Source organism: Williamsia sp. z71, from assembly GCF_059553375.1.
Genome location: NZ_JCANWX010000005.1, coordinates 57346 through 115016, shown reverse-complemented (window position 1 = coordinate 115016; position 57671 = coordinate 57346). Strand labels below are relative to the sequence as shown.

Here is a 57671-nt window from a genome sequence, read left to right as displayed (position 1 = left end):
TGAAGGCGGAGCTCGATGAGCATGGAGACAACCGGGGCGGTTCGCGATGTAACCCGTAGCGGTACAGGTGAGTTCGGCCAGGTCTCGATCGCGTGGGCCGTTGTCAGCGACGTCGGTCTGCTGCGCGAGGCCAACGAGGACGCGGTTCTGGTGGCGCCCGGGATGTTTCTGGTAGCCGACGGCATGGGTGGGCACGACCGTGGCGAGCTGGCCAGTGAGGCGGCGCTGACGGCGCTGTCGGCCACCGCCATCAGCGGGATCAATCGCACGCGCGACTCGGTGGTCGAGATGCTCTCCGAGGCACAGCGGCAGATCGAGCGGATCGACACCGAGTCGGCCCGTCACGCGGGCACCACCATCACCGGTGCGTTGCTGGCCGACAACGACGGTGTGCCGCACTGGCTCGTCCTGAACATCGGGGATTCGCGGACCTACCGGTTCTCCGCGGGCCGTCTCGAACAGGTCACCGTGGACCACTCGCAGGTCCAAGAGTTGGTCGACGCGGGTTACCTGACCGTCGAACAGGCCCGGGTCGACCCGCGGCGCAACGTGATCACCCGTGCCCTCGGAGCCGGGATGGAACAAGAGGCGGACTTCTTCACCTTCCAGGTCGCGGTCGGTGACCGGATCCTGGTCTGCACCGATGGTCTGACCGGAGAACTCGCCGACAGTGCGATCGCGCAGATCCTGGCCGATCACACCGATCCCACCCAGGCCGCGACAACACTTGTCGAGGCGGCATTGGAGTCCGGCGGACGCGACAACGTGACGGTGGCGATCGCCGATGTCATGGCGGTCCCGGAACTTGTCGAACCCATTCGGTGAACGTGCCGATGAGCGCGCCGACGGAGTCGTTCGTCGACTACTGCGGCGAGCGGTACGCGCTCGACCCGGACGTACCGTTGCACATCGGCCGTGAAGCCGACCTGGACATCGATGACAACCCCTATCTGCACCGCAAGTTCCTGACGATCCATTTCGAAAAGGGTCTGTGGTGGTTGTCCAACGTCGGCTCGCATCTGTCGGCGGGTGTGGTCGCCGGGGAGGCGGGGTTCTCGGCCACTCTGGCGCCCGGTGCGAGCGTGCCGCTGATATCCGGGGTGACCGCGGTGGTGTTCTCCGCAGGCCCGACCACCTATGAACTCGACATCCATTCGGGCACAACTCCTCTGGTCACGCTGGATCCGCCGGCCGAACCGACGGGCAGCGGTGAGGCGACCATCGGCGTCGTCTCGCTGACGGAGAGTCAGAAGCTGCTCATCGTGGTCCTCGCCGAAGAGGTGCTGCGTCGCAACGGCACCGGGGCGAGCTCCATCCCGTCGTCGGCGCGGGCCGCCGAACGCCTCGGCTGGTCACTCACCAAGTTCAATCGCAAACTCGACAACGTCTGCGACAAATTCGATCAGATCGGTGTCTCGGGGATGCGCGGTGGATCGGGTCATCTGGCCAGCAATCGCCGGGTCAAGCTCGTCGAATACGCGGTTGCCTCCCGGGTGGTGACCCGCGCCGACCTGCCGATGATCGAGGCCGAGGCCCGACGAAGCGGTGTGACGGGCAGCTGATCGCCCGCAAGTGTGCCCGATCGGGCACGCAATCGGGGTGTTCGCCGTGAAAAGGTGGTCTTACCTGCATCGATGGGGTGGGTAGTTCTCCCCATCGACCTTCTCCGGCAGCGGTTTTAGTGTTGTGACATTCCACAGCCGCGCCGCAGCAGCGAGATGGCCCACCACCTATCAGGAGATCGCGATGACCTTACTGCACAACACTTTTCACGCGCCGACCCGTCCACGCGTCGGCTATCGTCCGGCGACCCCGGCCCGGATGACCCGTGAAGAGGCGTTGGCCCGCCTGGCGCAGCGCACGATGCCACTTCCCGGCCGGCCGGCCGGCGCCTGCACCACCCCGGGGGCCCCGACCTCACCGGCGCGCGCGGCCGCGGCCGGCTCGGCCGATGCAGCGTCGACCACGGCGTACCCGAGGCCCAAGTTGTCGCAGCGCGAAGTCGAGGTTCTCCGGGCCTGGCTGAACCTGGACTCGAAATCGGCTGTGGCCGAATCACTCTTCATCTCGCTCGGCACCGTCAACACACACCTGGCCCGAATCCGGGTGAAGTACAACGAGGTCGGCCGCGGGGCATCGACCAAGGCGGCTCTGGTCGCTCGGGCGATCCAGGACGGGATCGTCTCCATCGACGATCTGTGAAGTAGCCCCCCGCGGGTGCGGGTGGTCGGCCTCTGACGCCACGTGGGCAATAATCGTGGTCAGAAAGGGGTCAACCACATGGCGATGATCGAAGAGATCCTCCAACTCGAGGAGATCGAGAAGGACATCTACCGGGGGCGCGTTCACGAGAGTTTCCTCGAACGCACCTTCGGCGGGCAGGTCGCCGGACAGGCGCTGGTGTCGGCCACCCGCAGTGTCGAGAACCGGTTCAACGTGCACTCGCTGCACGGCTACTTCCTTCGCGGGGGCAATCCGCTCGAACCGACGGTGTACCTCGTCGATCGGATCCGCGACGGCCGGTCGTTCTGCACGCGCCGGGTCACCGCCATCCAGGACGGCCTGGCGATCTTCACGATGTCGGCCTCGTTCCATGTCGAAGACCAGGGTTACGAACACCAGGACACGATGCCGCGGGTCAAGCGGCCCGAAGAACTCGTCGACCTGCTGACGGTCGACGACCCGGAACTCAAGGCGCCCTACCGCGAATGGGAGAACTTCGACGTCCGGATCGTTCCGCGCGAAGACCTGATCGGTAGCCGGGACCTCGCGGCGCAGCAGCAGGTGTGGTTCCGCTACCGCACCCCGCTGCCCGACGACCAGGTCTTCCATGTCTGCACCCTCGCGTACATGAGCGACATGACGTTGCTCGGTTCGGCGAAGGTCCCGCATCCCGATGAAGACGCGCAATTCGCCTCCCTCGACCACGCGATGTGGTTCCTGCGCCCGTTCCGCGCCGACGAGTGGCTGCTCTACGACCAGACGTCGCCGTCGGCCGGTGGTGGTCGTTCGTTGACCCAGGGCCGGATCTACGACCACCGGGGCGTGATGGTGGCCGCGGTGACGCAGGAGGGACTGACCCGGACCGGACGTCCGGTCCCGGCCGACCAGCACGCGAAGCGGCCGAGTTGAGCAGCGCACCCCGGATCGGCATCCTCGCCCTGCAAGGTGATGTCCGCGAACATCACGACGCGCTGACCAAGGCGGGGGCGCAGGCCTGTTCGATCCGCCGGCCGGCTGAACTCGACGAGATCGACGGACTCGTCATCCCCGGCGGCGAATCGACCACGATGAGCAAACTGCTGGTGATCCTCGAGCTGCTCGAGCCCCTGCGCAAGGCTCTGGCCGGTGGCCTGCCCGCCTACGGGTCCTGCGCCGGGATGATCATGCTCGCCAGCAACATCCTCGACACCCGACCCGATGCCCAGCACCTCGATGCCCTCGACATCACCGTGCGACGCAACGCTTTCGGGCGGCAGGTCGCCTCTTTCGAGACCGACCTCGAACTCGACGGCATCCCCGGTGGTCCGATGCGGGCGGTGTTCATCCGGGCCCCGTGGGTCGAGTCGACGGGCCAGGGCGTGCAGGTCCTGGGTACCGTCCCCGACGGCCCGGCCGCCGGCCGCGTGGTGGCGGTGCGTCAGGGCAATGTCCTGGCGACCTCATTCCATCCGGAGGTGACCGGCGATCTGCGGGTCCACGAGTACTTTGCCGAGATGGTCAGAAATACCCGCTGACACTGCGAGTAGGATCGATCCGCACCTCCACGCCAGAAGACCACAGCCGTACGAAAGGGGCCTGCGCCAATGAGCGGCCACTCCAAATGGGCCACCACCAAGCACAAGAAGGCGGTGGTCGATGCCAAGCGCGGCAAGATGTTTGCCAAGCTCGTCAAGAACATCGAGGTTGCGGCCCGCACCGGTGGCGGCGACCCGAGCGGTAACCCCACGCTGTACGACGCCATCCAAAAGGCGAAGAAATCGTCGGTGCCCAACGACAACATCGAGCGCGCCCGCAAACGTGGCGGCGGCGAAGAGGCCGGTGGGGCCGACTGGCAGAACATCACTTATGAGGGTTACGGCCCCAACGGTGTTGCGATCCTGATCGAATGTCTCACCGACAACCGCAACCGGGCCGCCACCGAGGTGCGCACCGCGATGAGCCGCAACGGCGGCAACATGGCCGATCCGGGTTCGGTGTCGTACCTGTTCGCGCGCAAGGGTGTGGTGACCCTGGAAAAGAACGGTCTGTCCGAGGACGATGTGTTGATGGCTGTTCTCGAAGCCGGTGCCGAAGAGGTCACCGATCTGGGAACCCAATTCGAGATCGTCAGTGAGCCAACGGATCTGGTTGCCGTTCGCACCGCATTGCAGGAGGCGGACATCGATTACGAATCCGCCGAGGCCAGCTTCCGCGCCTCGGTCGAGGTGCCGGTCGACGCCGAGGGTGCACGCAAGGTGTTCCGGCTGATCGACGCGCTCGAGGATTCAGACGACGTCCAGGACGTCTACACCAACATCGACATCAGCGACGACGTGCTCGCAGAACTCGAACAAGACGCCTGACCCGGCGTGTTGGTGCTCCGCCCTGTTCGACGCGGCCGCTAGGATATCGAACAGTTGTTCGTTTCTGGCGGTCGTTGTCGAAGGTGGAGATGCATGCGTGTGATGGGTGTGGACCCAGGATTGACCCGGTGCGGGATCGCGCTGGTTCAGTCCGGCTCCGGTCGCGCTGTGACCGCACTCGATGTCGACGTGATCCGCACGCCCCCGGACATGCCGTTGGAGAACCGGTTGCTCGCGATCCACACGGCCGCCGAGCACTGGCTCGATGTGCACAGTCCGGACGTGGTGGCGATCGAGCGGGTCTTCGCGCAGCACCAGGTCAGCACCGCGATGGGTACCGCGCAGGCCGGGGGAGTGATCGCGCTGGCCGCGGCCAAGCGGGGCGTCCCGGTGCGGTTCCACACGCCGAGTGAGGTGAAGGCCGCCGTCACCGGTAGTGGACGCGCCGACAAAGCCCAGGTCACCGCCATGGTGACCCGCATCCTGGGGATGCAGCAGGCGCCCAAACCGGCCGATGCCGCCGATGCGCTGGCGTTGGCGATCTGTCATTGCTGGCGGGGGCCCATCGCCGAACGCATGGAGGCGGCACAGGCCAAGGCATTGGCTCAACAAAAGGCGTATCGCGAGCGAGTCGCCCAGGCGAAGAAGGCGGCGGCGAGATGATCGCTTCGGTTCGTGGTCCGGTGGTCGACGTGGCACTCGACCATGTGGTCATCGATTGTGCCGGCGTCGGATACCAGGTCCTGGTCACCCCGACCACCGCCGGATCGGTGCGCCGGGGCGTCGAGGCCACCCTGCTCACGACGATGATCGTCCGCGAGGACTCGATGACGTTGTACGGCTTCACCGAACCCGATGCCAGGTCGTTGTTCACGTTGCTGCAGACGGTGACCGGGGTCGGCCCGCGGTTGGCGATGGCCACCCTCGCGGTCCTCGAACCGGAGGCCCTGCGTCAGGCGCTGGCCGACGGCGACACCAAGGCGTTGAGCACTGTGCCGGGCATCGGCAAGCGGGTCGCCGAGCGACTTGTGGTCGAACTGCGCGACAAGGTCGAGCGACCACATGCCGCTTCCGCCGGTGCATCCCCGATGTCGGGCTTCACGATTCGCGATCAGGTGTCCGAGGCCCTGGTCGGCCTCGGGTTCGCCGCGCCGCAGGCGGAGAAGGCCGTCATCGCGGTGCTCGCCGACCAGCCCGATGCGAACTCGGCCACCGTGCTGCGGGCCGCGTTGGCATCATTGGGTAAGACCAAGTGATGGGCGGCCCGACATGATCGGCCCGGACGACAACAACTTCGGGGACGACGACCCGGCCGACGACCTCGGGACCGACGGTTTCGGTTCGGCGCCGGACGACTCCGGCAGTCGTACCGTGAACGCCGGACGCATCGCGGGCGACGGCGACCTCGACAACAGCCTCCGGCCGCGCAGCCTGGGCGACTTCATCGGGCAACCCCGGGTCTGCGAGCAACTCGAACTCGTGTTGCAGGCCGCTCGCGGACGCGGCGGGACACCGGACCACATCCTGCTCTCGGGGCCACCCGGGCTCGGCAAGACCTCACTGGCGATGATCATTGCCTCCGAGATGGGTGCGGCGCTGCGGGTGACGTCGGGCCCGGCACTCGAACGTGCCGGTGATCTCGCCGCGATGCTCTCCAACCTCGTCGAAGGCGATGTGCTCTTCATCGACGAGATCCACCGGATCGCCCGGCCCGCCGAAGAGATGCTGTACCTGGCGATGGAAGACTTCCGGGTCGACGTGATCGTCGGCAAGGGTCCCGGCGCCACGTCGATCCCGCTCGATGTCGCACCGTTCACGTTGGTCGGCGCGACAACCCGGTCAGGAGCCCTGACCGGGCCCCTGCGTGACCGATTCGGGTTCACCGCGCACATGGAGTTCTACGACACCGGGGAACTCGAGCGCGTCCTGAACCGCGCCGCGGGAATTCTCGACATCACGATGCAACCCGACGCCGGTGCCGAGATCGCCTCGCGGTCCCGGGGCACGCCCCGCATCGCCAACCGGTTGCTGCGACGCGTCCGCGACTACGCGGAGGTGCGGGCCGATGGCGTGATCGACCTGGCCGTCGCGCGGGCGGCGCTGTCTGTCTATGACGTCGACGAACTCGGCTTCGACCGCCTCGACCGCGCTGTGCTCGCCGCCCTGATCAGGGGTTTCGGCGGCGGACCGGTCGGTGTGTCGACGCTTGCGGTGGCCGTCGGAGAAGAGCCCGCGACCGTCGAGGAAGTGTGCGAACCGTTCCTGGTGCGGGCCGGGATGATCGCCCGGACCCCTCGCGGCCGGGTTGCGACCGCCGCCGCGTGGCATCACCTCGGGCTGAACCCACCGGCAGGCGCGCTGAATGCGGGCTTCGGTGTCCGGGCCAGGGACGACGGCCCCGACGTGGTTTCGCTCTTCGACCCGTCCGACGAGAACGGGCTCTGAAGAGCAGTTGGTCGACGCCGCATCTGGCGTGGAGCGGGGATGATGGCACACTGGTGAGTGATTGCGAGCACTTCTCGCGACCACGAATCACGAACAAGGACTGAACACACCTCATGGAATTGCTATTCCCCCTACTGCTGGTCTTCTTGGTCGGCATGATGTTCCTGTCTGTCCGCCGCCAGAAGAAGGCTGTGGCAGAAGCCAAAACCATGCAGGAATCCCTGCAGGTCGGCGTCCGCGTCCAGACCACGTCCGGTGTCTACGGCACCGTGGCCGGGCTGGCCGAAGGCACCGTCGATCTCGAGATCGCCGATGGTTGCGTGTCTCGTTGGAACCGTCTGGCCATCCGCGAGGTCGTCCACTCCGATGACCTCGCCGACAGCTACCCGGGTGTCGGTCTGATCGGCAGCAACGATGCCGAGATCGAGTACAACGGCATCCACGATGACGACGACCTGAGCAACTCCGACGGCGGCGACAAGAACGTCAGCCTGGAGAAGCCGCACGAAGACCAAGACAAAGCGTAAGTACGAAGCCCGCACCGGGGCGCCTCCGCCGGAGGTGTCGCGACACAACTGTGGTCGCGGCACGTACCGTGGCGGGCGCCCCTGCGGTGTGCATGGGGTATCTGGGACAACCGAGGAGACGTAGGCAGCGTGGCATCGTCGTCGAACCGTGAGGCACCGCCTATACGGTCTTTGATCGTCTTTTTCTTATTGATGATCGTGGTGTACGGGCTGGTGTTCTTCACCGGCAACCAAGATCCGACACCCAAACTGGGTATCGACCTACAAGGCGGTACCCGGGTCACACTGACCGCTCGTACTCCCGATGGCAGCGCGCCGAGCAAAGATCAGCTCGAGAAGGCAAAGCAGATCATCGAGCAGCGCGTCAACGGGCTCGGTGTCTCGGGCTCCGAGGTCGTCATCACCGGTGACAACCTGGTCATCACGGTGCCCGGCGACGACGGGCAGCAGGCGCGCACCCTGGGGCAGACCGCCCTGCTGTACGTGCGCCCGGTCGCCAGTGTCCAGGCGGCAACGCCCCAGCCGGCGGCTACCACCCCCGAAAACCAGACGCCGGAAGAGGCGATCGCCGAGGCGAAGAGGTTGCGGCAGGCTCCCGCCGACGCCGACACCACGGCTCTGACCCAGTACATGTCGCAGATGAACTGTGACCCTGCGGTTCCGGATCCGTTGCAGGGCAACGATGATCCCGATCAGTACCTGGTCACCTGCTCTGAGGACGGGACGCAGGTCTTCCTGCTCGAACCGCAGATCCTCAGGGGCAGTGACATCGACAAGGCCGAGGCAGGCACCACCCAGGGTGCCGGCGCCTGGATCGTCCGCCTGGACTACAAGGGCGGCGCCAGTGATCGGTGGGCGAGCTACACGGCCCAGAACATCGGCAAGGCGACGGCATTCACGCTCGACTCGAAGGTCGTCAGCGCCCCGCAGATCAACGGTGCCATCAGCGGCACCACCGAGGTCAGCGGCGACTTCACCCAGACCGAGGCGAAAGATCTCGCCAACGTCCTCAAATACGGATCGTTGCCGTTGTCGTTCGAGGCCTCCGATGCCGAGACGGTGTCGGCAACCCTGGGCTGGTCTTCGCTCAAGGCCGGCCTGATCGCCGGTCTGGTCGGGCTCGTGGCCGTCTTCATCTACGCGTTGCTGTACTACCGCATGCTCGGGATCCTGACCGTTGTCTCGCTCGTCCTGTCGGGCGTCATGGTCTACGGCATCATGGTCCTGCTCGGCCGGTACATAAACTTCTCGCTCGACCTCGCGGGTATCGCCGGTCTGGTGATCGGTATCGGTATGACCGCCGACTCGTTTGTCGTCTACTTCGAGCGAATAAAGGACGAGATGCGCGAGGGCCGGAGTTTCCGGTCCGCCGTGCCCCGTGGCTGGGCCCGCGCGAAGCGGACGATCTGGTCCGGTAACGCGGTGTCCCTGATCTCGGCCGCGGTGCTGTACTTCCTGGCGATCGGTGACGTCCGCGGGTTCGCGTTCACACTCGGCCTCACGACCATCCTCGATGTCGCGGTGGTGTTCATGGTGACGTATCCGCTGGTGGTCTACGCATCACGCTCGAAGTTCTTGTCCAAGCCCTCTGTCAATGGTCTGGGCGCGGTCTCCGAGGTGGCGCGCGAGCGCCGCAACGCTGCCGCGGCGGATCGTCCGACTTCGACCTCAGGAGGAGTGCGCAATGGCTGAGGTCGATCGCCTGGCACCCACGAGTGACGCGAACTTCGTCGCGGCCACCAACCGTTCTGCGCTCTCCCGTCTCTACACCGGTACCGGCGCCTTCGAGATCGTCGGACGGCGCAAGATGTGGTACCTGGTCACGCTGGTGCTGGTGATCATCTCGCTGGCCAGTCTCGGTATCCGCGGTTTCACGCTCGGGATCGACTTCGAGGGCGGCACCCAGATCTCGCTCCCGATGTCGAGTGAGGTGAGCACCGAAGACGTCGAGGACGTCTACACCGACGCCATGGGCAGCGCCCCCGAATCGGTGCAGACCGCCGGTTCGGGTTCGAGCAAGACGGTGCAGATCCGCACCGAGACCCTCGACGCGCAAGAAGTGGTCAAGGTCAACACCGCGCTGGCCGAGGCGTTCGATCTGGCGCCGAACGATGTGAGCTCGTCGGAGGTCAGTTCCACCTGGGGTGGTGAGATCACCGAGAAGGCGATCATCGCCCTGATCGTCTTCCTGGTGATCGTGACGGTGTACATCGCCATCCGTTTCGACCGGGAGATGGCCCTGGCGGCGATGGCCGCCCTGATCTTCGACATCATCACCACCGCCGGGATCTATTCGCTGGTCGGATTCGAGGTGACCCCGGCGACCGTGATCGGCTTCCTCGCGATTCTGGGCTTCTCGCTCTACGACACGGTGGTGGTCTTCGACAAGGTCGAGGAGAACGTCCGAGGGGTCACGCACACAACCCGCCGAACGTACGCCGAGCAGGCGAACCTCGCGGTGAACCAGACCCTGATGCGGTCCATCAACACCACGGTCATCTCGGTGTTGCCGGTGCTCGCGCTGATGATCGTCGCGGTCTGGTTGCTCGGTGTCGGAACACTGAAGGATCTGGCGCTGGTCCAGATGGTCGGTGTGATCACCGGAACGTACTCGTCGCTCTTCTTCGCCACTCCGTTGCTGGCGACGTTGAAGGAACGTCGCAAGGACATCGGGGCACACACCCGCAAGGTGCTGGCCCGACGCGCCGAGCGTGAGGAGCGAGCCGGTGTCGTCGCCGACGCGGACACCGCTGTCGCCGGGTCGGCAACGACGGGATCGGCGACCACCCTGACCAAGTCCACTCCGGCCACCAGGCGTGCGGCCCGTCCCGGAAGCACTCCGGAGCCAGGGGCGCGTCCGTCCGGTAAGCGCAGGCGCAAGCACTAACCTCACGGTTGATGAGAATCCGCGGGCTCCTGGCGATGGCAATCGCCGGGATGTGTGTACTGGGATCGGTCAGCGCCTGCTCCGATCCGCCTGCGGAGACCGTGAACTACGTCATCGATGGTGCGGTGACGACCTATAACCCGAGTTCGCTGGGTGGGTCCACCGAGGGCGCCCTGATGGCGCTGTCGCGAGTGCTTCCCGGTTTCAGCTATCTGGGCCCCGACGGCAGTGCGCTCGCGGACACCGACATCGGTACCTCCGTCGTCGCCGACAGCGACGACGGAGGTCTGGTCGTCCGCTATCAGATCAACCCGCAGGCGGTCTACAGCGACGGGGTCCCGTTGACCTGTGACGCGTTGATGTTGGCCTGGGCGGCGCACAACGGCTCGGTCGGGGACTTCGACGTGGCCAGCACCGCCGGGTACCGCGACATCGAGAACATCGACTGCCGACCGGGAGCCCGGACGGCGATGGTCACCTTCAAACACGGTCGCGCATACAAGGACTGGAAGTCGCTCTTCGGCGCCGGCACCCTGCTGCCGCCGCAGGTGATCACCCAGCAGATGGGTGTGCCGTCCGTCGTCGACGTCATCAACGGCTCCGATCCGCAGGCCAGGGCCGAACTCGCAAGGGTATGGAACGCGGCGTGGCCGTTGGTGCCGGGTGAGGTCGAGGTCGACCGATATCCGGCGCTGGGGCCGCTGCGTGTCGAGGAGTACACCCCCGAGGGCGGATTGGTCCTGGTGGCGAACGAGCGTTGGTGGGGTGACGAGCCGGCGACACCCCGGGCCACCGTCTGGCCACGGCGGACCGAGATGACGGAGAAGATCGCCGGCGGCGATGCCGGTTCGATCGATGTGCTCGACATCGCGGCCGGGACCTACGGGGTCGACCCCGCCCCGCGCCGACCGGGGAAGCCCGAACCGATCGTCCCCGGTTCGGTGGTACCCGCCTCGTCACTCGGTGTCGAACGTCTCGTCTTCTCCGGCGACGGTGTGTTCGCCGACCCCGCTGTCCGGCGGGCTTTTGCCGCGTGTGTCCCGCGCGACAGCATGGCTCGCGAGTTCGGTCGGGGAACACCGGTGGTCAACAATCACATCCTCGGTCCGGACGATCTGTTGTCCGAGGCGGTGAACGCACAGTTCGGCGGACGGTACCTGCGGGCCGACCCCGATCGGACCCGCGCGGAACTGGCCTCCGCCCGCCCCGGGATGCCGCCGTTGGCCGTACGGATCGGCTATGTCGCGCCGGATGGTCGGCGGGCCCAGATGGTCGCCGCCATCGCCGCGAGCTGTGGACGTGCCGACGTGACCGTCACCGACACGGCGGGTCCCGATGTGGGTCCGGGGAGTCTGGGGGGCGACGTCGATGTGCTGATCACCGCCTCCGGCAACGGATTCGCGGCCACCGGGGCAGCCGACCCGACCCGCGACAGTTACGCGTTCGTGCGCGGTGAACCGATCAACGTCGGGCGATACGACAACAGTCGGGTGTCGGCACTGATCGGCCAGCTCGCGGTAACCGTTCCGCCCGGCGGCCGACTGCCGCTGCTGCGGGAGATCGAGACACTGCTGTGGCGGGACATGCCGGTGCTGCCGCTGTTCGTGGAGGCACGTACCCGGCTCGCGGGGGACAATGTGAACAATGTGGTGATGGGGATGTCCAGAACGGGCTCGGGCTGGAACATCGACCGCTGGCTGTTGACCGACAGCTGATCAAAACGAGATTGAGGAAGCACCAGATGGACAGCAAGGCCCCGATCGGCCACGACGCTCTCGCGGCGATCGAGCGACTCACCCGCAGGGTGGCCGACTTCCCGTCTCCGGGAATCCAATTCAAGGACCTCTCGCCGGTGCTGGCCGACCCCGAGGGACTGCGTGCGGTGATCACCGGGCTGGCCGCCGGTGGCGCCGACGGCGTCGACCTGGTGGCGGGAATCGATGCCCGCGGATTTTTGTTGGGATCAGGTGTTGCACTTCACCTCGGTACCGGCGTGCTGGCGATGCGTAAGGCAGGCAAACTGCCCCCGCCCGTGCTGACCGAGAGCTACTCACTCGAGTATGGATCCGCCAGCCTGGAGATCCCGGCCGACGGACTCGACCTGTCCGGGCGCCGCGTGCTCGTCATCGACGACGTCCTGGCCACCGGTGGGACCGTGATCGCCGCGGTGAAACTGCTGCAGCAGGCAGGTGCGATCCCGGTGGCGATCGCGGTGGTGATGGAACTCGAAGGACTCGGCGGCCGGGAGGCGGTCACCGGTGCCTGCGCCGGAGTCGCCCTCTCGGCGCTGGCACCGGGCTGAGACGACTAGGCTTGATTCGACAAACGGAGGTGACAGATGGCTGACGAAGCTCCCCGGGCTGCATCGGTGACCACCGGTGAGAAAGAGTCCGAGGCGAAGACCGGCGGTCCCGCGGTATCGACGTCGGCGTCGCGGCGGGTGCGTGCCCGCCTGGCCCGTCGGATGACGGCGACCAAGAGTTCGATCAGGCCCGTTCTGGAGCCCCTGGTCGCCCTCCATCGCGATGTTTACCCCAAAGCCGACGTTCATGTGCTGCAGCGGGCCTACGACACCGCAGAGGCGCGCCACAGCGGTCAGTTCCGAAAGTCCGGTGACCCGTACATCACGCACCCGCTTGCGGTGGCGACGATCCTCGCCGACCTCGGGATGGACACCACCACCTTGGTGGCGGCGTTGCTGCACGACACCGTCGAGGACACCGGGTACTCGCTCGAGGAGCTCTCCGACGACTTCGGGCAGGAGGTGGCGCATCTCGTCGATGGTGTGACCAAACTCGACAAGGTCGCCTTGGGCAATGCCGCGGAGGCCGAGACCATCCGCAAGATGATCATCGCGATGGCCCGCGACCCGCGGGTGTTGGTGATCAAGGTGGCCGACCGGCTGCACAACATGCGGACGATGCGCTTCCTGCCGCCCGAGAAGCAGGCCCGCAAGGCGCGCGAGACCCTCGAGGTCATCGCCCCGCTGGCACATCGCCTGGGCATGGCGACGGTCAAGTGGGAGCTCGAGGACCTGGCCTTCGCGATCCTGCACCCGAAGCGATACGAAGAGATCGTCCGGCTCGTCGCCGATCGGGCACCCTCACGCGACACGTATCTGGCGCGGGTGCGGGCCGACATCATCAAGTCGCTCGAGGGTTCGCGCATCACGGCAACCGTGGAGGGCCGGCCCAAGCATTACTGGTCGATCTACCAGAAGATGATCGTCAAGGGTCGCGAGTTCGACGACATCCACGACCTGGTCGGGATGCGCATCCTGTGCGACGACCTCCGGGACTGTTATGCCGCTGTGGGCGTGGTGCATTCGCTCTGGCAGCCGATGGCCGGCCGGTTCAAGGACTACATCGCGCAGCCCCGATACGGGGTCTACCAGTCGCTGCACACCACGGTGATCGGTCCCGAGGGCAAGCCGCTGGAAGTCCAGATCCGGACCCGCGACATGCACCGCACCGCCGAGTTCGGCATCGCGGCGCACTGGCGGTACAAGGAGACCCGGGGCAAGAACGGTGCCAAGGCCGGGTCGGAGGCCGCGGAGATCGACGACATGGCGTGGATGCGCCAGTTGCTCGATTGGCAAAGGGAGGCAGCCGATCCCGGCGAGTTCCTCGAATCGCTGCGGTACGACCTGGCGGTCAAGGAGATCTTTGTCTTCACCCCGAAGGGTGATGTGATCACCCTCCCGATGGGGTCGACCCCGGTCGACTTCGCCTACGCGGTGCACACCGAGGTCGGTCACCGCTGCATCGGCGCGAGGGTCAACGGTCGGCTCGTCGCACTCGAACGCAAGCTCGAGAACGGTGAAGTGGTCGAGGTTTTCACCTCCAAGGCGGCAACGGCCGGTCCGTCGCGGGACTGGCAGAGCTTTGTCGTCAGCCCTCGGGCCACGGCCAAGATCCGGCAATGGTTCGCCAAGGAGCGTCGTGAGGAGGCACTCGAGTCCGGCAAGGACGCGATCGCCAAAGAGGTTCGTCGCGGCGGGCTTCCGATCCAGCGACTGCTCAACAGTGACTCGATGAGTGCGATCGCGAGCGAACTGCGGTTCGCCGATGTCTCGGCGCTGTATGCCGCCGTCGGCGAGGGCCATGTGTCGGCACGACATGTGGTCAGCCGTCTGGTCGCGCAGCTCGGTGGACTCGAGGACGCGCAGGAGGCGCTGGCCGAACGGTCGACGCCCTCGACCATGCCGTCGCCGGTCCGTCAGACCGGTGACGCCGGCGTGGTCGTCCCCGGTGCCGACGGCGTGCTCGCCAAACTGGCCAAATGCTGCACCCCGGTCCCGGGCGACGAGATCATGGGCTTCGTCACCCGCGGCGGCGGGGTCAGCGTGCACCGCACCGACTGCACCAACGCGGGATCGCTGCGCGAGCAGTCCGAACGGATCATCGACGTCAAATGGGCGCCGTCACCGTCGTCGGTCTTCCTGGTCGCGATCCAGGTCGAGGCGCTCGACCGGTCGCGGTTGCTCTCGGACGTGACCCGGGTCCTCGCGGATGAGCGGGTCAACATCCTGTCCGCCTCGGTGACGACCAGTCGCGATCGGGTGGCAATCAGCAAGTTCACGTTCGAGATGGGCGATCCCAAACACCTTGGGCACGTACTCAATGTGGTGCGCAACGTCGAAGGTGTCTACGACGTCTATCGGGTCACCTCGGCCGCCTAGAGCCGGAATCCGGCGTCAACCGAACAAGAAACCCGGCCGTCCCTTCGGGGGCGGCCGGGTTTCTTTGTCTCTTCAGTGCCGATGCTCAGCTGGTGACGGTCGCGGTGAGGATCTCCACCGGCAGTACCGGCTTGCCATCGGTGGACGCTGCACCGTCGGCACCGGGTGCGACCCCGGCGGCCAGGACCTTGTCGAGGACCTCGAGTCCGGCCGGATCGACCGTGCCGATCACCGAGTAGCTCGGTGCCAGCGTGCTGTCCTCGATCACCATGAAGAACTGGCTGGCGCCGGTGTTCTCCTGGCCGCTGTTCGCCACGGCGATGGTGCCGCGCGGGTAGACGACCGACTGACCGGTGGTGTCGCCCTCGGCCGGCGCCAGGGTGGTGGGCGCCTCGTCGGGACTCTGCCAACCGGGTCCGCCGGCACCGGTGGCCGTCGGGTCGCCGCACTGCAGCACCTTGATCCCCTCGGTGGTCAGACGATGGCAGGTGGTGTCGTTGTAGTAGCCGGCCTTGATCATCGTCTCGAAGGCGCCGACGTTGCAGGGCGCGTCCTCGCGATCGAGTGTCATGGGCAGTTCACCCTGGTTGGTGGTGAACAAGGCGTCGACGACGCCGCTCTTGAGTTGCTTGTCACCGGGCATCGGGGTGGTGCGCTTGTTCGCCATCCCCGCGGTCAGCTCGTCCTTGTACTTGAGGTATTCCGCCTGCTGCTCGGCCGGTACCTCTTCGATCGGCGGAAGCGACGCCAGCGGGTCTACGTCATTCGGGGTGAACGCGCAGGCCGCCCAGCGGGCCTTCTCGTTGTCGTCGGACACCTTCTTGACGGTGAAGGCGGTCACACCTGCGGCGACGATGAGCACCACGGCGACCGAGCTGCCGATGATGATCAATTTTCGTTTGCGCGCGGCCTGCTGCTGCCGCTCCAACCGCTTCTCCAGCTTGCGTTTGGCCGCTAGCCGGCGTTGCTCGTTGTTGCTGCTCGACACTGCAGAGAACCTCCGTCAAAGTCGTACGTCTGACCGCGCCCCGGGTGCGGGACACCGATGCGAGTCTGCCAGCACTTGCTGAGAGCACGTTATATGGGCATGGCCCCGGCGCGCCGGACCGGAACCGATGGCCGTGGCACACAGGATTCACCGGTGCTGGGATGATGGTGGAACACGTCCTTACGACCCAGGAGAACAGACCATGCTGATCACGGGTTTCCCCGCCGGTATGTTCGCCACCAATTGTTATGTGGTGGCGAACGGTGCCGGCAGTGATGCGATCATCATCGACCCAGGTCAGGATGCGGCCCCGGGTGTCCGGGAGATACTTTCCGAACATCGGCTGAATCCGGTGGCGGTCCTGTTGACCCACGGGCATCTCGATCACACCTGGAATGCCGCGGAGCTGTGCGACGAGTTCACCATCCCGGCCTACATCCATCCCGCCGACCGGCCGATGCTCGCCGATCCCGGCGTCGGCATCGGGCGGGCGATGTCCCAGATCATCGGTGACACGGTGTTCCGTGAGCCCGAGAAGGTCATCGAACTGACCGACCGGGAAACGATCGACGTCGGTGGGATCTCCTTCCGTGTCGACCTCGCGCCCGGCCACACCCAGGGCTCGGTGCTGTTCGGTATCGACGTCGTGACCCCCGAGGGCACTGTGCCGGTGTGCTTTTCCGGTGACGTTCTGTTCGCCGGTTCCATCGGGCGGACCGACCTTCCCGGCGGTAGCCATCAGCAACTCCTCGACTCGATCGCCGATCGGCTGCTGCCGCTCGACGACGACACCGTGGTCCTGCCGGGCCACGGCGAGCAGACCAACATCGGCCGCGAACGCGCCACCAATCCATTTCTCGCCGACCTGACCGCGTCTGGTTCGGCCGATCAACCCAAGAAGGGACGTCACGGGCTGTGAATGCCGGATTTCAGGCTCCACGAGGTGTACCGGACTATGTGCCACCGCAGTCGGCGCAGTTCGTGGCGGTACGCGACACCCTGACGCGCGCAGCAAGACTTGCCGGGTACTCGCACATCGAGCTCCCCATCTTCGAGGACACCGCGCTGTTCGCTCGCGGCGTCGGAGAGTCGACCGACGTCGTCTCCAAGGAGATGTACACCTTCGCCGACCGCGGCGACCGCTCGGTGACACTGCGCCCCGAGGGCACCGCCGGTGTGATGCGTGCGGTGATCCAGCACGGCCTCGATCGGGGACAGCTGCCGGTCAAACTGTCCTACGCCGGACCGTTCTTTCGCTACGAGAAGCCGCAGACCGGTCGGTACCGGCAGCTGCAGCAAGTGGGTGTCGAGGCGATCGGTATCGATGATCCGGCGCTCGACGCCGAGGTCATCGCCATCGCCGACGAGGGTTTTCGGCGTCTGGGACTGACCGGATTCCGGCTCGAGATCACCTCGCTCGGTGACGACACCTGCCGCCCGCAGTACCGGGAAGTGTTGCAGCAATTCCTCTTCGGTCTCGACTTGGACGAGGAAACCCGTCGTCGCGCCGAGATCAACCCGCTGCGCGTCCTCGACGACAAGCGTCCACACATCCGTGAGGCCACCGCCTCGGCGCCGCTGATGATCGACTATCTGTCGGACTCGGCGCGCGAGCACTACGACGCGGTGATCGGTCACCTCGACCGGCTCGGCGTTCCGTACGAGAAGAATCCGCGCCTGGTGCGTGGCCTCGACTACTACACGAAGACCACCTTCGAGTTCGTGCACGACGGTCTCGGTGCGCAATCCGGCATCGGTGGCGGTGGGCGTTACGACGGCCTGATGAAGCAGCTCGGCGGCAAGCAGGAGTTGTCGGGCATCGGCTACGGCCTCGGCGTCGACCGGACCGTGCTCGCCCTGGAGGCCGAAGGCATCGCCGCCGTCGGTGATGCGCGCTGTGAGGTGTTCGGTGTCCCGATGGGTGAGGCCGCCAAGGACGAGCTCGTGGCGATCACCGGTCGCCTGCGAGCCGCGGGTGTTCGCGCCGACATCGCCTACGGCGGGCGCGGTCTCAAGGGTGCAATGAAGGCCGCCGACCGCTCGGGCGCACGTTTTGCGCTGGTGCTCGGCGAGAACGAACTCGCCGACGGTCAGGTCGAACTCAAGGACCTGTCCAACGGTGAGCAGCAGCGCGTCTCACTCGAAGGCGTCGTGGCGCACATCAACTCGGCACTGGCCGCGGGGTAGTGCGGTGGGGGCGCGGCGCCGGTGGGCAGCGATGGCGATGGGGGTTCTGATGGTGGCCAGTGTTACCGCCTGCACCTTCACCGTCGACGGTGATCCGGCGCCGGCCCCGTATACGGGCCGCACGTGGGGGAGTCAGGCCCACACCCCGGAGTTCCCGACCGCCGAGAACCCACCCGGGTAGCGCCCACCCCTCCGACGACCCAGCCCAAACGAGCCACCTTTGCGAAGACGAGCCACAAATATGTGGCTCGTCTTCGTATTTCCGGCTCGTTTGTTGGCTGGAGGGGCGGTCAGCTCAGTTCGGTTTGCAGCACGTCGAGACTGACACCGCCGAGCGCGAGCGCCTTGCGATGGAAGTCCTTGAGCGAATCGTCGGGGTGGGCGCGCAGATAGTTGTCGCGGGCCTGCTGCCAGACCCGTTGTCCCAGTGCGTAGGACGGAGCCTGACCGGGCCAGCCCAGGTAGCGGTTGAGCTCGAAGCGCAGCACCGTCTTGTCCATCGCGACCGCCGAGCTCAGGAATTGCCAGGCCTTGTCGGCATCCCAGGTGCCACCCCCGACCGCCGCGGGTGCCGTCAGTCCGCAGTGCACGCCGATGTCGACGACCACACGGGCCGCTCGCAGTCGCTGGGAGTCGAGCATGCCCATCCGGTCGCCCGGATCGTCGAGCCAGCCCAGTTCACCCATCAGCCGCTCGGCGTAGAGCGCCCACCCCTCACCGTGGCCGGACGTGAACGAGGCGAGCTTGCGCCAGCGGTTCAGTTCCGGACTCACCATGGCCGACCCCAGTTGCAGGTGATGGCCCGGGACACCTTCGTGGAAGACCGTGGTTGTTTCCTGCCAGGTGTGGAACACCCGTTGCTCCGGCGGCACCGACCACCACATCCGTCCCGGACGGCTCAGGTCTTCGCTGGGCATCGTGTAGTAGATGATCCCGGTGGCCGCCGGGGCCAGTCGGCATTCCAGTGCGGTCAGCTGCGGCGGGATCTCGAAGTGCAGCCGGCCGACCTCCTCGGTCGCGCGGTCGGACAGGTCCTGCATCCACGCGACGAAGTCGCCGCGGTCGGTCATCTGGTAGCGCGGATCGTTGTTCAACGCCTCCAGTGCGCCGCCCACGCCGGCGCCGGGCGCGATCTGGGCGGCCAGCGCCTCCTGTTCGGCGACAATCGATTCGAGGAGATCGAGACCCCAGGCGTAGGCGTCGTCGACGTCGATGTCGGCACCGACGAACTCGGCGGAATGGAGTAGGTAGCGGTCGCGGCCGACGGCATCGACGTCGATGGTCCGGGGCAGGACCTCCTCACGCAGGACCGCTGCGAGTTCGGTCATCGCAGCGCCCACCCGGCCACGCAGATCGTCGAGCAGGTCGACTCTGTCGGTGGTTTCGATCGCGGTGGCGTTGCTGAAGATCGACCCCGTTGCGGCGTCGGCCTGAGCCGCGCACAGGCTCACCTGCCTGCTCACCAGCGGGGGACCGGTCTGCAGGCGATGACGGATGCCGGCGACGATCGATTCCACGCAGGACGGTACTTGCGACAACCGGGCCAGGAACACCTCCTGTTCGCCGGTGGTGGTCGTGGACATCAGATCGAAGACGTCGCGGACGCCCTGTAGCGGCGATTCGATGACGTTGACCTCACCGATCCGCAAACCCGCATCGTCGACCGCCAGGGCGCGTCCCAACTGGTCGGACATCGTGGCCACCGTGACGCGGTCGACGTCGTCGGCGATCGTTGCCGCCGCCAGAGAGTTCAGCGCCGCCCGCCGTTCGGACACGCGATCCGCCTCGCCCTCCGGCGAGAAGTCGGGCAGCTGATCGTCGAACCCGGAGACCCCGAGGTGCGTGGCCTCGATCGGGTTGAGTGCACAGGAGCGTTCGAGGTGGTTGTCGGCGATCCGGTCGATCGCGCTGGACCGGCTCACAGGCTCGCCGCATCGAAGGTGTTGCAGGAGTTCGGGTCACCGGCGCTGTAGCCGACATTGAACCAGCGGACCCGCTGCTCGGATGAGCCGTGGGTCCAGCCCTCCGGGTTGGATGCGTCACCGCCGATGGCGTCGTCGCCGATCGCCTTGGCGGTCTTGATGACGTCGTTGATCTGTTGCTGCGTCAGCGGCTCGAGCATCGCGTCAGGTCCCTTGTCGGCGTGATACGCCCACACCCCGGCCAGGCAGTCGGCCTGCAGTTCGATCCGTACCGATCCCGAGGTGGGGCCGGCAGCGCCCATGCGCTGACCTTTCTGCAGGGCTCCGGTCAGGTATTCGATGTGGTGGCCGTACTCGTGGGCGACGACATATTCCTGGGCCAGCGGTCCGTCTCCACCGCCGAGCTGATCGCTCAGGACGTCGAAGAACGACGGGTCGAAGTACGCGGTCTGGTCGCCGGGGCAGTAGAAGGGACCGACATCTGAGGTGGCCGGCCCGCACGCGGTGTCGACGCTGCCCTCGAAGATGACCGTCCTCGGCGGTTCGTATCCCGGCATGAGCTCTGACCACGCGTCGTCGAGGCTGTTGGTGGTGGCCACGATCCGGCACACGGTGTCGGTGTTGGCTTTCTCGATGGTGCAGTTGTTGATCTGCTCGTCGAGGGCGGACTGGTCCTGCGACGAGTACGTCGAGGTCGATCCGTCACTGCCCAATCCCAGAATGCCCGGATCGAATCCGAACAGCGCGGCCGCGATCACGATGATCAGGCCCGCTCCGCCGCCGATGGCGAACTTGCCACGGCCTCCGCCGCCGCCCGAAACGTTGCCGGTATCCAAGGGTCCGTTGCCTCGAAAAGTCATGCGGTCAGCATTGCACGAGCAGTGCCGTCCTTGGCCGATCAGGACAGCCGTAGGATGTTGCACGATACGAAATCGTCAGCTTTGAGAGGACTATTGTGCTGCGCACCCAATTTGCCGGATCACTGCGAGCCGCGAACGCCGGGCAGACCGTGACGTTGACCGGCTGGGTGGCGCGCCGACGCGACCACGGCGGCGTGATCTTCATCGATCTGCGGGACAGCTCCGGCCTCGTGCAGGTCGTGTTCCGGGACGAGGCTGTCGCCACCCCCGCGCACCGACTGCGCGCCGAATACTGCGTTCAGGTGACCGGCGTTGTCGAGCAGCGTCCGGCGGGTAGCGAGAACCCCAACCTGAAGTCCGGCGAGATCGAGATCAACGCCACCGAACTGGTCGTTCTCAACGAGTCGGCGCCGCTGCCGTTCCAGCTCGACGAGAACCCGGGTGAAGAGGCCCGGCTCAAGTACCGCTACCTCGACCTCCGTCGCGAGGGTCCCGGTTCGGCACTGCGGTTGCGTTCGAAGGTCAACCAGGCCGCCCGAAATGTGCTGTTGGAGCAGGACTTCGTCGAGATCGAGACCCCGACGCTGACCCGTTCCACACCTGAGGGTGCGCGCGACTTCCTGGTCCCGGCACGCCTGCAGCCCGGCACGTTCTACGCCCTGCCGCAGAGCCCGCAGCTGTTCAAGCAGCTGCTGATGGTGGCCGGCATGGAGCGTTACTTCCAGATCGCCCGTTGCTACCGCGACGAGGATTTCCGCGCCGACCGCCAGCCGGAGTTCACTCAGCTCGACATCGAGATGAGCTTCGTCGAGCAGGACGACATCATTGCACTCGGTGAGCAGATTCTGGTCGCGCTCTGGAAGCTGATCGGCTACGACGTGCAGACCCCGATCCCGCGGATCACCTATGCCGACGCGATGCGCCGGTTCGGCAGCGACAAGCCCGATCTGCGTTTCGGTATCGAGCTCGTCGAGTGCACCGACTATTTCAAGGACACCCCGTTCCGGGTGTTCCAGGCGCCGTACGTGGGCGCGGTCGTGATGCCCGGTGGCGCGAGCCAGCCACGGCGTCAGCTCGATGCATGGCAGGAATGGGCGAAGCAGCGCGGCGCCAAGGGGCTGGCCTACGTGCTGGTGCAGGAAGACGGCACGCTCGGTGGGCCGGTGGCCAAGAACCTGTCGGAGGCCGAGCGCGACGGACTCGTCGCCCATGTCGGTGCCAACCCCGGCGACTGCGTCTTCTTCGCGGCCGGCCCGGTCAAGGCTCAGCGCGCGTTGCTCGGTGCTGCCCGCGGCGAGATCGCACAGAAGCTCGGACTGATCAAGGACGGCGACTGGGCCTTCACCTGGGTTGTCGACGCGCCGCTGTTCGAGCCTGCCGATGAAGCCACCGCGAGCGGTGACGTCGCCGTCGGTTCGGGTGCATGGACCGCCGTGCACCACGCCTTCACCTCGCCCAAGCCGGAATCGCTCGAGGTCCTCGAAACCGATCCGGGTGCCGCGTTGGCCTATGCCTACGACATCGTCTGCAACGGCAACGAGATCGGTGGCGGTTCGATCCGTATCCACAAGCGCGAGGTCCAGGAACTGGTCTTCAAGATCATGGGTATCTCGCATGAGGAAGCGCAGGAGAAGTTCGGCTTCCTGCTCGACGCATTCGCCTACGGTGCACCGCCGCACGGTGGAATCGCCTTCGGCTGGGACCGGATCACTGCGCTGTTGGCGGGACAGCCGTCGATCCGCGACGTGATCGCGTTCCCGAAGTCGGGCGGCGGCATCGATCCGCTCACCGATGCACCGGCGCCCATCACCCCGGAGCAGCGCAAGGAGTCGGGTATCGACGCCAAGCCGCCGGCTCCGAAGCAACAGCAGGCACCTGCTGAGGTTGCTGAGAAGAAGTAGCTCTCGGAGACAGAATCCAGATCGGCAGATCGCCGGCGGCCCCGTGCCGCCGGCGATCTGTCTTTTGTGGGGCTCACACTGTGAAGTTGTCAATGGTCCTGCTGCGCAGAGTCTCTGTCAGCCGGCGGGTCTGGCGGTCGTGGCCTCGTCGACCTCAGGCCGCGGTGAGTTCGGTGGTCAGGGTGCGGCGGGCGTTGGATCTGATCGGGGTCCTGGTGGTGTCGTCCGGTGCGATGAACCACGGATGCCCATCGGAACCGATGGAGACTTCCCAGCCGCGGTGGTGGATGTAGCGGTGATGTCGCCGGCACAGCAGGACCATGTTGGTCAGGCTGGTGCCACCGCCATGGCTCCAGAAGTCGATGTGGTGGGCATCCGTCCAGCCGGGCGGGCAATCGCACCCGGGGAAGGCGCAGCCTCGGTCGCGGGCGATCAGCGCCTTCCGGATGGCCGGCGTCACCGTGCGTTGATCGCGGCCGACATCAAGGGGTACCGAATTGTTGTCGAGCAGAATCCTGGTGATGACCGAATCACAGGCCACCAGCTGCGCGGTCGATGCTGACGCCGGCCCGGTCCATTCGAAGGCCGGTGCCAACGTGGGCGCCTTGGCGCCGCCACGCGTCGGACGATCCTCTTGATCGAGATACGAATCGAGAAGTTGCTCCAGAGCATCGGCGCGGATCTGGGCATTCGATCGACGATCCGGGGACCCATCGGGTTCGGGTACCGGCGTCGACAACGGATCGAGCGCGACCCGCAGTTTCTCGCCCAGCAGGTTGTCCAGATCGAGCGTGCCGTGACTGCGTCCGTCGTCACCGTTCCCGAGGGTGAACTCGTTGAGCTCGTGATTCTCGGCATCAGGGATCTGTTTGTCCGGCGGCGACAACACGATCGCCATGTGGCGTGCCCGCGCCGACACCGCCGCCGGACTCGCCATCAAGGCCTCGGTGAGTAAACCGCGCACACAGTCAGCGCGGTCCTCGTCGGCCAGATCCGGGTTCCGTCGTTCAATGTGGTTGAGCCCTTTGATGATCGAGTCCACATGCTCACCCGACAGCGTTCCGTCGACACCGTTGGCCGCCACTGATGGAATGTCATCGATCGCCTTGCTCACCCGTACGTAGCGATGGGCTGCCACCGGCGCCATTCCCTCCTTTTGGAGCAGTCCGGCGGTGGACCGCTCACCTGACTTCTGCGCCAACCCGCGCCGATCGACTTCACCGACCAGGCGGAAAAGTATCTGTTCCACAACATGATTGAGTCGGATAACCGTCACCGTGCGAGCTGAAATCTCAGCATCATCCCCGGCCAGATCTGACAACCTGACGAACATTCCCCCGAAGTCCATGGCACAAGTTTACGGCCCAAAACCGGTTCGCACAAGCTTTCGAATAAACTTACATTCCTTGCACCGCAGCATATTTCGCAGAACTTTCCGAGAAGATCGGGCAGTCTATCGAACGGGTCGGACACTTTCGAATACCGCTTTCCGATTGCGTTCGGACCGTAGCGTCAGCGGATTCGATGGGTCACCAGATGTAACCACCGCGTGATCGTCAGGTAGCGATGTGGCTCGCCGAGGTCTCGCCCGGTGCCGTCGAGCAGATGCCCCACCCGTTGCTCGAGGCCGGTGTCCCGGCGGGTGGGATTGCATACGAGGTGTTCGGCCCTGGCTACCGGTGGCCCAGGTCCTGTCCCCGGCGGAGGCGCCGAGATTGTGATCAACTTGCAGCCTGACATTTTGGGACCCATGGAGGTAACGCCAGTTGACCATCAAGGTGGCACTCGAGCACCGGACCACGTACAACTTCGACAGGTTGACGAAGGTCTACCCACATGTCCTTCGGCTGCGGCCGGCGCCACACTCACGAACCCCGATCGAGGCTTACTCGCTCAAGGTCGAACCCGGCGACCATTTCATCAACTGGCAGCAGGACGCCTTCAGCAACTACCTGGCGCGCCTGGTGTTTCCGGAACCGACAACGGTCCTGAGCTTCACGGTGGGTCTGGTCGCCGACCTCACCGCGATCAACCCGTTCGACTTCTTCATCGAGGAGTGGGCCGAACACGTCGGCTTCGAGTACCCGGAAGAGCTTCGTCGTGATCTCGAGGTCTATCTGCGACCCGTCGACGAGACCGGCCCGGATCCGTTGGTGGCCAAGTGGGTCGACGACCACCGCGCGTCCGGGAAGATGCGCGTCATCGATTACCTGGTCCAGCTGAATTCAGCCGTCCGGGACGATGTTCGGTACACGGTGCGGCTCGAGGCAGGTGTGCAGGCGCCGGAGTTCACCCTCGACAGCGGCGTCGGTTCGTGCCGGGACTCCGCGTGGTTGCTCGTTGCGATTCTGCGGCGCCTCGGCCTGGCGGCCCGTTTCGTCTCCGGTTATCTCGTCCAGTTGACATCCGACATCAAGTCGATCGACGGTCCGTCCGGTCCTGACGCCGACTTCACCGACCTGCATGCCTGGACCGAGGTGTACCTGCCCGGCGCGGGCTGGGTGGGCATGGACCCCACCTCGGGCCTGTTCGCCGGCGAGGGCCACATCCCGCTCGCAGCCACACCGCATCCGGGTGCGGCCGCGCCGATCACCGGTGCCACCGGCAAATGCCATGCGGTGATGGACTTCTCGAACGAGGTCTCCCGCTTCCACGAGGATCCGCGGGTGACCCTGCCGTACTCGGGTGATCAGTGGAAGCGGATCGTCAATCTCGGCACCGATCTCGACGACCGGATGCGCAAGGCCGATGTCCGCCTGACGATGGGCGGTGAGCCGACCTTCGTCTCCCTGGACAATCAGGTGGACCCGGAGTGGCTGACCGATGCCGACGGACCCCACAAACGTTCGCTGGCCTCCGATCTGGCCGATCGCGTCAAGAAGATCTACGCGCCGAGCGGCCTGGTGCAGCGCGGCCAGGGCAAGTGGTACCCCGGGGAGCCGTTGCCGCGGTGGCAGATCGACCTGATCTGGCGTGCCGACGGAAAGGCGCTCTGGAACAACCCCGACCTGCTGGACGACCCGTGGCCCACCAAAGAAGCCGCGCAGGCCACCATGGACTGGCAGGCGCCCGGTGGACTCGGGCCGACCGATCCGGCAACGGCCAAGGCGCCCAAGGCCTTCGTCTCGGCACTGGCCCGTCGTCTGCGACTCCCGGATTCACAGGTGATGCCCGCCTACGAGGACCCGCTGCTCAGACTCGCCGAGTTGGTGCGACTGCCGGTGGGTGCACCCCCGGACGCGGAAGCGAAGGCATCCGAGGCCACCGAGGACGACCTGACACCCGACAAGGATTCGGCCGAGGTGCGTCAACGCCTGCTGGCCGAGCTTGATTCGTCGGTCAGCAGCCCCACCGCCTACGTGATGCCGATCAATCGGGCCCCGGACGGCGTGGGTTGGCAGAGTGCCTTGTGGAAAACGCGACGTGGTCGTTTGGTGCTCAGTCCGGGTAACTCTCCCGCAGGTTTGCGGCTGCCGCTCGACGCTCTTTTCTGGGAACCGAACATGCAGTTCTTCCCGGCCGACCCGACCGCATTCGACATCGATCCACTCGACGAGCTCACCGGGTCGGATGAGCCGCCGGCACCTGCCGTTGCGGAACCGCCGGCCGCCGCCGCACCACAGATGCCGCGGACCGGAATGGCCGGAGAACCGTTACCCGGTGCCCGACCCGGTACGTCGGTGGGGAACACCGGTGTTCCCGGCGGCGGTGAGCCGCTGTGGATCACGCCGGAGATGCAGAAGGCCCGGGCCGCTGCCGAAGTGGCGAAGGCCGCGGAAGCGGAAGCGGCGGCGCAGACCGCTGCAGAACAGACCGACCTCGACGTCGTCGAACCCTCCGGTCGAGCGGTCACCGCGTTGGTGGCCGAAGAGCGGGGCGGTGTGCTGTACGTGTTCCTGCCACCGACCGAGAGCGGCGACGACTTCGCCGAGCTGGTCAGCCTGGTCGAGCGCAGCGCCGAGGAGGTGGGCAAGCCGGTGGTCATCGAGGGTTATGGCCCGCCGGCGGATCCGCGACTGACATCCTTGACGATCACCCCCGACCCCGGTGTCATCGAGGTCAACATCCAGCCCACGTCGTCATTCGTCGAGCAGTCCGAACTCCTCGAAACCCTGTACGACCAGGCTCGCCGGGTCCGGCTGGGGACCGAGTCGTTCGACCTCGACGGCAGCCACGGCGGAACCGGCGGCGGCAACCACATCACGCTCGGCGGCATCCGCCCGGCCGATTCCCCGATGTTGCGTCGGCCGGATCTCCTCGTCTCGATGCTGACCTACTGGCAGCTGCATCCGTCGCTGTCATATCTGTTCTCGGGACGATTCATCGGCACCACCTCACAGGCGCCGCGCGTCGACGAGGGGCGCGAGAGTTCGCTCTACGAACTCGAGGTCGCCTTTGCCGAGATCGATCGCATCAGCGACGAGGCTCGTCGAGACAGCATGAACACCGGGGCCGGCAACAGCTCCCATCACCTGCCATGGGTCACCGATCGGGCGCTGCGCCACCTGCTCACCGACATCACCGGCAACACCCACCGTGCCGAGTTCTGCATCGACAAGCTCTACAGCCCCGACTCGACCCGCGGCCGGCTCGGCCTCCTCGAACTCCGGGGCTTCGAGATGCCACCGCATCATCAGATGGCGATGGTGCAGTCGTTGCTCGTGCGCAGCCTGGTCTCTTGGTTCTGGGACAAGCCCTACCGGGCTCGGCTGCAACGCCACGGCGCCGACCTTCATGGCCGGCATCTGCTGCCGTACTACGTGATCGAGGACATCTCCAACGTCGCCGAAGATCTCCGCGAGGCGGGCTACGACTTCGACACCGCCTGGCTGGCCCCCTTCACCGAGTTCCGCTTCCCGCGTCTGGGCACGGTGCACATCCGCGATGTCGAGATCGAACTGCGCGGCGCGATCGAACCCTGGAACGTCCTGGGGGAGGAGTCCGCGTTCGGTGGCACCGCCCGCTACGTCGACTCGTCGATCGAACGGGTGCAGCTGCGGGTGCTCGGCGGTGACATGAATCGATTCGTCCTGACCTGCAACGGTGTCCCGGTCCCGCTGGCGTCCACCGGCCGCGCCGGGGAGACGGTCGCGGGCATCCGGTTCCGGGCATGGCAGCCACCGAGCGCCCTGCACCCGACCATCACCATCGACAGTCCGCTGGTCTTCGATCTCATCGACACCCACAACGGGCGGTCGGTGGGCGGCGCGACCTATCACGTGATCCATCCCGGTGGTCGGGCGTACGAACGCCCACCGGTGAACGCGGTGGAGGCCGAGTCGCGTCGCAACGGTCGTTTCGAGGCGTCCGGACATCAGGTCGGCACCGTCGACACGGCCGAACTCCGGGAATATCAGGCCAGGCTGGCGACCGATTCCGGTGTGCCGATGATCTTGGATCTACGGCGAGCACGTACAGTCCTTCGGTGACAACGCCAAGGATCGAACCCGCCGGAATTCTGGACCGATACCGGTCTGACCGGTACGGATTGTTCGATCTGTCGGCCCTGCCGGGATCCCCGAGCGGACCCTTCGACGAACTCTTCGACGGCACCGGTGCCGTCCGCACGCAGTGGTCCGGTCTGATCGATGGTCTCGAGCGGATGGGCGATACCGGCCTCCGCCAGGCCGATCGGCGGGTGCGCACCCTCATCGACGACGACGGCATCACCTACAACGTGCCGACCGGGACCACCACGCGGCAGAGCCGCTGGGAACTGGACTGTGTGCCGCTGTTGATCGACGGCGCCGAATGGCAGGCCCTGGAGAAGGGCATCGAGCAACGCGCCCGGGTGCTCGACGCGCTGCTGTCGGATGTCTATGCCGACCAGAGAGCGATCACCTCGGGTGTGGTGCCGCCGGAACTGATCTACGGGCATCCCAGCTTCGTCCGCAAGGCCGCGCGTTTCCCTCAGGTGTGGTCGCACATGCTGTTCATGCATGCCTGTGACATCGGCCGACTGCCGAGCGGTGAGTACCTGGCCTACTCCGACCGGACGCAGGCGCCGTCCGGTGCCGGCTACGCCTTGGCCGACCGGCACCTCATGTCGCGGGCGTTCCCACGGCTCCTGCAGCGATGCGTGCCGCGACCGATGTCGGCGTTCGCGGCCACGGTCCGGATCGCGACGTTCGAGTACGCCCCGCAGGGCATCGAAGAACCGACGGTTGCGGTGCTGACACCGGGCTCGTTGTCGGAGACCGCGTTCGACCAGGCTTACCTGGCCTCGATCCTCGGCTTCCCATTGGTCGAGGCCGCCGACCTGGTGGTCCGCGACGGTGCGGTCTACATGCGTTCGCTGGGAACGTTCAAGAGGCTCGACGTGATCATCAGGCGGGTCGACTCCGACTATTCCGATCCGCTGGACCTACGTGCCGATTCCCGGCTCGGTGTCACCGGTCTGGTGGAGGCGGTGTCGCGCGGTTCGGTCACCGTCCTGAACACACTCGGCAGCGGCGTGCTCGAGAACCCGGCGTTGCACACCGTCCTACCCGCACTGAGCAAGCACTTCCTCGGTGAGGACCTCTTGCTGGACTCGGTGCAGACATATTGGGCCGGAAACGATCTCGAACGCGGCAAGTTGTCGACCGATCTGCCGCTGCTGGGCATCACCAACTTCCGGACCGGCGAAGAGTTCACCGGACCGGCACTGAGTTCGGCTGCGATCGAGACGTTGCGCGCGCGGATCGCCGCCGAACCGTGGCAGTGGGTCGGCCGTGTCCTGGAACGATTTTCGGTTGCGCCGTCGTCCACACCCGGCCCCAACCGGTCCAGCGAGGGTACCGGTTCACCACTGCGCGCGGCACCGGTCGGCATCCGTTCGTTCAGCGTCGCGCAGGGGTCGGGGTACGCGGTCCTGCCCGGTGGCCTCGGTCAGGTACTCGCCGAGGGAGCTGCCGGGTCGGCGATGAATGCCGTTGCCGGAAAAGATGTCTGGGTGACCACCATGGAACCGGCCGCAGGCCAGACCCGGGTGGAGGAATCGGGCGGTACGCCCGAACGCAGCCGGCCGATCATCGTCTCCGGCACGGGTCCGAGCGCGATCCGTTCGAGTTCCGACCCGGTCGTCAGTTCGCCTCGCGTGTTGTCCGACCTGTTCTGGTTCGGTCGCTACGGTGAACGCGCCGAATTGACCACCCGGATGGTCAAGGTCGCGCGCGAGCGTTACGAGGACTATCGCTACCGTCCATGGATGACGGGCACGGCGTCGATCCCGTTGTTCTTGAGCGCAATTGCGTCGGCGTCCGGCAATCGGGCCGTGCTGCAGGACACCAGGGGATTACTCGACTTCGACAGCAGCAAACCGCCGGATCCCGACGAGGTCCTGGCTGCGACCACCCGCTTGCACATGATGACCAGCGCCCGGCGGACGCCCGGATCGGTCGCCTTCGCGGTGGACCGTCTGCAACAACTGGCCCGTGCGATCCGCGACCAGTTGTCGACGAGCACGTGGATGGTGCTCGGCTCCGTCGACCGCGCGCTGGCCGAACTGGGTACCGGACCGGCGGCCGGCGCGGGCGAGGACACCGAGCGTGACGGTTCCGAACTCGGCCGGGCACACGACGACATCCTGCACGGACTGCTGGCCCTGGCCGGATTGCAGGCCGAGTCGATGGTGCACGACCCGGGCTGGCTGTTCATGGACATCGGGCGCCGGGTGGAGCGCGCGCAGCTGCTGGCCGGCCTGACGTCGGCCATTCTGGTGCCCCAGCACGACTCGGACACCGAACAGGGGCTGCTGGAGGCATATCTGTCGGCGAGCGAGTCGGTGATCATCTACCGCCGCCGCAACCGCGGCATCGTCCGGCTCGGCTCGGTGGCCGACCTGATGCTGTTCGACGAGGGCAATCCGCGGGCGATGATCTACCAACTTCAGACGCTGCGCCACGACCTGAGCGCGCTGCCGTCGATCGTCCGCTCCGCTGCCGCCGAGCGCATCGTCGAGGATCTGGTGGCTGAACTGCGCCGGGTCGACCCGGCGGACCTGGCCGCGATCGGTGCCGGCGGCGAGCGGGTGGAGTTGGCCGAGTTGATGCGCACGCTCGACAAGGGCCTCCGGGAGCTCTCGGACGTGCTCGGGCGCACCAGATTTGCCTATCCGGTCGACATGCAGCCACTCTGGGGTGCCGGATCGGAGGGGACGTAAGTGAACACTGCAGAGCAACAGCCACGGTCCGTCGCAGGTCTGGTCGAAGGCGCGACACGACGGTACAAGGTCACCCACCGAACCCGCTACGACTACGACGACGTGGTCAGCAGCAGTTATGGCCGCTGCCATCTCCAACCCCGTGACCTGCCCGGTCAACGGGTGATCGACAGCGCGATCACCATCGACCCCGAGCCGTCGGACCGTTCGACAGGCGTCGACATCTACGGCAACTACGACAGCTACTTCCACGTCCGTACCCCGCATCGGCGCCTCGAGGTCACCGGTGTGTCCACCGTGGACGTCGACCCGCTCGATCAGGATCTGCTCAACTCGGCCGCGGCCCGCGGACCGTGGGAAGCGGCCCGCCCATCCGGGCCGCAGGGCGCCCGTGCGGTCGAGTTCCGCCTCGACCTCTACCCGCCGGAGATCAGCGCCGCGGTCATCGACTACGCGTCGACGATCTTCACGCCCGGCGCGCCGTTGCTCGACGTCGTGGTGCAACTGACCGGCCGTATCTTCCGCGATTTCACCTACCGCTCGGGTTCCACGGCCATCAGCACGAAGGTCGACACGGTCATGGAACGTCGGGAGGGTGTCTGCCAGGATTTTGCGCGGGTGGCCATCGCGTGTCTGCGGTCCCGCGGGCTCGCCGCCCGCTACGTCTCGGGTTATCTGGCCACCGATCCGCCGCCGGGACGTGAGCGGATCTTCGGGGCCGACGCCTCGCATGCGTGGGCGGCGGTGTGGCTGCCGGGCGACCGCTGGATCGCCTTCGACCCCACCAACGACAAACTCGTCGACGAACGCCATGTCACGGTCGCCTGGGGTCGCGATTACGACGATGTGCCGCCGTTGCGGGGCGTCATCTACACCGAATCCAGGAAGAGCCGGATCGATGTTTCGGTCGACGTTTCCCCGGAAAATTGAGGCTCATTTCCCGTGGCAGTGAAACACGTCCTACCTTTTGGGTAAGTTGTAGGGGATGACTGTTCTTGCCGATAGCCAGAAAACCGGCGCGGTGCAGGCGGCAGAGCGGCTTCTCGCCGCTCGCGCAGGCGCCCCGGTGTCCTTAGCCGAACCCTATGACCTCGGTGGCAGCGGTCGTACCCAGGTCTTGCGTGTTCGAGTCGCCCAGAACCCGTTCTCGGCGGACCGCACGCTGGTGATCAAGGTTCTCGGCGCCGGGGAGACCGGATCCGGGGACTCCTTCTATCGCGAGGTGGCGTCGTACAAGTACGCCAACACACTCCCGACGGCATCCCGCCCGGGTCCGGCCCTGATCGCCTTCGACCTGGCCTCCCGGGTCCTGGTCTTGACCGACCTCGGTGACGGCCGTTCGATGACCGAACTGCTCAGCAGCAACGACACCGCTGCCGTCGGCAGCTCACTGAGCGCCTGGGGCCAGGCACTGGGCCGCATGCATGCGGCCACCGTCGGCGGTGAGAACGATTTCGCGGCCTTGCTCCGGCAGGGCAGCGATGGTGTCGCCACCGACGCGCTGCACAGCCAGTTCGCAGCCGCGGTGACCTCGGCACCCAAGGTCGTCCGCGACATGCTCGGTTCGGACCTCGACCCGGCCGTCCTCCAATTGCTCGAGGCCGCCCGCGACCTGTTCGGCGAAGGTGAGCACCGGGCCTTCAGCCCGTCGGACGTCGGCCCGGAGAACATCCTGATCAACGGCGACGGCGTGCGGTTCCTCGACTACGAGTGGGGTGGTTTCCGCGACGCCACGCTCGACATCGCATACGCGCTGGTGACGTTTGCGCCGTGGTTGACACCGAGTTCGTCCGCCGACCGCGTCGACCTCGAGACCCTGATGCTCGATGCCTGGCGCTCCGAGGTGCAGGCGATCTGGCCGAGCCTGGGCTCCGACCGCGAACTGGCGCGAAAAGCCGTACTCGCCCGGTTGGCGTGGGTGTGGCTGTCCACGATGTGGATGCTGCCGGTCGACGACGCCGACGTGGGTCGTGCCGACGAAGCCCACGGTCTGGCGTTGAGCACTTCCGATCCCCGCGTGATCGTGGACCGCTGGTCCGGGCTGGCCGCTGCCGCCCGTCGGGCCGCCGAGCCCGCGCTGGCCGATTTCGCGGAGTCGGTCGGTCAGGCGCTGGATTCGTCCTGGCTGCACTGACGCCGCACAGTCATGACCACTGAACAGGGCGGCCTTTTCGATGCCCCCTCGGCCCCGCCCGAGCTGATCACCAGCGGACTGCAGCGGCCCGCCATGAGTGCGCCGCTCGCTGTCCGGATGCGGCCACAGACCCTCGAAGAGATCGTCGGACAGGAGCACCTGCTCGAGCCGGGATCCCCGCTGCGACGGCTGATCGACGGTTCCGGCGCGGCGTCGGTGCTGTTGTTCGGCCCGCCGGGCACGGGCAAGACGACCATGGCGGCGCTGATCTCGACTGCCGCCGGCGGCCGCTTCGAGGCGCTCTCGGCGTTGTCGTCGGGTGTGAAAGAAGTGCGCGCGGTGATCGATGCCGCGCGCCGACGCCTCATCGCCGGTACGCAGACCGTGCTGTTCATCGACGAGGTCCACCGGTTCTCCAAAACCCAGCAGGATGCGCTGCTCGACGCGGTGGAGAACCGGATCGTGCTGCTCGTCGCCGCGACCACCGAGAATCCGTCCTTCTCGGTGGTGGCACCGCTGTTGTCCCGATCGCTCGTCCTGCAACTACGGTCCCTGAGCAACGCCGACATCCGCAAGCTGCTGGTGCGGGCCGCCGCCGACCCCCGTGGACTCGACGGCGCGGTCACGATCGACGACGACGCCCTCGATCATCTGGAGAAGATCTCCGGCGGAGACGCGCGGCGCGGACTGACCGCGCTCGAGGCCGCCGCCGGCGCAGTCCTGGCCGACACCTCCACCGACGCGGGCACCGGTCCCGGTGACGTGGCCGTGGTCACGTTGGCCTACGTCGAATCCGCGGTTGATCGGGCGGCCGTACGGTACGACCGTGGGGGTGATCAGCATTACGACGTCACCAGCGCCTTCATCAAGTCCATCCGGGGCTCCGATGTGGATGCCGCCCTGCACTATCTGGCCCGGATGATCAGCGCGGGGGAGGACCCGCGATTCATCGCCCGCCGACTGGTCGTGCACGCCAGCGAAGACATCGGCATGGCCGACCCGACGGCGCTGCAGACGGCCACGGCCGCCGCGCAGGCCGTCCAGCTGATCGGAATGCCCGAGGCCCGGCTCGCCCTGGCCCAGGCCACGATTCACCTCGCGACGGCCCCCAAGTCGGCCGCGGTGATCAACGCGATCGGCGCCGCCATCGCCGACGTCGAGGGCGGCAAGGCCGGTGCGGTCCCGCCGCATCTGCGCGATGGACACTATGCGGGCGCCGCAAAGCTGGGCAACGCCGTGGGTTACCGGTTCCCGCACGACGCCCCGGACGGTGTGTTGCCGCAGCAGTACCCGCCGGACGAGTTGGTCGGCGTCGACTACTACGAGCCCACCGAACGAGGCCGCGAACGTGACATCGGGGCGCGCTTGGGCCGCCTGCGCAACATCATCCGCGGGCGTCGGTGACACCGGAGACGGGTTTGTCGGGTCTGGAGGGTGCGACTCCGGCGTGGCCTTGCCAGTAGTGTGGGTTAGTCACGTTCTAATAAACGGATGCCGATTCGCCTGGAACCAGGTGGAGTCACAGAGTATGGGCCTGGACAACCAGGTGGAGTCACAGAGTGAGGACAGTCAGTGCAGACGCATGAGATCAGGAAGCGGTTCCTGGATCACTTCATCAAGGCCGGACATGTCGAGGTGCCGAGCGCGTCGCTGATCCTCGAGGACCCGAACCTTCTCTTCGTCAACGCGGGCATGGTGCCGTTCAAGCCGTACTTCCTCGGCGAGCAGACCCCGCCGTACGTGCGGGCCACCAGCATCCAGAAGTGTGTTCGTACCCTCGACATCGAGGAAGTGGGCATCACCACACGTCACAACACGTTCTTCCAGATGGCCGGCAACTTCTCGTTCGGCGATTACTTCAAGCGCGAAGCGATCCATTTCGCCTGGACCCTGCTGACCAACTCTGTCGACGACGGCGGATACGGCATCGACCCGACGCGCCTGTGGCCGACCGTGTACCTCGACGACGACGAGGCCGCCGCGATCTGGCGGGACGAGATCGGTGTGCCCGCCGAGCGGATCCAGCGCCGCGGCATGAAAGACAACTACTGGTCGATGGGTGTCCCGGGACCCTGTGGACCGAGCTCGGAGATCTTCTACGACCGCGGCCCCGACTACGGCGTCGAGGGAGGCCCCGAAGCCGACGAGGACCGCTACATCGAGATCTGGAACCTGGTCTTCATGCAGAACCAGCGGGGTCCCGGTGGTGGCAAGGACGGCTACGAGATCCTCGGACCGCTGCCCAAGAAGAACATCGACACCGGCATGGGCATCGAACGCGTCGCGTGCATCCTCCAGGGCGTCGAGAACGTTTACGAAACAGATCTTTTGGCCCCGGTCATCGGCGTCGCCGAACGCCTGACCGGCCGCACCTACGGCGCCGACCCGGCAGAATCGGTCCGGTTCCGCGTCATCGCCGATCACGCCCGCACCGCGGTGATGTTGATCGCCGACGGGATCACCCCCGGCAACGACGGTCGCGGCTACGTGCTGCGACGCCTGTTGCGGCGGATCGTGCGCTCGGCCCGGCTCCTCGGTGCCACCGGCGCCACGATGAAGGCGTTCACCGACGCCGTCATCGACACGATGACCGCGTCGTACCCCGAACTCGCCGATCAGCGGGCCCGGATCGTGGCCACCGCGGTCGGTGAGGAAGATGCCTTCCTCAAGACCCTGACCGCGGGTTCGCGACTGTTCGACGACGCCGCGGCGACCACCAGGGCCTCCGGTGCCACCCGGATCAGCGGCAAAGACGCGTTCGCACTGCACGACACCTACGGTTTCCCGATCGACCTCACCCTGGAGATGGCCGCCGAGGCCGGGCTGTCGGTGGACGAGTCCGGCTTCAAGGAGCTGATGACCGAGCAGCGGCAGCGCGCGAAGGCAGATGCGACCGCCCGCAAAGCCGGTCACGCGGACCTCAGTGTCTACCGTGAGTTCCTCGATCGGGGACCGACCGTGTTCACCGGGTTCGACGAACTCAATTCGGAGTCAAAGGTTTTGGGTCTGGTCGCTGACGGACAGCGCGTGCGCAGCGCGTTCGCCGGTCAGGAGATCGAGGTGATCCTGGACCGCAGCCCGCTCTACGCCGAGGCCGGCGGCCAGATCGCCGACATCGGGACCATCACCACGTCGTCGGGTCTGCGCCTGACGGTCAAAGACGTTCAGAAGGTCGGCAAGTCGGTCTGGTTGCACCGCGCCGTCATCGAAGAGGGCGAGATCGCCGAAGGTGACGAAGTCCTCACCCAGGTCGACGCCGCCTGGCGTCATGGCGCCACCCAGGGCCACTCCGGCACCCACCTCGTGGGAGCCGCATTGCGTCAGGTGCTCGGACCGACGGCAACACAGGCGGGTTCACTGAACCGGCCCGGCTACCTGCGGTTCGACTTCGCATCGCAGGGCGCGCTGACCGAGGCGCAGCGCGGCGAGATCGAAGAGATCACCAACGCTGCAGTCGAGGCGAACTACCCGGTCAACACGTTCGAGACCGGAATCGACGATGCCAAGGCGATGGGCGCGCTCGCGCTCTTCGGTGAGAACTACGGCGACGTCGTCCGAGTGGTCGAGATGGGTGGACCGTTCTCGATGGAGCTGTGCGGTGGAACCCATGTCGGTTCGTCGGCGCAGGTCGGCCCGGTCACGCTGCTCGGCGAGTCGTCGGTCGGTTCCGGCGTGCGACGGGTCGAGGCATACGTCGGGCTCGACTCCTACCGCTACCTGGCCAAGGAACGCGCGTTGCTCGCCGGTCTGGCCACGTCGCTGAAGGTGCCGAGTGATCAGGTGCCCGGCCGCGTCGAGTCGCTCGTCACCAAGCTCAAGGAAGCCGAAAAACAGATCGAGAAGATGCGGGCCGATGCGGCGAAGGCCGCGGTCGGTTCGCTGATCGGTGACGCGACGCGGGTCGGCGACGTGCTCGTGGTCGCAGGCAAGCTCGACGGCATGGATGCCGGAGACCTGCGGACTCTGGCCGCGGACCTGCGCGGACGCGTGGGCACGGACAACGCTGTGGTGGTGCTGTTCTCGGCGTCGGGTGACAAGGTCCCGTTCGCCGTCGCGACCACCTCTGCCGCCCGCGACGCGGGAATCAAGGCCGGTGACCTGGTTCGCGAACTCGCGCCGCTGGTCTCGGGCAGGGGCGGCGGAAAGCCGGACCTGGCACAGGGTTCCGGAACCGACGCCGCGGGTATCGATTCGGCGCTGGTCCGGCTGCGTGAACTGGTCGGCTCGGCTCGATGACGTTGACGCCGCGAGGGCGCCGGATCGCCATCGACGTCGGCAGTGTGCGGATCGGAGTGGCCTCGTGCGATCCCGACGGGATCTTGGCCACTCCGGTCGAGACCGTCGCCCGCACCCCCAAAAGTGACGCCGATTTACGGCGACTCGCCGAAATCATCGCCGAATACGACGCGGTTGGCGTTATCGTCGGATTGCCGAAAACGTTGCGCGACGAGCACGGTCATGCGGCTGCCCTCGCCACCGAGTTCGGTGACGCGCTGGCGCAGCGCATCTCGCCGGTGCCGGTGATGTATTCCGATGAACGTTTGACCACGGTGACCGCACAACAAGCTCTACGTTCGTCCGGTGTTCGGGCGAAGTCCCAGAAATCTGTGATCGATCAGGCAGCTGCCACCGCGATCCTCCAGAACTGGCTGGATCTGCAGGCAAGTCAGGAAGGCCGCGGGTGAGTGACGACCGATCCGACAATCGTCGAGCCGAGGCAGAGCCGGGACGCCGTCGCCGGCGCGCGGACACCCCCTATGACCCCGATCGTCTGAAGTACTTCACCCAGGGAAACGGCGGGGCGCCGAGCCGCAGACGCGGACCCGAGGTGATCCCGCCGCGGGATCCGGCCGCGAGTCGTCGCACACCGCCGCCTCCGCCCCGGACGACTCCTCCGCGGCGGGCGACACCGCCACCGCCTGCCGACCCCCGGTGGGAGCCCGAGCCCGGGAGCGGCCCGCCGCCGTCGCAGCCGTTCCCGCAGCAGCAACCGCCGTCGCAGCCGTTCCCGCGACAGCAACCGCCCTCGCAGCCGTTCCCGCGACAGCAACCGCCGTCGCAGCCGTTCCCGCGACAGCAACCGCCGTCGCAGCCGTTCCCGCGACAGCAACCGCCCTCGCAGCCGTTCCCGCGCCAGCGGCCGGGTCCTCGGTCTGTCGAGCCCGCGCATCCCCACGCCTACGACCCCGATCCGAGGCATGACGAGCGGGAACCCTACGTCGATCCGGGTCGTGCCGAGTACACCCGCCGAGACGAAACGGCCCGAGCCCGTTCACCCAAGCGCACCGCCGCGGCGGCAGCGCGCCGCAAGAAGCGGAAATTGGTCGTCATCTCGGCCGCGGTCGTCTTCATGCTGGCGCTGGCCGCGGGCATCGGTTACGCCGGACTGCGCGTTGTCGGTTTCTTCGGATCCGAGGACAAGGACTTCACCAATGTCGCCGGCACCTCGGACGTCCTGGTGTCGATCCCGCAGGACGCGACGTTGACGCAGTTCGGCGAGATCCTCGAAGAGAACGACGTGGTGGGCAGCGTCAACGCCTTCACGCTCGCGGCCGACGACCAGCCGATCTCGGCGGGCTTCTACAAACTCCGCACCGAGATCCCGGCCAGTACCGCCGTATCGATGCTGACGAACATGGACAACCGCGTCGGCCGGGTGGTCATCCCCGAAGGCCTGCAGCTCGACTCCAAGGAAGGCATCGACGGCAAGACCACCTTGGGCATCTTCGCCCGGGTTGCGCAGGCCACCACCGTCGATCTCAACGGCGTGAAGGAGGGCTCCACGGTCGAGGACCTGGCCCAGGCCGCGGCGACCGCCACACCGGAGGAGCTCGGTGTGCCCGAGTGGGCCGTGGACGCGGTGTCGTCGCTCGATGGAGATCATCGCCGTATCGAGGGCCTGATCGCCCCGACGTCGTGGGAGATGATCGATCCGGGGCTGACCCCGGTGGAGATGCTGAACTACCTGATCTCGCGCAGTGCAGCCCTGTTCGCGCAGTGGGGGCTACCCGAGTCCGGCACCTCGTCGACGGGGCTGAACCCGTACGAGACCCTGGTGTCGGCATCGATCGTCGAGCGTGAGGTCAACACCGCCGAGGACTATCCGAAGGTGGCCCGGGTCATCGCCAATCGGCTCGGTGTCGACCAGGCGCTGCAGATGGATTCGACGGTCAACTACACCTCGGCGATCCAGAACATCGATGTGGCCGGTGACGATTTCATCGCCCCCACCGAATGGAACACCTACCAGCAGAAGGGTTTACCGCGCACCCCGATCGGTGCGGTCGGTCAGCCCGCATTGCTGGCCGCGCTCGAACCGCCGGCCGGTAACTGGTTGTACTTCGTCACGATCGATCAGCAGGGGACCACTCTGTTCACCGAGGACTACGAGCAGCACATGCGCAACCGCCAACAGGCCTGCGACAACTCGATTCTCCAGACCAACTGCTGATGACCGGGCAGGGCAGAGCCGCCGCGATCCTGGGATCGCCGGTGGCACACTCGAAGTCGCCTGCGCTGCACCTGGCGGCGTATCGGGCGCTGGGTCTTGTCGACTGGACCTACGAGCGTATCGAGTGCACGGCCGAGCAACTCCCATCCCTGGTCTCCGGGATGGACGAGAAGTACATCGGGTTCTCGGTGACGATGCCCGGCAAGCGCGCCGCGCTCGAGTTCGCCGATCACCGCACCGACCGTGCGGTCGCGGTGGGGTCGGCCAACACACTCGTCCGCGTGCCGGGTGGTTGGCGGGCGGACTGCACCGACATCGACGGTGCGGCGGCAGCCCTGGCCGAACTCGAGATCGATCAGGCCCCGGCACACCACGCCGTCGTTGTCGGGGCGGGTGGAACGGCCGCCCCGGTTCTGGCGGCCCTGGCCGGTGCCGGGATCGGTGAGGTGAGCATCGTCGCGCGCAGCCGGGCGCGGGCCGCCGAGGTGCTGGCGGTCGCCGATGCGCTGGGCCTGGCCACCGACGTCCTGCCCTTCGAACCGACGTCGCAACTATCGGACCGGGCGGCAACGGCTGCCGTGGTGGTCAACACCGTTCCCGCGACTGCTGCCGAGCCGCTGGCCGGGGCCCTGGCTCCGGCGGCGCGTCTGTTCGACGTCATCTACAGTCCCTGGCCGACCCCGCTGGCCGCCGCGGTGAGCGGCTCCGGTGGCGCCGTGGTCGGTGGACTGGTGATGCTCCTGAACCAGGCGCTGGGACAGGTCGAGCAATTCACCGGCATGAAGGCGCCGCTGGACGCGATGGCCGCCGCGCTCGACTGATCTGTCCACAGACCCGATGCCCGTCCACAATCGGCCGTCGGCGGACCGGACGGCGGGTGCGGCTGCGCGAAGGTGGGTGAGTGCACCTTGTCGTCGGGATCGTGGGGTTCTGGTTCGTGGCGCTGGCCGGTGCCGACGTGCGGACGCGCCGGCTGCCGAACAGCATCGTCCTACCCGGTGTGCTCGGCGCGGTTGCCGGGACGATGTCCAGCCCTTCCGCCGGCGGCGGCCTGCTGGTGGCCGGCGGCATCTACCTGGTCGCGTTCTGGTTCGGGGGCTGTGGCGGCGGAGATGTGAAACTGGCCGTGGTCGTCGGTGCGATGGCCGGTTCACCCACCACCGCAGCAGCCGCGGTGTTGCTCGCGCAGGTGCTCACCCTCGGACAGGTCCTGATCGGCCGTGCGGGCGGCGTCCGGTCGCACTATGCCCCGCACGGCCCGGCACTGTGCGCATCCGCCGCACTCATCTGCGGGATCTGGTGACCGCGGGGGGATCTGCCGACAGCCCACGTTGATGGGCGTGGAACAATTGGGAACTGTGTTGCGCTGGAGTACTGCCGGAGAATCCCATGGTCCCGCACTGGTAGCCGTCCTGGAAGGGATGGTGGCCGGTGTCGAGGTGACCTCGTCGCAGGTTGCTGACCAATTGGCCCGCCGCCGTCTCGGTTACGGACGGGGTGCGCGGATGAAGTTCGAGGCCGACCAGGTCACCCTGGTCGGCGGTGTCCGCCACGGATTGACGATGGGCGGCCCGGTCGCCATCGAGATCGGCAACACCGAATGGCCCAAGTGGGAGACCGTGATGTCGGCCGACCCGGTCCCCGCCGAAGAGCTCGAGGGCATCGCCCGGAACGCGCCGTTGACCCGGCCCCGGCCCGGCCACGCCGACTACTCCGGCATGCTCAAGTACGGCTTCGACGACGCCCGCCCGGTCCTGGAACGGGCCAGTGCCCGCGAGACCGCAGCCCGCGTCGCGATCGGCACCGTCGCCCGCAACTTCCTGCGTCAGGTCCTCGGTATCGAGGTGCTCTCGCACGTGATCTCCATCGGCGCCTCCGATCCCTATGTCGGTGCCGCGCCGGTCTACTCGGACCTCGAGCAGATCGACGCCAGCCCGGTGCGGGCGTATTCGACCGAGGCCGAGGCCTCGATGATCGCCGAGATCGAAGCCGCGAAACGCGACGGTGACACGCTCGGTGGTGTTGTCGAGGTCGTCGCCACCGGTGTGCCCGTGGGTCTGGGCTCGCACGTCAGCGGCGATCGTCGTCTCGATTCCCGTCTGGCCGGTGCGCTGATGGGCATCCAGGCCATCAAGGGTGTCGAGGTCGGCGACGGTTTCGAGACCGCCCGTCGTCGCGGCAGTGCCGCACACGACGAGATGATCCCCGGCCCGGGTGGTGCAGTCCGTTCGACGAACCGCGCAGGCGGGCTCGAAGGCGGGATGACCAACGGTGAGTCCATCCGGGTCCGTGCTGCCATGAAGCCGATTTCCACAGTGCCGAAAGCGCTTTCGACGATGGACATGACCACCGGAGAACAGGCCACGGCCATTCACCAGCGGTCCGACGTCTGTGCCGTACCGGCCGCGGGTGTTGTCGCCGAGTCGATGGTGGCCCTGGTGTTGGCGCAGGCGGCCCTGGAGAAGTTCGGTGGCGACTCTGCCGTCGAGACCGCGGACAACCTTGCCGGCTACCTCAAGCGGGTGGCCGCACACCTGCCCTCGTCGTGACCGGGTCGACCGGCCCGCGGGTCGTGCTCATCGGCTTCATGGGCTCGGGCAAGACCACGGTCGGACAACAACTGGCCCGCGTTCTGGGGTGCGAGTGGAAAGACAGCGACGTCGAGATCGAGCGGCGGAGCGGCCGGACCATCCCCGAGATCTTCACCGACGGTGAAGACGCGTTTCGTGCCTACGAACGCGAGATCGTGGCCGACCTGCTGCGGACCCACACCGGTGTGCTGTCGCTGGGTGGTGGCGCCGTCCTGACGGCGGCCACCCGCGAGCTACTCGCCGGGCATCCGGTCGTGTACCTCAGAGTGGATGCCGAACAAGGGTTTGCCCGGGTCGCGAACTCCAGCCGTCCGCTGCTGAAGGTGGACAACCCCAAGCAGGCGTATCGCGACCTGCTGGCACAACGAGATTCGATCTACCAGGGCGCGGCCACCATCGTGGTGGATGCGCATCCGCACCAGCGTGTGGTCGCCGACGAGATCATCACCCAACTGACCGAGCAGGAGGCCACCAAGTGACCGAGCAAGCCGCACCCATCCGCGTACCGGTGAACAGTGAGAGCCCCTACGAGGTCATCATCGGCCGCGGCCTGCTGACCGATCTGGTCGAGGCGGTCGCCGGCGCCGATTCGGTGGCGATCCTCTATCAGCCCTCCCTTGCCGAGACCGCGGAACTCATCCGAAAGACATTGGACGAGAACAACTTCAACGCACATCGGATCGAGATCCCGGATGCCGAGGCGGGCAAGGAACTCTCGGTTGCCTCGTTCTGCTGGGAGGTCTTCGGCCGGATCGGGATGAAGCGCAACGACGTGGTGGTCTCGCTCGGCGGGGGCGCGGCAACCGACCTGTCCGGGTTCGTCGCGGCCACCTGGATGCGGGGGATCCCGGTCGTCCACGTGCCGACCACACTGCTGGCCATGGTCGACGCCGCGGTCGGCGGCAAGACCGGCATCAACACCGACGCCGGCAAGAACCTGGTCGGATCCTTCCACGAGCCGCGCGCAGTGCTGATCGACATCGCGACGCTGGAGACGGTGCCACGCAACGAGATCATCGCCGGCATGGCGGAGGTCATCAAGACCGGTTTCATCGCCGACCCGGAGATCCTGGACCTGATCGAGGCGGACCCGCAGGCGGCCCTCGACCCCACCGGTCCGGTCCTGCCCGAACTGATCGAACGGTCCGTGCGCGTCAAGGCCCAGGTGGTCGCGGCAGATCTGCGGGAGTCCTCGCTGCGCGAGATCCTCAACTACGGCCATACCCTCGGCCACGCCATCGAGCGCCGTGAGAAGTACCGCTGGCGTCACGGCGCGGCGGTGTCCGTGGGCCTGGTCTACGCCGCCGAACTCGGCAGGCTGGCCGGACGACTCGACGACGCCACCGCGGATCGGCACCGCAGCGTGCTCGAGAGTGTCGGACTGCCGGTCGGCTACGACGCCGACGCATTGCCCGATCTCCTCAAGGGCATGGCGGGGGACAAGAAGAACCGTTCGGGCATGCTGCGGTTCGTCGTCCTCGACGGCCTGGCCAAGCCCGGACGCCTGGAGGCCCCCGATCCCTCGCTGCTCGCCGCGGCGTACTCCACCGTCGCCAAGGACGAGCCCACCAACGGTTCGATCCTGCTCTAGCCCTTCACGGCGCCGGGACCACTACGCAAACGAGCCGGAAACACGAAGACGAGCCACATATTTGTGGCTCGTCTTCGTGTTTCCGGCTCGTTTGCGCTTGTCGCTCGGTTGGGGTCAGGCGTAGGCGTTCTGGTCCTGGGCCTTGGCCTCGTTCTTGCGGTGCTGGCGGCGGGTCAGGAATCGGCCGACGGCAGCGCCGATGAGGGCGGAGACGAAGACCAGCAGGGTGGTGAACGAACCGCCGGCGAAGATCTCGATGGCCAGGGAGTTCTCACCGATCCCGGACATCACCCAGTTGCCCAGGACCCAGCACACGACCGCGCTGATGAGCCCGGTCAGGAGTCCGGCCTTGAGCCAGCGCATGGTCAGGTCGTCGTAGTCGTCGGGATCGGGATGGGCGCGGCCGTCGACCAGACCGTCGATGCCACCCCAGATCAGCGCCACCAGCACCACGCCGGCGATCGCGATCGTCTTCCAATAGTTGGAGTCCAACGGCCAGGCCACGATGGCCAGACCCAACAGGACCCGGGCACCGATGTGCACCGCCGACATCACCAAACCCCGCAACAGCCACGCAATCATGTGAGCAGCGTACCGATGTGGAACGTGTTCATGTGTCAGGGGCCACAAAACGAACATGGTGTCCGAGTTGATCGTGGGACCGCGCTCGGATGGCCGACTCCACTAGCCTTGAAACCATGACTGTTGAACGAGTGGTCACCGACCTCGGCCCAACTGCGGAATCGGCGCGGCGTGACCGGCTGCGCTCACTGCTCAGCGGCGCGGGCATCGACGCCCTCCTGATCACCGATCTGGTCAATGTGCGCTATCTCACCGGATTCACCGGATCGAACGGCGGCGTGGTGGTCACCGCTGCCGGCGACGACCGGATCGCCACCGACGGCCGCTACATCACGCAGGTGGCCGAACAGGCGCCGGACCTGACCGCGATCATCAACCGGGACTGCCCGGGTGCCCTGATCGAGCATCTGGTGGGTTCCGGTGCCCGGATCGGTTTCGAGAAGCATGTGGTGACGGTGGCGACCCATCAACGTCTGCTGCCGCTGCTCGGCAGTTCCGAGACCCTGGTGCCGGTGGCGCCCCTCGTCGAAGAGCTGCGGATGGTCAAGGACGAGTTCGAGATCGAGCAGATCCGGACCGCCTGCCAGACCGCGGATCTGGCGCTGGCCGACATCATCGCCGCCGGGGTCCTCGTGCCGGGCAACACCGAGCGCAAAGTGGCGCGCGCATTGGAATGGGCGATGTTCGAGCGGGGCGCGGAGGCGGTCTCGTTCGAGACGATCGTGGCCACCGGCGCGAACTCGGCGGTCCCGCACCACCGCCCGACCGATGCCGAACTGAGCTCCGGCGACCTGTTGAAGATCGACTTCGGTGCCGTGATCGGCGGCTATCACTCCGACATGACGCGCACCTATGTGCTCGAATCGACCGAGCCCTGGCAACGTGACATCTACGACATCGTGGTGGCAGCGCAGCAGGCCGGCCGGGAGGCCCTCGAACCCGGTGTCGAGGCGGTGGGCGTAGACGCCGCAGCCCGGGTGATCATCGACGAGGCAGGCTTCGGTGACTATTACGTGCATGGCCTCGGTCACGGCGTCGGACTCCAGATACATGAAGCGCCGTCAATCGGTGCGTTGAGCACGGGTACACTGCCATGCGGTGCAGCGGTGACCGTGGAGCCCGGGATCTACCTGCCGGGCCGAGGTGGCGTCAGGATCGAAGACACCCTCGTGGTCCGCGACGGCGATCCCGAACTGCTCACCACCACCGACAAGACATTCACCGTCATCTGACGCGCTCCGGCGCACAGCACAGCAGCAGCGGGTGGGACACACCGCCCGCGGCTCGAGAGGAAGAACAAGAACGTGGCAAACACCTCGGATTTCAAAAACGGCCTCGTGCTGAACATGGAGGGTCAGCTGTGGCAGATCCTGGAGTTCCAGCACGTCAAGCCCGGCAAGGGCCCGGCGTTTGTCCGAACCAAGATCAAGAACGTCCTGTCGGGTAAGACCGTCGACAAGACGTTCAACGCCGGTGTGAAGGTCGAGACCGCAACGGTCGACCGCCGCGACATGACCTACCTCTACAACGACGGCCAAGACTTCGTCTTCATGGACGGCGACACCTTCGAACAGATCAGTGTCAGCCCCGAGACCATCGGTGACGCCGCCAAGTTCATGCTCGAGAACATGCGCGTCCAGGTCGCCACCCACGAGGGCGTGCCGCTCTACGTGGAGCTCCCGGTCACGGTCGAGCTCCTCGTCGCGCAGACCGACCCCGGTGTCCAGGGTGACCGCAGCACCGGCGGCACCAAGCCCGCAACGCTCGAGACCGGCGCCGAGATCCAGGTTCCGCTGTTCATCAACACCGGGGACAAGCTGAAGGTCGACTCGCGCGACGGCAGCTACCTCGGCCGCGTCAACTCCTGACGCTGGTGAAAAAGCCCGGTACCCGACACAAGGCACGCAAGCGTGCCGTCGATCTGCTGTTCGAGGCAGAAGCAAAGAACTGCTCACCCGTCGAGCTGATCGCCCAGCGTCGTGAGCTGGCGGCCACCGACGACAGCGTCGGCAAGATCAACGACTACACCGCCCAGATCATCGAAGGCATTGCCGGGGACACCGCACAGATCGACGCGGTGATCTCGTCTCACCTCAACGAGTGGACACTGCCGCGGCTGCCCGCGGTCGACCGCGCCATCCTGCGGCTGGCCACCTGGGAACTGTTCAACACCAACGACGTCCCGACGATGGTCGTCGTGGACGAGGCGGTCGAGCTCGCCAAGGAGTTGTCCACGGATGACTCGCCCGGGTTCGTCAACGGTGTGCTGGGCCGGATTGTCCTGCTCGCGCCTCAGGTGCGAGCGTCCCTGGAGTCGCCGGAACCGCGCACGCCGGAGGCATGAGCCTCACCTGATAGTGTTTGCGGTGAAATTGTGATGGTGGCCGATGCTAACGATGTCGGTCATCATCGCAGTGGCCGACATCCTTTAACGATCCGTCCGGAGAGGCGGAGAAGGAGGTCCCGATAACCGTGCCGCCTCAAAAAAGCGACGGTACCGATGCGGGTCGTGAATTACTCGACGACGCCGATGTCGGTAGGACCATTGCGCGGATAGCGCATCAGATCATCGAAAAAACAGCTCTCGACAGCCCGGACTCACCACGGGTTGTGATCATCGGGATCCCCACCCGGGGCATCTTCCTCGCACGGCGCCTGGCCGCGAACATCGCGGAGTTCTCGGGCGTGCAGGTCCCCGTCGGTTACCTCGACATCACCCTGTACCGCGACGATCTGCGGGCCAAGCCGCACCGTGCCCTCGAACCCACCGCGGTGCCCGCCGGGGGTGTGGACGGTGCACTCGTGGTGCTCGTCGACGACGTCCTGTATTCCGGGCGCACCGTGCGGGCCGCGCTCGACGCCCTCCGCGACCTGGGTCGGCCGGCCGCTGTCCAGCTCGCCGTACTGGTGGATCGTGGTCACCGCGAACTGCCGCTGCGGGCCGATTACGTCGGCAAGAACATCCCGACTTCCCGGAGCGAAGACGTCGAGGTGCACATGCGGGAACACGACGGTGTCGACCGGGTCGTGCTGCGGGCGGGGGAGAGTGCATGAAGCACCTGCTGTCCGTCAATGACCTGAGCAAAGACGTCGCCACCGAGATGCTCGATGAGGCCGAACGCTTCGAGCAGGCGCTGGTGGGTCGTGAGATCCGCAAGCTGCCGACGCTGCGGGGTCGCACCATCATGACGGTTTTCTATGAGAACTCCACGCGCACAAGGGTTTCCTTCGAGGTCGCCGGCAAGTGGATGAGTGCTGACGTGATCAACGTCAGTGCCTCGAGTTCATCGGTGAACAAGGGCGAGTCCTTGCGTGACACGGCCAAGACGCTACGTGCGGCCGGAGCCGATGCGCTGATCGTCCGCCATCCGGCCTCCGGTGCGGCGCATCAGATCGCCCAGTGGACCGCCGAGGAGGGTCCCGGCCCATCGGTGATCAACGCCGGCGACGGCACCCACGAGCACCCGACGCAGGCACTGCTCGACGCACTGACCCTGCGGCAGCGGCTCGGATCGCTCGAAGGCCGCCGGATCGCGATCGTCGGGGACATCCTGCACTCACGGGTGGCCCGCTCCAATGCCCATCTGCTGGCCACCCTCGGTGCCCAGGTGGTTCTGGTCGCGCCGCCGACCCTGCTCCCGGTGGGTGTCGAGTCGTGGCCGGTGGAGATCTCCCACAGCCTCGATGCCGAACTCGCCGCAGTGGACGCGGTGATGTTGCTGCGGGTCCAGGCCGAACGGATGAACGGCGGATTCTTCCCCTCGTCGCGCGAGTACTCGATTCGGTACGGGCTCTCCGATCGTCGGGCGGCGCTGCTGGCCGATCATGCGGTGGTGCTGCATCCCGGTCCGATGTTGCGTGGCATGGAGATCGGATTCTCTGTGGCGGACTCGTCGAAGTCGACTGTGCTGCAACAGGTTTCCAACGGAGTACATATGCGAATGGCAGTGCTTTTCACACTGCTGGTCGGAACCGAGAGTGAGGGTGTGGCGTGAGCGGCGACCTGCTGATCCGCAACGTGAGGCCATACGGGGGTGAGCTCGTCGACGTTCTCGTCACCGGTGGCGACATCGCCGAGGTCGCGACCGATCTGAGCGCAGGCGCCGAGGTCGATGTGCTCGACGGCGCGGGCGCAATACTGCTGCCCGGATTCGTCGACATGCACACGCACCTGCGCGAGCCCGGCCGGGAAGACACCGAGACGATCGAAACCGGTTCGGCGGCAGCCGCGCTCGGTGGTTACACCGCGGTCTTCGCGATGGCCAACACAGATCCGGTCGCCGACAGCCCGGTCATCACCGATTACGTCTGGCGACGTGGACAGGAGGTCGGACTCGTCGACGTGCATCCGGTGGGTGCGATCACGGTGGGCCTGGAGGGCGAACAGCTCGCCGAGATGGGCGCGATGGCCGCCGGTGTGGCCGGCGTGCGGATGTTCAGCGATGACGGCAAGTGTGTCGACGATCCGCTGCTGATGCGCCGGGCGCTGGAGTACGCCAAGGGTCTCGATGTCCTGATCGCCCAGCATGCCGAAGAGCCCCGGCTCACCAAGGGTGCGATCGCGCACGAGGGTGCCACCGCGGCGCGGCTGGGACTCAGTGGCTGGCCACGCGCGGCCGAAGAGTCGATCGTGGCCCGCGACGCGCTCCTGGCCCGCGACGCCGGAACCCGCGTCCACATCTGCCACGCGTCCACCGAGGGCACCGTCGAGTTGCTCAAGTGGGCGCGCGCACAGGGCATCTCGATCACCGCCGAGGTCACGCCGCACCATCTGCTGCTCGACGACTCCCGCCTGGAGACCTACGACGCCGTCAACAAGGTGAATCCGCCGCTGCGCGAGGGCCGCGACAAGACCGCGTTGCGGCAGGCGCTGGCCGACGGGATCATCGATTGCGTCGCCACCGACCACGCACCTCACGCGGCGCAGGAGAAATGCTGTGAGTTCGCCAATGCCCGCCCCGGCATGCTCGGACTGCAGACCGCCCTGTCCATCGTGATCGAGACCATGGTCAACCCGGGTCTGCTGGACTGGCGCGGCGTGGCCGCGGTCATGAGTGAACGTCCGGCGCAGATCACCGGGCTACCCGATCAGGGCCGCCCGATCGCCGTCGGTGAACCGGCGAACCTGGCCCTGGTCGACCCGGAGACCGAGTGGACGGTGCAGTCAGACGCCCTGGCCAGCCTGTCGGCGAACTCGCCGTTCGACGGACTCACCCTGCCCGGCACGGTGATCGCCACGGTGCTGCGGGGCGAGATCACGAACAATGGTGGCAAGGTCCGGGCAGTGCTATGACCGGCGTCGTGGTTGTCCTGGTCGTCGTCCTGGCCTGGGGCGGGATCGTCGGCCTGATGATCCTGGGCTGGCGAGGCCGTGGTCGCCGCCAGGAGCAGATACTCGGCGCATTCCCCGAGGTGCCCGCCGATCTCGGCCCCTGCCGGCTCGGCCCGCACACGGGGCTGTACGTCGGATCGACGATCGCGCCGAGTTGGCAGGACCGCGTGGCAGTCGGCGACTACGGTGACCGCGCCGCCGCCGAGATCAGCCGCTACGACAGCGGGATCCTGATCGAACGCCGCGGCGCCAACCCGATCTGGATCCCCGCCGACCAGATCACCGCGATCAGAACAGAGCGCGGACTGGCCGGAAAAGTGATGACCGCGGACGGTGTGCTGGTGATCCGATGGCTGCTGCCGTCGGGAACCGAGATCGACTCCGGCATCCGCGCGGACGACAAATCCATCTACCCGCAATGGGTCAACCCTTTCGAGCAGGACGGAACAAAGCAGTGACACAGCCAAACCGGGCAACGCCAGCGGTGCTGGTTCTCGAGAACGGTGAGCATTACACCGGAACCGGATACGGCGCGCTGGGACAAACCCTTGGTGAAGCCGTCTTCTGTACCGCGATGACCGGGTACCAGGAGACGCTCACCGATCCCAGCTACCACCGGCAGATCGTGGTGGCGACCGCGCCACAGATCGGCAACACCGGCTGGAACAGACAAGACGGCGAGAGCCGCATCGGCCGGACCGGCCAGAGCGGCGATGACTCCGGCAAGATCTGGGTCAGCGGCTACGCCGTGCGCAACCCCACCCGCCGGGTGTCGAGTTGGCGCGCGACGTCCACGCTCGAAGACGAACTCGTCGAGCAGGGGATCGTCGGCATCGCCGGCATCGACACCCGCACCGTCGTACGGACCCTGCGCGATCACGGATCGATGCGGGCCGGGATCTTCTCCGGTGACGCACTCGCCGGGGTGGACGAACTGCTCCGGCGTGTTGTCGACGCCCCCCAGATGAAGGGCGCGAACCTGGCGGGCGAGGTCTCGACCACCGAGGGCTACGTCGTCGAACCCGACGGCGAGCCGCAGTTCACCGTCGCTGCCATCGACCTCGGCATCAAGACCAACACCCCGCGGATGTTCGCCCAGCGCGGCGTCCGGGTGCATGTGCTGCCCGCCGGGACGAGCCCCGACGCCATCGCCGCGATCAACCCCGACGGTGTGTTCCTCTCGAACGGCCCGGGCGACCCGGCGACCGCCGACCACGCGGTCGATCTGACCCGCCACGTCCTCGGCGAAGGGATCCCGCTGTTCGGGATCTGCTTCGGCAACCAGATCCTGGGCCGAGCCCTGGGCCGGGACACCTACAAGATGAAGTTCGGTCACCGCGGCATCAACATCCCGGTCATCGATCATGCGACCGGTGCGGTGTCGATCACCGCGCAGAACCACGGGTTCGCGCTCGAGGGTGAGGCCGGCGAGGAGTTCGACTCCGACTTCGGCCGGGCCCGGATCAGCCACACGTGTGCCAACGACGGTGCCGTCGAAGGCGTCGAGTTGATCAACGGCAAGGCGTTCTCGGTGCAGTACCACCCGGAAGCGGCGGCCGGCCCACACGACGCCGCCTACCTGTTCGACAAGTTCGTATCCCTGCTGCAAGGAGCCAGTGCCTGATGCCCCGCCGTTCCGACCTATCGCACGTCCTGGTCATCGGCTCCGGTCCGATCGTCATCGGTCAGGCCAGTGAGTTCGACTATTCCGGTACCCAGGCGTGCCGGGTGCTGCGCGCCGAGGGTCTGCGCGTGAGCCTGGTGAACTCGAACCCGGCGACGATCATGACCGACCCCGAGTTCGCCGACGCCACATACATCGAGCCGATCACCGCCGAGTACATCGAGAAGGTGATCATCGCCGAGCGCGACGCCGGATACCCGATCGATGCCGTGCTCGCGACCCTCGGCGGCCAGACCGCCCTCAATGCCGCCGTCGCACTGCATGACGAGGGCATCCTGGAGAAGTACGACATCGAGCTCATCGGTGCCGACTTCGACGCGATCCAGCGCGGTGAGGATCGTCAGAAGTTCAAGGACATCGTCGCCAAAGTCGGTGGCGAGAGCGCCCGTTCGGCAGTCTGCTACACGATGGAAGAAGTCCACGAGACCGTCGCCGAACTCGGTTATCCGGTTGTCGTCCGCCCGTCCTTCACGATGGGTGGCCTCGGATCGGGGATGGCCTACAACGAGGACGACCTCAACCGGATCGCCGGCGGCGGACTCTCGGCATCCCCGACCGCCAACGTGCTCATCGAGGAGTCGATCCTCGGCTGGAAAGAGTACGAGCTCGAATTGATGCGTGACGGCGCCGACAACGTCGTGGTCGTCTGCTCGATCGAGAACGTCGATCCGGTCGGTGTGCACACCGGTGACTCGATGACCGTCGCCCCGGCGATGACGCTGACCGACCGCGAGTACCAGGACATGCGTGACCTGTCGATCGCGATCATCCGTGAGGTCGGTGTCGACACCGGTGGCTGCAACATCCAGTTCGCGATGGATCCCGCGGACGGCCGCCTGGTCGTCATCGAGATGAACCCGCGGGTGTCGCGGTCGTCGGCGCTGGCCTCGAAGGCCACCGGCTTCCCGATCGCCAAGATCGCGGCGAAGCTGGCCGTGGGCTACCGGCTCGACGAGATCGTCAACGACATCACCAAGAAGACCCCGGCCTGCTTCGAGCCGACCCTCGACTATGTCGTCGTCAAGGCCCCGCGGTTCGCCTTCGAGAAGTTCCCCGGTGCCGATGACACGCTGACCACGACCATGAAGTCGGTGGGTGAGGCGATGTCGCTGGGTCGCTCGTTTGCCGAGGCGCTCGGCAAGGTCATGCGTTCGCTGGAGACCAAGGCCGCCGGATTCTGGACCGAACCGGTTGTCGAGGGTGCACCGGCCGAGGCGCTCCCGGAACTGCTGGAGCGACTCAGCGTGCCCAAGGACGGTCGCCTCTACGGCATCATGCAGGCGTTCATGCTCGGTGCCACCGTCGAGCAGCTCTTCGATTCGACGAAGATCGATCCGTGGTTCCTGGCCGAGATCGAGGCCGTTTATCAACTGGGACAAGAGATCCGGTCGGCAGAGGTTCTCGACGAGCCGCTGTTGCGGCTGGCGAAGAGCAACGGTCTGTCGGACCGTCAGCTCGCGGCGCTGCGGGATGACCTCGCCGACGAGGCCGCTGTCCGCGACCTGCGGCACTCGCTGAACGTGCGCCCGGTATACAAGACCGTCGACACCTGTGCCGCCGAGTTCGAGGCCGCGACGCCGTACCACTACTCGACGTACGAACTCGATCCCGCCGCGAAGTCGGAGGTCGCCCCGCAGACCGAGCGGCCCAAGGTCCTGATCCTGGGATCGGGTCCCAACCGCATCGGACAGGGCATCGAGTTCGACTACTCCTGTGTCCATGCCGCACTGACACTGTCCGAGGTCGGCTACGAGACCGTCATGGTCAACTGCAACCCGGAGACGGTCTCGACGGACTACGACACCGCCGACCGCCTCTACTTCGAGCCGCTGACCTTCGAAGACGTGCTCGAGGTGTACAACGCCGAATCGGAGTCGGGCACCGTCGCCGGTGTCATCGTCCAACTCGGCGGTCAGACACCGCTCGGGCTGGCGCATCGGCTGCAGGCCGCGGGTGTGCCGATCGTGGGCACCAGCCCCGAGGCGATCGACCTCGCCGAGGATCGCGGCGAGTTCGGCAAGGTGCTCGAAGCTGCCGGTCTGCCCGCTGCCAAATACGGCATGGCGACCACCTTCGACGAGGCCAAGGAGATCGCCGGCGATATCGGTTACCCGGTGCTCGTGCGCCCGTCATACGTGCTCGGTGGCCGCGGCATGGAGATCGTCTACGACGAGGAGTCCCTCGAGGGCTACATCTCCCGTGCCACCGAGATCAACCCCGAGCATCCGGTGCTGGTCGACCGGTTCCTCGAAGACGCCATCGAGATCGACGTCGACGCGCTCTACGACGGCACCGACTGCTACATCGGCGGCGTCATGGAGCACATCGAGGAGGCCGGTATCCACTCCGGCGACTCGGCGTGTGCGCTGCCGCCGATCACGCTGGGCAAATCCGATCTGGAGAACGTCCGCCGGTCCACCGAGGCGCTGGCGAAGGGCATCGGCGTGCGCGGACTGCTCAACGTCCAGTACGCCTTGAAGGACGACATCCTGTACGTGCTCGAGGCCAACCCGCGGGCGAGCCGGACGGTGCCGTTCGTATCCAAGGCCACAGCGGTGCAGTTGGCCAAGGCGTGTGCCCGGCTCATGCTGGGCGCCACCATCGCCGAGATGCGCACGGACGGGATGTTGCCCGCCTCGGGCGACGGATCCGAGCTGCCCGACACCGCACCGATCGCGGTCAAAGAGGCGGTGCTGCCGTTCAACCGGTTCCGCCGTAGCGACGGCACCGGCGTCGATTCGCTGCTGAGCCCGGAGATGAAGTCGACCGGTGAGGTGATGGGTATCGATGCCGATTTCGGTCGGGCCTTCGCCAAGTCGCAGACCGCCGCCTACGGGTCGTTGCCGCTCGACGGGAAGATCTTCGTCTCCGTGGCCAACAAGGACAAGCGCGCGTTGGTCTTCCCGGTCAAGCGGCTGGCCGATCTCGGGTTCGAGATCCTCGCCACCGAGGGGACCGCACATGTCTTGCGACGCAACGGGATCAGCTGCACGCAGGTCTACAAGCACTCCGACACCGACCGGCCCGACGGGGAGATGACGGTGGTCGATCGCATCCGCGCGGGTGAAATCGCCATGGTCATCAACACCCCGTACGGCAATTCGGGACCGCGGGTCGACGGCTACGAGATCCGTAGTGCTGCCGTGTCGGTGAACATTCCGTGCATCACCACGGTCCAGGGCGCCAGCGCTGCGATCCAGGGCATCGAGGCAGCCCTCGGGGGCGCAATGAATGTGCTGTCGCTGCAGTCCTGGCACCGTTCGATGCTGGGTGCCTGAGTGAGCACCTTCGGTGCCCGGTATCGGGAGGTGGTCGCGCAACGCGGGCGCCTGTGTGCGGGCATCGACCCGCATCCCGAACTCCTGCGCCAGTGGGGGCTGCCGGTCAGTGGTGCCGGGGTCAGGGCTTTCGGCGAAATCTGCGTCGAGGCCCTGGCCGGCACCGCGGCGGTGATCAAACCGCAGGTGGCCTTCTTCGAAGCGTTCGGTGCCGAAGGGTTTGCCGCCCTGGAAACAGTGATCGCCGGGTGCCGGTCGGGGGGAGCGCTGGTGATCGCCGATGCCAAACGCGGCGACATCGGATCGACGATGGACGCGTATGCCAGAGCCTGGCTAGAGGACGCCTCGCCGTTGTGTGCCGACGCGGTGACCGTCTCGCCCTATCTGGGCTTCGGTTCGCTGTCATCGGCGATCGACCTGGCCCGGGCGCACGGACGCGGTGTGTTCGTGCTGGCCCGGACGTCGAATCCGGAAGGCGCGTCACTCCAGCTCGCCGAGCGTGACGGTGTCACCGTGGCCCAGGGGATCGTCGACGCCTCGGCCACGGCCAACGCCGACGGTTCGGGAACGGTCGGCGTCGTCGTCGGGGCCACCCGCGACCACGGTCTGGACCTGACGGACCTGCGCGCGCCGGTGCTGGCTCCGGGGCTCGGTGCCCAGGGCGCCACCGCCGAGGACCTGCGCGGCGTCTTCGCCGGCAGCGACCTCGACTGGCTGCTGCCGTCGAGCTCACGGGCGGTCCTGCGTCAGGGCCCGGACGTGCCCGCGCTGCGGGATGCGGCACTGCGGACGGCGTCGGAGATCGAGTCCGCGCTGTCCTGATCGACCTGGTCGTTCGCGATCGGCGCATCCTCGAGCGCGGCGTGGAACGCGTCGATGCGCGGCCATGTCTGCGCCTTGGCCTCCGGACCCGCGATCAGACCGAGATGGCTGGTCTCGACCGTGGTGAAGTGCACCTGCGGTGACTCGGCGAGGAGCTCGACCCCGTGGCGGGCGGCCGCCCACGGGACGATGACGTCCCGGTGACTGCCGAACAGTTGTACCGGGACCTTGATGGTGGTCAGGTCGATCTGGCGATCACCGAAGTTCACCACGCCACCGGCCAGCTCATCGTGGTAGATGAACTGCTCCCACATCTGCTCGGACAACCGGCCCGGGTAGCCCGGGAACCGACGCTGGAATCGGTTCACGACCTCCATCCGGGCGAGCGTCTCGGTATCGGCGAGGTTGTTCATGATGAACCAGGGTTTCTTGAGCTCCCGCTGCCACGCCGTGCCGCGATAAGCGATCTGCACCAGCGGGGCGGGAATTCCGCGTAGGGCGCTCAGTGTCGCCGTGACAGGCCGCGGACCGGTCCTACCGGTCAGCCGCCGGACCAGCGGATAGGGCGGCACCAGGCCGTAGTTCAGTGGCGTACCGATCGCAGTGATCGAACGGACGGGTAGGCCGGGGTCGGCGGCGAGCGTGAGCAGCGCGACGGTGCCGCCCAGACTCCAGGCCACGAGGTCGAGACGTCCGGTGGACCCGTCGAAGTCCGCGAGGACCCGGGCGATGGCGTTCGGGACGATGTCGTCGGTGAAACCTTCGAACCCCAGGCCTCGGTCGGATCGATCCATCTCGCCGTAGTCGACGACGTAGGGGATGCGTCCCTGTCCCAGCAGGTGGGCCACATACGAGTGGTCGGGGTGGAGGTCATAGCAGGCCGCGGGCGCGGCCAGCGGGGGCAGCAGTAGCACCGGGACACCGCCTGTGTCGCGGGCCCGGGCGAGGTCCGTGAGGTCACCGTAACGCCGCAATACCTGATGTCGCTGTGTGTGCAGCGTGGTGTGCGGGGTCTGCACCGGTGGGCGGATACCGCCACCGACCGTCAATCGCAGGAGGTTCTGTGCCGGAGTCGGCAGTCGATCGATCACAAACGACATCTAACACGAGCTGCCCGCGTGCTACTCATCGCAGGTCAAACCCATCTCCGACACGCGCAAGGCGCAAGAATCTCAGAAAAATTCCACGGAGGAACTCCTGTCACAGGTGCACCACAAGTGTGACGTACGTCATGTTGGCGAAAAAACCATCTTTGCAATGCGAAATAACCTGCGGTGCAACAGGATTGGTCGCGTCGAAGAATCGGAACCCGGGGTTTGGCGATCAGCGGGGGCTTCGCGGGCCGGTCTAGTTTGGCTGGCTTACAACACCGGTTTTCGTGGGGGAATGCGGGGGTCGGGGTCGCAAATCCCAGCTCACGTGGGTACGGTCGCTTTCGCTGCCCTCACAAGGCAGCCGCCCCGACATCACCGGTGCCGGGGCAGAGAACACACAGACGAAATCGGAGGAACCGTGGCCCTTCCCCAGTTGACAGATGAGCAGCGCGCGGCTGCCTTGGAGAAGGCAGCTGCCGCTCGCCGGGCCCGAGCAGAGCTGAAGGAACGCCTCAAGCGTGGCGGCACCGATCTGCAGCAGGTACTCAAGGATGCTGAGAACGATGAGATCCTCGGCAAGATGAAGGTGTCGGCGCTCCTCGAGGCCCTGCCGAAGGTTGGCAAGGTCAAGGCTCAGGAGATCATGACCGAGCTCGAGATCGCCCCCACCCGCCGCCTGCGCGGCCTGGGCGATCGGCAGAAGAAGGCTCTGCTCGCCAAGTTCGACTTTGCCTGATCGTTTCTGCGCGTGAGCCAAGATCTGCAACAGAAGGGCCGGCTGCTGGTTTTGGCCGGCCCTTCTGCTGTCGGCAAGTCGAGCGTTGTCCGTCGGCTCCGGGAATTGCTCCCGGAGCTGATGTTCAGCGTGTCGGCCACCACCCGCGAACCGCGGGTCGGTGAGGTGGACGGTCGCGACTATCACTTCGTCAGTCGCGACGAGTTCGATCGGCTGATCGAGGAGAACCAACTCCTCGAATGGGCTGAGATCCATGGCGGGCTGCAACGC

Annotated in this window: 50 protein-coding genes (1 of these 50 running past the window's edge); 44 read left to right on the top strand and 6 right to left on the bottom strand. The window is 66.6% G+C overall.

The window, feature by feature from the left end:
• Positions 1-15: 15 nt before the first annotated feature.
• From AC51GR_RS13530 to AC51GR_RS13460, 15 genes are all read left to right on the top strand, one after another.
• Positions 16-825 carry a PP2C family protein-serine/threonine phosphatase gene (locus AC51GR_RS13530; protein ID WP_496325162.1) on the top strand — a complete coding sequence of 270 codons (810 nt, stop codon included), beginning with the start codon at positions 16-18 and terminating at the stop codon, positions 823-825.
• Positions 826-833: 8 nt separating this feature from the next.
• Positions 834-1562: an FHA domain-containing protein gene (locus AC51GR_RS13525; RefSeq protein ID WP_496325161.1), complete on the top strand. Its 729-nt coding sequence runs from the start codon at positions 834-836 to the stop codon at positions 1560-1562.
• 184 nt (positions 1563-1746) lie between these two features.
• A complete protein-coding gene (locus AC51GR_RS13520; protein ID WP_496325160.1) occupies positions 1747-2202 on the top strand; it encodes a response regulator transcription factor in 456 nt (151 codons plus the stop codon).
• Between the two features lie 78 nt (positions 2203-2280).
• Positions 2281-3132, top strand: coding sequence for an acyl-CoA thioesterase (locus AC51GR_RS13515; protein WP_496325159.1), 852 nt, complete (start codon positions 2281-2283; stop codon positions 3130-3132).
• Positions 3129-3737, top strand: a complete 609-nt coding sequence (pdxT, locus tag AC51GR_RS13510) for a pyridoxal 5'-phosphate synthase glutaminase subunit PdxT (RefSeq protein ID WP_496325158.1) — start codon at positions 3129-3131, stop codon at positions 3735-3737. Before AC51GR_RS13515 ends, pdxT begins: the two co-directional genes overlap by 4 nt.
• 69 nt (positions 3738-3806) lie before the next feature.
• The gene (locus AC51GR_RS13505; RefSeq protein WP_496325157.1) at positions 3807-4565 is read left to right on the top strand and encodes a YebC/PmpR family DNA-binding transcriptional regulator; all 759 of its coding nucleotides are present in this window, start codon (positions 3807-3809) and stop codon (positions 4563-4565) included.
• A 93-nt stretch (positions 4566-4658) separates the two neighbouring features.
• Positions 4659-5228, top strand: coding sequence for a crossover junction endodeoxyribonuclease RuvC (ruvC, locus tag AC51GR_RS13500; protein WP_482139297.1), 570 nt, complete (start codon positions 4659-4661; stop codon positions 5226-5228).
• The gene (ruvA, locus tag AC51GR_RS13495; protein ID WP_496325156.1) at positions 5225-5821 is read left to right on the top strand and encodes a Holliday junction branch migration protein RuvA; all 597 of its coding nucleotides are present in this window, start codon (positions 5225-5227) and stop codon (positions 5819-5821) included. Before ruvC ends, ruvA begins: the two co-directional genes overlap by 4 nt.
• A 13-nt stretch (positions 5822-5834) precedes the next feature.
• Complete coding sequence (ruvB, locus tag AC51GR_RS13490; RefSeq protein ID WP_496325155.1) at positions 5835-7010, top strand: Holliday junction branch migration DNA helicase RuvB; 1176 nt, start codon at positions 5835-5837, stop codon at positions 7008-7010.
• A 113-nt stretch (positions 7011-7123) separates the two neighbouring features.
• Positions 7124-7537, top strand: coding sequence for a preprotein translocase subunit YajC (gene yajC / locus AC51GR_RS13485; RefSeq protein ID WP_496325154.1), 414 nt, complete (start codon positions 7124-7126; stop codon positions 7535-7537).
• A gap of 99 nt (positions 7538-7636) precedes the next feature.
• Entirely contained in the window at positions 7637-9229 is a 1593-nt protein-coding gene (gene secD, locus AC51GR_RS13480) for a protein translocase subunit SecD (protein WP_496325458.1), read from the top strand.
• Positions 9222-10424, top strand: a complete 1203-nt coding sequence (gene secF / locus AC51GR_RS13475) for a protein translocase subunit SecF (RefSeq protein WP_496325153.1) — start codon at positions 9222-9224, stop codon at positions 10422-10424. The genes secD and secF overlap by 8 nt, the downstream gene beginning before the upstream one ends.
• 11 nt (positions 10425-10435) lie before the next feature.
• Positions 10436-12139, top strand: a complete 1704-nt coding sequence (locus tag AC51GR_RS13470; RefSeq protein ID WP_496325152.1) for an ABC transporter substrate-binding protein — start codon at positions 10436-10438, stop codon at positions 12137-12139.
• A gap of 26 nt (positions 12140-12165) precedes the next feature.
• Complete coding sequence (locus tag AC51GR_RS13465) at positions 12166-12726, top strand: adenine phosphoribosyltransferase (RefSeq protein ID WP_496325151.1); 561 nt, start codon at positions 12166-12168, stop codon at positions 12724-12726.
• Between the two features lie 36 nt (positions 12727-12762).
• A complete protein-coding gene (locus tag AC51GR_RS13460) occupies positions 12763-15105 on the top strand; it encodes a RelA/SpoT family protein (RefSeq protein ID WP_496325150.1) in 2343 nt (780 codons plus the stop codon).
• A gap of 85 nt (positions 15106-15190) precedes the next feature.
• On the opposite strand, the gene AC51GR_RS13455 is transcribed toward AC51GR_RS13460, so the two are convergent.
• A complete protein-coding gene (locus tag AC51GR_RS13455; protein WP_496325149.1) occupies positions 15191-16093 on the bottom strand; it encodes a peptidylprolyl isomerase in 903 nt (300 codons plus the stop codon).
• A gap of 202 nt (positions 16094-16295) precedes the next feature.
• Between AC51GR_RS13455 and AC51GR_RS13450 the strand changes: the two genes are divergently transcribed.
• Genes AC51GR_RS13450 through AC51GR_RS13440 form a run of 3 tightly spaced genes read left to right on the top strand, consistent with a single transcriptional unit; the run spans position 16296 to position 18461 of the window.
• Positions 16296-17012, top strand: coding sequence for an MBL fold metallo-hydrolase (locus AC51GR_RS13450; RefSeq protein WP_496325148.1), 717 nt, complete (start codon positions 16296-16298; stop codon positions 17010-17012).
• Positions 17009-18280 (top strand): histidine--tRNA ligase, encoded by a 1272-nt coding sequence (gene hisS / locus AC51GR_RS13445; protein WP_496325147.1) that lies wholly within the window; start codon positions 17009-17011, stop codon positions 18278-18280. Before AC51GR_RS13450 ends, hisS begins: the two co-directional genes overlap by 4 nt.
• A 31-nt stretch (positions 18281-18311) precedes the next feature.
• The gene (locus AC51GR_RS13440) at positions 18312-18461 is read left to right on the top strand and encodes a hypothetical protein (protein ID WP_496325146.1); all 150 of its coding nucleotides are present in this window, start codon (positions 18312-18314) and stop codon (positions 18459-18461) included.
• 109 nt (positions 18462-18570) lie between these two features.
• On the opposite strand, the gene AC51GR_RS13435 is transcribed toward AC51GR_RS13440, so the two are convergent.
• Both AC51GR_RS13435 and ypfJ read right to left on the bottom strand, forming a co-directional pair.
• Positions 18571-20202 carry a DUF885 domain-containing protein gene (locus tag AC51GR_RS13435; RefSeq protein WP_496325145.1) on the bottom strand — a complete coding sequence of 544 codons (1632 nt, stop codon included), beginning with the start codon at positions 20200-20202 and terminating at the stop codon, positions 18571-18573.
• Entirely contained in the window at positions 20199-21062 is an 864-nt protein-coding gene (gene ypfJ, locus AC51GR_RS13430; RefSeq protein ID WP_496325144.1) for a KPN_02809 family neutral zinc metallopeptidase, read from the bottom strand. The genes AC51GR_RS13435 and ypfJ overlap by 4 nt, the downstream gene beginning before the upstream one ends.
• 95 nt (positions 21063-21157) lie before the next feature.
• On the opposite strand from ypfJ, the gene aspS reads away from it, so the two are divergent.
• Complete coding sequence (aspS, locus tag AC51GR_RS13425; RefSeq protein WP_496325143.1) at positions 21158-22963, top strand: aspartate--tRNA ligase; 1806 nt, start codon at positions 21158-21160, stop codon at positions 22961-22963.
• Positions 22964-23117: 154 nt separating this feature from the next.
• Here the strand turns inward: aspS and AC51GR_RS13420 are convergent, their stop codons facing one another.
• Positions 23118-24311, bottom strand: a complete 1194-nt coding sequence (locus AC51GR_RS13420; protein ID WP_496325142.1) for an HNH endonuclease signature motif containing protein — start codon at positions 24309-24311, stop codon at positions 23118-23120.
• Positions 24312-24729: 418 nt separating this feature from the next.
• Here AC51GR_RS13420 and AC51GR_RS13415 point away from each other — a divergent pair, with 418 nt between their 5' ends.
• The 13 genes from AC51GR_RS13415 (at position 24730) to aroB (ending at position 43873) form a co-directional block, all read left to right on the top strand.
• The gene (locus AC51GR_RS13415) at positions 24730-28392 is read left to right on the top strand and encodes a transglutaminase family protein (RefSeq protein WP_496325141.1); all 3663 of its coding nucleotides are present in this window, start codon (positions 24730-24732) and stop codon (positions 28390-28392) included.
• Positions 28389-31106 carry a circularly permuted type 2 ATP-grasp protein gene (locus AC51GR_RS13410; protein WP_496325140.1) on the top strand — a complete coding sequence of 906 codons (2718 nt, stop codon included), beginning with the start codon at positions 28389-28391 and terminating at the stop codon, positions 31104-31106. Before AC51GR_RS13415 ends, AC51GR_RS13410 begins: the two co-directional genes overlap by 4 nt.
• Positions 31107-32036, top strand: coding sequence for a transglutaminase family protein (locus AC51GR_RS13405; RefSeq protein WP_496325139.1), 930 nt, complete (start codon positions 31107-31109; stop codon positions 32034-32036). It begins immediately after the preceding gene.
• 55 nt (positions 32037-32091) lie between these two features.
• Positions 32092-33240 carry a phosphotransferase family protein gene (locus tag AC51GR_RS13400; protein ID WP_496325138.1) on the top strand — a complete coding sequence of 383 codons (1149 nt, stop codon included), beginning with the start codon at positions 32092-32094 and terminating at the stop codon, positions 33238-33240.
• Positions 33241-33252: 12 nt separating this feature from the next.
• On the top strand, positions 33253-34644 hold the full coding sequence (locus AC51GR_RS13395; RefSeq protein ID WP_496325137.1) for a replication-associated recombination protein A: 1392 nt from the start codon (positions 33253-33255) through the stop codon (positions 34642-34644).
• A gap of 168 nt (positions 34645-34812) precedes the next feature.
• Entirely contained in the window at positions 34813-37476 is a 2664-nt protein-coding gene (gene alaS / locus AC51GR_RS13390; RefSeq protein WP_496325136.1) for an alanine--tRNA ligase, read from the top strand.
• A complete protein-coding gene (ruvX, locus tag AC51GR_RS13385) occupies positions 37473-37925 on the top strand; it encodes a Holliday junction resolvase RuvX (protein WP_496325135.1) in 453 nt (150 codons plus the stop codon). The genes alaS and ruvX overlap by 4 nt, the downstream gene beginning before the upstream one ends.
• Positions 37922-39691, top strand: a complete 1770-nt coding sequence (gene mltG / locus AC51GR_RS13380; RefSeq protein ID WP_496325134.1) for an endolytic transglycosylase MltG — start codon at positions 37922-37924, stop codon at positions 39689-39691. The genes ruvX and mltG overlap by 4 nt, the downstream gene beginning before the upstream one ends.
• A complete protein-coding gene (locus tag AC51GR_RS13375) occupies positions 39691-40512 on the top strand; it encodes a shikimate dehydrogenase (RefSeq protein WP_496325133.1) in 822 nt (273 codons plus the stop codon). Before mltG ends, AC51GR_RS13375 begins: the two co-directional genes overlap by 1 nt.
• A gap of 80 nt (positions 40513-40592) precedes the next feature.
• On the top strand, positions 40593-40994 hold the full coding sequence (locus tag AC51GR_RS13370) for a prepilin peptidase (RefSeq protein ID WP_496325132.1): 402 nt from the start codon (positions 40593-40595) through the stop codon (positions 40992-40994).
• Between the two features lie 37 nt (positions 40995-41031).
• Entirely contained in the window at positions 41032-42240 is a 1209-nt protein-coding gene (aroC, locus tag AC51GR_RS13365; RefSeq protein WP_496325131.1) for a chorismate synthase, read from the top strand.
• Positions 42237-42761, top strand: a complete 525-nt coding sequence (locus AC51GR_RS13360) for a shikimate kinase (protein WP_496325130.1) — start codon at positions 42237-42239, stop codon at positions 42759-42761. Before aroC ends, AC51GR_RS13360 begins: the two co-directional genes overlap by 4 nt.
• Complete coding sequence (gene aroB, locus AC51GR_RS13355; RefSeq protein WP_496325129.1) at positions 42758-43873, top strand: 3-dehydroquinate synthase; 1116 nt, start codon at positions 42758-42760, stop codon at positions 43871-43873. The genes AC51GR_RS13360 and aroB overlap by 4 nt, the downstream gene beginning before the upstream one ends.
• A 114-nt stretch (positions 43874-43987) precedes the next feature.
• Here aroB and AC51GR_RS13350 read toward each other — a convergent pair whose 3' ends face one another.
• Complete coding sequence (locus tag AC51GR_RS13350) at positions 43988-44455, bottom strand: B-4DMT family transporter (RefSeq protein WP_496325128.1); 468 nt, start codon at positions 44453-44455, stop codon at positions 43988-43990.
• A 116-nt stretch (positions 44456-44571) separates the two neighbouring features.
• Between AC51GR_RS13350 and AC51GR_RS13345 the strand changes: the two genes are divergently transcribed.
• From AC51GR_RS13345 to pyrF, 10 genes are all read left to right on the top strand, one after another.
• A complete protein-coding gene (locus AC51GR_RS13345) occupies positions 44572-45687 on the top strand; it encodes a M24 family metallopeptidase (RefSeq protein ID WP_496325127.1) in 1116 nt (371 codons plus the stop codon).
• A gap of 72 nt (positions 45688-45759) precedes the next feature.
• Positions 45760-46323, top strand: a complete 564-nt coding sequence (gene efp / locus AC51GR_RS13340; RefSeq protein WP_496325126.1) for an elongation factor P — start codon at positions 45760-45762, stop codon at positions 46321-46323.
• Positions 46324-46328: 5 nt separating this feature from the next.
• Positions 46329-46799: a transcription antitermination factor NusB gene (nusB, locus tag AC51GR_RS13335; protein ID WP_496325125.1), complete on the top strand. Its 471-nt coding sequence runs from the start codon at positions 46329-46331 to the stop codon at positions 46797-46799.
• A 128-nt stretch (positions 46800-46927) separates the two neighbouring features.
• Complete coding sequence (gene pyrR, locus AC51GR_RS13330) at positions 46928-47509, top strand: bifunctional pyr operon transcriptional regulator/uracil phosphoribosyltransferase PyrR (protein WP_496325124.1); 582 nt, start codon at positions 46928-46930, stop codon at positions 47507-47509.
• Complete coding sequence (locus AC51GR_RS13325) at positions 47506-48450, top strand: aspartate carbamoyltransferase catalytic subunit (RefSeq protein WP_496325123.1); 945 nt, start codon at positions 47506-47508, stop codon at positions 48448-48450. Before pyrR ends, AC51GR_RS13325 begins: the two co-directional genes overlap by 4 nt.
• Positions 48447-49748 carry a dihydroorotase gene (locus AC51GR_RS13320; protein ID WP_496325122.1) on the top strand — a complete coding sequence of 434 codons (1302 nt, stop codon included), beginning with the start codon at positions 48447-48449 and terminating at the stop codon, positions 49746-49748. The genes AC51GR_RS13325 and AC51GR_RS13320 overlap by 4 nt, the downstream gene beginning before the upstream one ends.
• Positions 49745-50245, top strand: a complete 501-nt coding sequence (locus AC51GR_RS13315; RefSeq protein ID WP_496325121.1) for a PH-like domain-containing protein — start codon at positions 49745-49747, stop codon at positions 50243-50245. Before AC51GR_RS13320 ends, AC51GR_RS13315 begins: the two co-directional genes overlap by 4 nt.
• Entirely contained in the window at positions 50242-51411 is a 1170-nt protein-coding gene (gene carA / locus AC51GR_RS13310) for a glutamine-hydrolyzing carbamoyl-phosphate synthase small subunit (protein WP_496325120.1), read from the top strand. The genes AC51GR_RS13315 and carA overlap by 4 nt, the downstream gene beginning before the upstream one ends.
• Positions 51411-54749: a carbamoyl-phosphate synthase large subunit gene (gene carB / locus AC51GR_RS13305; protein ID WP_496325119.1), complete on the top strand. Its 3339-nt coding sequence runs from the start codon at positions 51411-51413 to the stop codon at positions 54747-54749. Before carA ends, carB begins: the two co-directional genes overlap by 1 nt.
• Complete coding sequence (pyrF, locus tag AC51GR_RS13300; protein WP_496325118.1) at positions 54750-55571, top strand: orotidine-5'-phosphate decarboxylase; 822 nt, start codon at positions 54750-54752, stop codon at positions 55569-55571.
• Here the strand turns inward: pyrF and AC51GR_RS13295 are convergent.
• Positions 55496-56671, bottom strand: coding sequence for an alpha/beta hydrolase (locus tag AC51GR_RS13295; protein WP_496325117.1), 1176 nt, complete (start codon positions 56669-56671; stop codon positions 55496-55498). The two genes, pyrF and AC51GR_RS13295, sit on opposite strands and share 76 nt — an antisense overlap.
• Positions 56672-57083: 412 nt before the next feature.
• Between AC51GR_RS13295 and mihF the strand changes: the two genes are divergently transcribed.
• Both mihF and gmk read left to right on the top strand, forming a co-directional pair.
• Complete coding sequence (gene mihF, locus AC51GR_RS13290) at positions 57084-57401, top strand: integration host factor, actinobacterial type (RefSeq protein ID WP_023959453.1); 318 nt, start codon at positions 57084-57086, stop codon at positions 57399-57401.
• 45 nt (positions 57402-57446) lie between these two features.
• Positions 57447-57671 carry the 5' portion of a guanylate kinase gene (gmk, locus tag AC51GR_RS13285; RefSeq protein WP_496325457.1) on the top strand. Its footprint extends 333 nt past the window's final position, so 225 of the gene's 558 nt are visible here — the first part of the coding sequence; the start codon lies at positions 57447-57449; its stop codon lies off the right edge, out of view.

Coding starts and splice junctions, on each gene's coding strand:
- AC51GR_RS13530 (WP_496325162.1), top strand. CDS start 16: ATGAGCATGGAGACAACCGGGGCGGTTCGCGATGTAACCCGTAGCGGT.
- AC51GR_RS13525 (WP_496325161.1), top strand. CDS start 834: ATGAGCGCGCCGACGGAGTCGTTCGTCGACTACTGCGGCGAGCGGTAC.
- AC51GR_RS13520 (WP_496325160.1), top strand. CDS start 1,747: ATGACCTTACTGCACAACACTTTTCACGCGCCGACCCGTCCACGCGTC.
- AC51GR_RS13515 (WP_496325159.1), top strand. CDS start 2,281: ATGGCGATGATCGAAGAGATCCTCCAACTCGAGGAGATCGAGAAGGAC.
- AC51GR_RS13505 (WP_496325157.1), top strand. CDS start 3,807: ATGAGCGGCCACTCCAAATGGGCCACCACCAAGCACAAGAAGGCGGTG.
- ruvC (WP_482139297.1), top strand. CDS start 4,659: ATGCGTGTGATGGGTGTGGACCCAGGATTGACCCGGTGCGGGATCGCG.
- ruvA (WP_496325156.1), top strand. CDS start 5,225: ATGATCGCTTCGGTTCGTGGTCCGGTGGTCGACGTGGCACTCGACCAT.
- ruvB (WP_496325155.1), top strand. CDS start 5,835: ATGATCGGCCCGGACGACAACAACTTCGGGGACGACGACCCGGCCGAC.
- yajC (WP_496325154.1), top strand. CDS start 7,124: ATGGAATTGCTATTCCCCCTACTGCTGGTCTTCTTGGTCGGCATGATG.
- secF (WP_496325153.1), top strand. CDS start 9,222: ATGGCTGAGGTCGATCGCCTGGCACCCACGAGTGACGCGAACTTCGTC.
- AC51GR_RS13470 (WP_496325152.1), top strand. CDS start 10,436: ATGAGAATCCGCGGGCTCCTGGCGATGGCAATCGCCGGGATGTGTGTA.
- AC51GR_RS13465 (WP_496325151.1), top strand. CDS start 12,166: ATGGACAGCAAGGCCCCGATCGGCCACGACGCTCTCGCGGCGATCGAG.
- AC51GR_RS13460 (WP_496325150.1), top strand. CDS start 12,763: ATGGCTGACGAAGCTCCCCGGGCTGCATCGGTGACCACCGGTGAGAAA.
- AC51GR_RS13450 (WP_496325148.1), top strand. CDS start 16,296: ATGCTGATCACGGGTTTCCCCGCCGGTATGTTCGCCACCAATTGTTAT.
- AC51GR_RS13440 (WP_496325146.1), top strand. CDS start 18,312: ATGGCGATGGGGGTTCTGATGGTGGCCAGTGTTACCGCCTGCACCTTC.
- ypfJ (WP_496325144.1), bottom strand. CDS start 21,062: ATGACTTTTCGAGGCAACGGACCCTTGGATACCGGCAACGTTTCGGGC.
- AC51GR_RS13420 (WP_496325142.1), bottom strand. CDS start 24,311: ATGGACTTCGGGGGAATGTTCGTCAGGTTGTCAGATCTGGCCGGGGAT.
- AC51GR_RS13400 (WP_496325138.1), top strand. CDS start 32,092: ATGACTGTTCTTGCCGATAGCCAGAAAACCGGCGCGGTGCAGGCGGCA.
- AC51GR_RS13395 (WP_496325137.1), top strand. CDS start 33,253: ATGACCACTGAACAGGGCGGCCTTTTCGATGCCCCCTCGGCCCCGCCC.
- ruvX (WP_496325135.1), top strand. CDS start 37,473: ATGACGTTGACGCCGCGAGGGCGCCGGATCGCCATCGACGTCGGCAGT.
- AC51GR_RS13375 (WP_496325133.1), top strand. CDS start 39,691: ATGACCGGGCAGGGCAGAGCCGCCGCGATCCTGGGATCGCCGGTGGCA.
- AC51GR_RS13350 (WP_496325128.1), bottom strand. CDS start 44,455: ATGATTGCGTGGCTGTTGCGGGGTTTGGTGATGTCGGCGGTGCACATC.
- AC51GR_RS13345 (WP_496325127.1), top strand. CDS start 44,572: ATGACTGTTGAACGAGTGGTCACCGACCTCGGCCCAACTGCGGAATCG.
- AC51GR_RS13325 (WP_496325123.1), top strand. CDS start 47,506: ATGAAGCACCTGCTGTCCGTCAATGACCTGAGCAAAGACGTCGCCACC.
- AC51GR_RS13315 (WP_496325121.1), top strand. CDS start 49,745: ATGACCGGCGTCGTGGTTGTCCTGGTCGTCGTCCTGGCCTGGGGCGGG.
- carB (WP_496325119.1), top strand. CDS start 51,411: ATGCCCCGCCGTTCCGACCTATCGCACGTCCTGGTCATCGGCTCCGGT.
- AC51GR_RS13295 (WP_496325117.1), bottom strand. CDS start 56,671: ATGTCGTTTGTGATCGATCGACTGCCGACTCCGGCACAGAACCTCCTG.